The sequence below is a fragment of the Candidatus Ruthia endofausta genome (assembly GCF_013342985.1).
Taxonomy (GTDB): Bacteria; Pseudomonadota; Gammaproteobacteria; order PS1; family Pseudothioglobaceae; genus Ruthia; species Ruthia endofausta.
Map to the genome: position 1 here is coordinate 740951 of NZ_CP054490.1, position 55750 is coordinate 796700.

The following is a 55750-nucleotide window of genomic DNA, read 5'->3' on the forward strand; positions in this document are numbered from 1 at the left end:
AGCAGAATACTAAATTATTAGCCAATATTCGTTATTTTCAGAACCTTTCTAAAACGTTAAATTTACCCATGACAAATTCTAATAGTGCCATTCAGCCATTCACTGTGGGTAGTAGCAAAAAGGCAATTCACCTTTCAAAAGAATTACTAAGTACAGGCTTTTATGTCAGCGCCATTCGCCCACCGACTGTACTAAAAGACACAGCGCGTTTAAGAGTAACGCTAAGTGCCAACCATACACAAAATCAAATTAAACAACTGCTCACCCAATTAAAACATGCTCTACAGTAACACACAAGGTCTTGGGGCTAATTTGGTGGTACTTCATGGCTGGGGATTTAATTCAGAGTTGTTTAACGCTTTGATTAATGATTATAAAGATCAATACCGTATTACAAAAATTGATTTACCTGGACATGGTAGAAGTGCTAATATTGATGGCGGACTTGATGAATGGTGTGATGAAATTATCAAAATTTTACCAAAAAATACTATCCTATTGGGCTGGTCATTGGGTGGATTGCTTGCGATTAAAATTGCCAGTAAAATAACTATATCAAGGCTTATTCTTATTGCGTCAACACCTAGTTTTATTCAAACAAACAGCTGGGAGTTTGGCATAGATGCAAACAATTTTGAGAAATTTTCAAGTGCTTTACAATTGAATTTATCTAAAGGTTTAGAACGCTTTACTAGTCTACAAACTAAAGACAAGTCAAAGCTTGAAGCTCTAAATAAAGCCATTGAACAATACCCAGCAACAGCACAAGCACTTAATCAGGGCTTGGAAATCTTATTTAACACAAATCTAAAGAATCAATTTAGAAAACTAGCCATACCAATAGAAGTGATGCTGGGCAAATATGACACTTTAGTGCCCGTTAAAATCAGCCATTGGTATCATCAAAACAACATCAAAACTTATGTGTTAGATGCTGGACATTTGCCTTTTTTGCATCAAGATTTTGCCCTACCCCCAATACTTAAAGTTAAGTATAATTCGAATTATACTTAACTTTGGAGAAACTGATGAATGCACTAGTGGGTGTTACTATGGGGTCAAAATCAGATTGGCCAACCATGAAAAATGCAGTGGATATACTCAAAGAACTTGGCGTGCCACATGAAATTAAAGTGGTTTCTGCACATCGCACGCCTGATTTGATGTTTAACTATGCATCCAGTGCGCTTGAGCGCGGACTTAAAGTCATTATTGCAGGTGCTGGCGGTGCTGCGCATTTGCCGGGCATGCTAGCTAGCAAAACCATTGTGCCAGTATTGGGTGTGCCTGTTCAATCACGTGCACTTAGTGGTCAAGATTCTTTATTATCCATTGCTCAAATGCCTGGTGGTATTCCTGTTGGCACATTAGCTATTGGTGAAGCGGGTGCTAAAAATGCAGGTATTTTAGCGGCTCAAATTATTGGTAATGAGAATCAAACCATCAGAGATGCAGTGGCTGCTTTTAGAGCCAAACAAACTCAGGATGTTTTAGATAATCCTAACCCACAAGATTAACGGATGAAAGTTGGCATATTAGGCGCAGGCCAGTTGGGTAGAATGCTGGCTATTTCTGGCTATCCGCTAAATCATCAGTTTGGTTTTTCTGGTAACACACATGATGAGCCGTCCTCTTTACTAGGACATATGTTCGCACAGCAAGACAACACTAATAATATTGACTCTTTAGTGAATTTTGCTGATGTTATTACTTTTGAAAGTGAGAACACTGAGGTTGAAATTGTTAAAAAAATTAACAAAAAAATACCTGTTTATCCTAATGATAAATCCTTATTTATTACACAGCACCGTGGTCGGGAAAAAGTTTTATTTAAGCAATTAAACATTCCTTGTGCGCCTTACCAAATAATAAACACCCTTGAAGATTTAAAGACAGCGATTGACATAATTGGCCTGCCCGCTATTTTAAAGACTACCATGGAAGGCTATGATGGTAAAGGTCAATTTTTAATACATCATCAAGAGCAAATTAATGATGCTTGGAAAAGCATGAAGGGTGTTGAATCAATTTTGGAAGGATTTATAAATTTCAAACGTGAGCTGTCTTTAATTGCCGTTCGTGGTATTGATAATAGTCATAAATACTATCCACTGATTGAAAATACGCATCATCAGGGTATTTTAAGGCTAACCATTGCACCTGCTCAAAATATTAATAAACAGGTTCAAGAAATAGCGCAACATTACATGCAAACTTTGCTTGATGAAATGAATTATGTTGGTGTGCTTACTATTGAACTGTTTGAAGCTGAAACTGGCTTGGTGGTTAATGAAATGGCACCACGGGTACACAATTCTGGACATTGGAGCATTGAAGGGGCTAACACCTCACAATTTGAAAATCACATCCGTGCCATTACTGGTATGCCACTTGGCAACACGATGCCAACGCATCCATTTTGTGCAATGATTAATATTATTGGTGAACTTGGCGATATTGATACTGTGCTTAAAATGCCAAATGCATACCTGCATTTATACAACAAATCTGAGCGTAAAAACCGCAAACTCGGTCATATTAATATTATCGCCAATTCTCAAGTTGAGTTGGATGAGAGCATTGCAAAATTAAAAGACTTTTTACCTCAATAAGTATTAGCCAAAATGCTTATTGAGGTAAGCACTAATCTCATCAGATTCAAACATCCATTGAACCTCATTACCATTAGTAATCTTTAAGCAAGGCACTTGAACTTTACCCGTTTCTTGTTGCATTTCATCTCGAAATTCACTGCCAATGGTTTGTGTATTACGCGTAACAATGTTTAGGTTTAATCGTCTAATTACTCGACGGATTTTGATGCAGAACGGACAAGCAAAAAACTGATACAGCTCAATACTGACAGTTTTCTTATCTGCTTTTTGTTGCTGTTCGCTGGTACGCTTAATCTTGCTAACTGGGATTAGCCAACTAATAAAAGCGATAATAGCGCCTAAGCCGTTTCTCAATCCTTTTAATAAAAATTTCATATTTTTGCCTCATATGCGGTTAATGTGTTTTCTAATAAGGTAGCAATGGTCATTGGCCCGACACCCCCTGGCACTGGTGTAATCCAACCAACAACTCGCTTAACAAACTCAAAATCAACATCGCCAACTAAACGACCATTATCCAATCGATTAATACCTACGTCAATCACAATAGCACCTGGTTTAATCCAGTCACCTTGGATCATCTTAGCAATACCCACTGCAACGACAACAATGTCTGCTTGCTTTAACTTAGTAGAAAGATTTTTGGTTTTGCTATTGCAAATGGTAACTGTTGCTTGAGCATTTAACAATTCGCACGCCATCGGACGACCAACAATATTAGATGCGCCTACTACCACGCAATTTTTACCCACTAAATCCACCCCAGTAGCCTCAAGCATTGTCATCACACCCTTAGGCGTACATGGACGTAAGAAAGGCTTATTTTGCATCAGTTTGCCAATATTTTCACTATGAAAACCATCCACATCTTTTTTAGGAGAGATGGCTTCAATGACTGAATTTGTATCTAAATGCTTTGGGAGTGGTAATTGCACCAAAATGCCATCAATTTTATCACTATTATTCAAACGCTCAATTTCAGATAATAATTCTGCTTGGGTGGTATTGACAGGTTTGTTAATTTTTTCTGAATAAAAACCCACCTCTTTACAAGCGTTGTCTTTATTACGAACATAAGCTGCTGAGGCAGGGTCGTTGCCAACTAAAATAACTGCCAGTCCTGGTTTTCTATCAAGCGTATCAACTTTTAATTTAATACTTGCTCGTAAATTCTGTGCAATTTGTTTGCCATCAATAATGTTCATAATTCAGCTCAACTCTTTTCTTGCTTTATCTAAATCACGTTGCATATCAACACCATGCCCAATGCTAGCACAAGCTAGCGCCACATGGATATCAAACCCTTCGTTAAGCACAGTTAATTGTTCTAATTTTTCAACTTGCTCATATGAAGAGCTATCCATGGTTAAGTATTGTTTGATAAATCTTGCTCGATAAGCATATATACCAACGTGTTTAAAGCACAACTTTAAATCAAAATCCTTTGCCTCTCTAAAAAAAGGAATGGCGGCACGTGAAAAATATAAAGCCTTGCCAACTTTACTAAAAACCACCTTAACACAGTTAGGGTCAAGATATTGCGCCTCATTAGTAATTTGCTCACACAAAGTTGCCATGTGCATAGGACTGCTTGCTAAGTTATTAGCCACTTGGTCAATCACACTTGGATCTAGCATTGGCTCATCGCCCTGCACATTAACGATAATTTCATCATCATCAATATCTAATACCTCTAACACTTGTGCAATTCTTGAAGTGCCAGAAGTATGACATTCGTCAGTCATGCAAGTTAAAGCGCCAAAATCATTAGCAACTATTTCAATGCGCTTATCATCGGTTGCAATAATGACACGATTTGCACCACTATTGATTGCATTTTCATAAGCTAATTGAATCAAAGGCTTGCCATGAATATCTTTAAGTAGTTTGGCTGGCAATCTACTTGATGCGTACCTAGCAGGAATGATAACGGAAAAATCCATTACTTTCTATCAGTACCTTGCTCTAATTGACGCGCCTCTTCGACCAGCAAAATTGGAATGCCGTCTTCAATTGGATAGGCCAAGCCACTCACTTCACAAATAAGCTCATCACCTACTTGTTTAAGTGGAGCTTTGCTCTTAGGACATACTAATAATTTTAATAAGGCATCGTCAATCATAATTTAGTATCTAGTTTTTTAAAAAAATCATCGCTCAAATCAGCTTCAACTTGAAGATACCACATTTGATTATTTGCGAATTGTACACATTTTACACAATCCTTAGCAGTCATAAGAATTGGATGGTTATCTTCAAACGCTAAATCATTTTCTTGATAAGCGTAATGATCAGAAAACACATGTGACTCTAAATGAATACCCAGCCTTATTAATGCATTAAAAAAACGTTGGGGATATCCAATTCCAGCAACACCATGACAACACTCACCTTTGAAATAATCCAGTGGCTTTTCTTCACCTGTTTGAACATTAACAAACATTTTTAACACCAATTCAGTGCTAAATTCACCTGCACGTAAGCCAGCATTATTAATCACAAAATCAACACTTTTAAGACGGATGGTTGATTCTCTTAACGGGCCTGCTGGTAAAAAAAATCCATTCCCAAAACGTCGAATTCCATCAACTACAGCAATTTCTATATTTCTATCCATTTTGTAATGTTGTAACCCATCATCGCTGATAATTAAATCAACTTGACATTGATTAATTAAATCCTTAACCGCTTGCGCTCTGTTCTTATTAACCATCACTGGCAAATCTATTTGCCAAGCAATAAGCAAGGGTTCATCACCTGATAAATAAGCATTAGTATCCTTATTCACTAGCAAACTACCTTGGTTGTGCACACCACCATAACCACGTGATACAATACCCACTTGCCTACCTTGCTGTTTAAAATGCTGTGCCAATGCAATCACAATTGGTGTTTTTCCTGTACCGCCAACCGTAATATTACCCACCACAATTACAGGGTATTTAAATTTTTGAACCTTAAAAAAGTTAGCTCGATAAAGCCATTTTCTAAACACTGACACTACATAAAAAATACTCGATACTGGTAGTAACAAATAATTAATAATACCTCGAGTGTTTAAATCCATTACTGTCTAATACTCGTTTTGAGTTTGATATTTTTTCTCAGTGAATTTCAACATTCCTGCAGCAGACAATATCAAAATCGAGACAACCTTAATAATCAAATACTCATGTACAGCTGACCAAATAATTGTTGCATCTATCACAAACAATCCCACAATATGGAAGGTTTCAATAAGAATATCACCCAGTTAATCAATTTTATCTTTCATTGTTGAATTAGCCATATATATCTCCTTTATTTAGCTATTTATAAAGTAGTAATTATGACAAAATATCATCCTAATGAGTATCGAATTTACAATTTCTAATCAATATTTACGCTCTAGTCGGAAAAAAGGCTTTGTGTCCTTTATTTCTGGGGTTTCTGTGGTAGGTTTGATTTTATCTACCGTTACCTTGATTACAGTGCTATCTGTCATGAATGGATTTCACAAAGAGCTTAGAGATAGGGTGTTAAATGCCATTTCTCATTCGTATATTACTCAATACAATGGTTTGGTTGATAATTGGCAAGATTTACAAACCAAAATCAAGCAACATCCTAATATTGTTAGTACCTCGCCCTATATTGAAAAATATGCTTTACTCAGTACAAAAGATGGTGCTCAAGGTATTAGTGTACGAGGTATTAAGCCTGATTTAGAGAAAAAAACTTCTATTCTGTTAGATAAAATTAAATCTGGTAGTGCCAACTTACTTAAGTCAGACATTTTAATTGGTGCAGGACTGGCAGCACAATTAGGCGTGATTGTTGGTGATAAAATTACACTACTCACACCTAAATTATTTTCCAATATTATAGGTATTCAACCAAGGTTTAAACGCTTTACCATTAGTGGTATCTTTGATGCTGGTATTAGCGAGTATGACAATAATTTAGCCTTTATTAACTTAGGGCAAGCACAGAAGTTATACTCTATGAAGGACAAAGTCTCTGGCATTCGACTCAAAGTTGATAATTTATTTAATGCCAAGAAAATTACTCATGAGGTTATTGCCAGCTTACAAAGTAATCAATATTATGGCGTTGATTGGACGGAGCAAAAGGCCAACTTCATTAAAGCACTTAATCTTGAAAAGCAGATGATTGGTATCATATTATCACTCATTATTGCAGTGGCTGCTTTTAATATTGTTTCTATGATGGTTATGGTGGTGACTGACAAAAAAGCCGACATTGCCATTTTAAGAACCCTTGGCATGACACCCAACCGCATTGTAAAAATATTTTTTTATCAAGGGCTAACAATTGGCCTAGTTGGTATTACCATTGGTAGTATCTTGGGTGCCTTACTCTCGCTTAATATTGAAATGGTTGTTAGTAGTATTGAGTCCATTTTAGGCCTCCAATTCTTTCCAAAAGATGTGTTTTATATCAGCCGCTTCCCTTCTGAAATACACATGATGGATATCATTAAAGTTGCCCTAGGTAGTTTTATTTTAGTCACAATCGCCTCTATTTATCCAGCCAAACGTGCAGGGAAAATAGACATTGCTAAGGTGCTAAATCATGAATAAGATTATTGAGTGCAACAATCTTAGTTATAGCTACTTTGATGGCAAAAAAGCAACGCCGATACTTAACAACCTCAACTTAAGCGTTAAACAAGGTGAATCAATTGCGATTTTAGGACAATCAGGCTGCGGCAAATCTACTTTGCTTAATTTATTAGGTGGTATCGATAAACCCACACAAGGCGAAGTGCTTATCAATGGTATCAATTTAGCCTTATTGAGTGAAAACGACACCACATTATTGCGTGGCAAATATTTAGGCTTTGTGTATCAATTTCATCATCTATTGAATGATTTTAGCGCACTTGATAATGTTGCCATGCCTAAGCGAATACAAGGAGAAGATCAGAAATCTTCTCAAGCCAGTGCCAAAAAATTACTCTCAAAAATTGGGCTTAAACACCGCCTTAATCACTTGCCAAGTGAGCTTTCTGGTGGCGAGCGCCAACGCGTTGCTATTGTAAGGGCTTTAATTACAAACCCCAGTTGTATTCTGGCAGATGAACCCACTGGAAATTTGGATGCTAAAAATGCTTATGAAGTGTTCAATCTAATACTAACACTTAATCGTGTCCAAAACTGCGCGCTGATTGTTGTCACTCACGATGAAAAAATCTCTGCAAAAATGGACAAAGCTCTTATTTTAAATCATGGAACATTAACACCTCTAATCTAGATATAAAACCACGCAAATACACCAATTACAAATAAGTTATTCGCCCGAAAAAGGCCGTATTATTTTTCGTGTTAGCAGTGCTAAGGATGAAGAAATTTGCTTATTTCTCACTCGTCGATTAATTCATGATTTTGTTATCCATTAAAACCAAACCAGCCTCCAAACTTAATGCATTAACCAACTCAAATATTGATAAATCAAAACTCAGTAATGCTTGGTTTATAAACACTTGATTAGCAGATAAAGTAAATTGACTCGCCCCTACTACCAAAAGTAAAAATAATATAGGTTAAAGAATTATCTTGATTTTTTAGCTTAGCGCTTCACCCTTGTCAAAAAAAGCTATTGAACTAGATGCTACATCAACCAACAAGCCTTTTTTCCTGATTGTTGTTTTAGAAGCAAAAAGAATTTTAAGTATTAAACTCAGCAGTAATAACAGAACTAATCCTTGGATGATGTTTTGAATGACTTCTTTCATAAACTTATATTGACACTTATCTTAGTTAAAACATTTTGGTCATTAACATAACACAGCCTAGGCACATAATTCTCAAGTTCTTTTTCAGTGTATATGCCATACGCAGCAATAATTAACACATCGCCCACATTCACTTTATGGGCAGCAGCACCATTAATCGAAATAACACCAGAATTATCCTTGCCACGAATTGTGTAAGTTGTAAAGCGATTGCCATTGTTAATATTGTAAATTTGAATTTGTTCAAATGCACCAAGACCTACTGCATCTAATAGCACACCATCAATCTCACAAGAACCCTCATAATCCAACTCAACCGCGGTTGTTGTTACCCTGTGCAATTTAGCACTCAAAAAAGTTCTTTGCATACAAATGAACTAGCCTAAAAACTGAATCATGATACCTGCTGCAATTGCCGAACCAATCACACCAGCAACATTAGGACCCATTGCATGCATTAATAAAAAGTTATGTGGATTAGCCTCTAAACCCACTTTATTAGAAACACGAGCCGCCATAGGCACTGCAGAAACACCAGCAGAACCAATCAAAGGATTGATTTTATTTTTACTAAATACATTCATAAGTTTTGCCATTAATAGCCCACAAGCCGTACCAATAGCAAAAGCTACCATGCCTAAAAGCAAAATACCTAAGGTGTCTAGTTGTAAGAATTTATCCGCCATCAGTTTTGAACCCACTGCCAAGCCTAGGAAAATAGTCACAATATTAATCAAAGCATTTTGCGTTGTATCGCTCAAACGATCAACCACGCCAGACTCTTTCATTAAATTACCAAAGGTAAACATACCCAGCAGTGGCGCTGCATCAGGCAATAATAAAGCCACTAGTATTAACAACATAATGGGGAAAATAATCTTTTCGGCTTTTAACACTTTGCGTAATTGCACCATTTCAATTTGACGTTCTTTTTCAGTCGTTAGAGCGCGCATAATTGGCGGTTGAATAAGTGGCACTAACGCCATATAAGAGTAAGAGGCAACTGCAATTGCACCTAACAAATCAGGTGCAAGTTTTGCAGCAACATAAATACTGGTTGGGCCATCAGCGCCACCAATAATACCAATAGCAGCAGCATCAGTCAGACTAAAATCAAAAATTCCTAGTGCTGTTAAGCCAATAGCGCCCAATAAAGTCGCAAAAATACCAAATTGTGCTGCTGCACCAAGTAGTAATGTCTTAGGGTTGGCCAATAACGGGCTAAAATCAGTCAAGGCGCCTATACCCATGAAAATAATCAATGGAAATGCACCAGACTCAATGCCTACTACATAGAATACATGCAGAATACCACTACCTTCAGCAATACCTGTACCTGGAATATTGGCCAAAATTGCACCAAAACCAATGGGCAATAATAACAATGGCTCAAAATTCTTAATAATTGCTAAATATAGGAGTAGCATCCCAACTAATAGCATTAAGCCTTGTCCCCAAGACATCTGATAAAGGCCTGTGTTAATCCAAAGTGTGTTTAATTGTTGTTCCATGTTAAGATTTACAAATTATGCAAGTGTTAATAAGGTTTGGCCTACATCAACTGTATCGCCTTCCTTAATCTCGATATTAGTCACAACGCCACTTCTAGCGGCTTTAATTTCAGTTTCCATTTTCATGGCTTCAAGAATAACCAAAACATCGCCTTGATTAATTTTTTGATTCACCTCAACCATTACTTTCCAAATAGTCCCTGATAATGGCGCATCAATGGCCTCAGCTTCTATTATTGGTGCTGTGCTAAGTATTTCTTTTTCTAGTGGCGTTGATGCTTGTGTTTGATCAGAAGAGGCCTTCATTGAGGTAATATTACCCCCTGCTGAAACGTCAACAGTATAGGAATTACCTTTAAATGAAATGGTATAAGTCCCTTCTTCTTTGTCAGGCTTTTGGCAATTATCACCCACTTGTGGCACTGACTCAAAGAAATCAGGATTGTCTCGATTTTGTAAAAATAAGATACCCACTTGCGGAAATAATGCGTAAGTTAATAAATCATCAATCTTATCTTTAGCCAAAGAAATTCCTTTTTCAGCAACGATTTTATCAAACTCTTGCTCAAGAATATGCATCTCTGGTGCAATGTTATCAGCAGGTCTACAAGTAATTGGCTCACCACCATCTAAAACTTTAACTTGCAAGGCTTGGTCAACAGGTGCGGGTGTTGCACCATATTCACCTTTGAGCACACCAGCAGATTCTTTAGTAATCGTCTTATAGCGCTCACCAGCGAGTACATTAAGTACAGATTGTGTACCTACAATTTGAGAAGTGGGTGTTACCAATGGGATATAGCCCAAATCTTTACGCACACGTGGAATTTCAGCCAACACTTCATCCATCTTATCAAGTGCACCTTGTTCGCGTAGTTGGCTTTCCATGTTAGTTAGCATACCGCCTGGCACTTGGGATAATAAAATTCTTGAATCCACTCCTCTAAGCGAGCCTTCAAACTGTGCATATTTACAACGCACTAGCCTAAAATAAGCATCAATTTCTTCTAATTTTTTCAAATCTAGCCCTGTTTTTCTTGGACTGTTTTCTAAAATAGAAACCACAGAATTGGTCGCACTATGGCCATAAGTCATACTCATAGAACCAATGGCAGTATCAACACGATCAATGCCAGCTTCAACAGCTTTAACGATGGTAGCAGTGGATAATCCAGTTGTTGCGTGAGCATGTAATTGAATGGGAATATCAACAACTGCCTTTAACGCTTTAACCAAGTCATAAGCCACGTACGGTTGCAACAAACCCGCCATATCTTTAATACAAAGAGAATGTGCGCCCATATCTTCAATTTCTTTGGCCATATCTAGCCAAGTTTGAGTGTTGTGCACTGGACTGACTGTATAAGAAATAGTGCCTTGAGCATGCATGCCTAATTTAACAGTTTGGTCTGTTGCTGTTTTAAGATTGCGAATGTCATTCATCGCATCAAAAATCCGAAACACGCTCACGCCATTTTCAGCACTTTGGTCTACAAATTTACGCACCACGTCATCACTATAGTGGCGATAGCCTAATAAATTTTGACCTCTAAGTAACATTTGCTGAGGCGTATTAGGCATTACTTTTTTAATCTCACGGATTCTATCCCAAGAATCTTCTCCTAAATAACGAATACATGAATCAAAAGTTGCCCCACCCCATGATTCCATTGACCAATAGCCAATTTTGTCTAATTTGTCGGCAATCGGCAACATATCATCAATACGCATGCGTGTTGCAAATAAGGATTGATGCGCATCTCTAAAAACAAGCTCAGTAATTTCTACCTTTTTGCCTTGTACACTATCAGGCTTCTTAGTTAATTTTTTAAGAAAATTTAGCATAATCCTTATGCCCCCCTATGCATTTTGATTGCTTGTTCAATGACAAATTTAGTTTCCTCATCCATCTCGTCTTTAAGTTCAGAATTGTTGTTAAAATCTTGCTGATCATGAACTTTACTTTGAAATTTTTGAATCATCATAGACATTAATTTAGTAACACCAACCAACAAAGTTAAAAACAAAAATACGAACCCCATACCAAATAAGGTTAAATTAAGTGCTTGAGCTATAAAATCTATTTGTTCCATATTATGATTTTTTTATATTAATTTGGTACCGATGGACGGAATCGAACCGTCACTCCCGAAGGAACCGGATTTTGAATCCGGCGCGTCTACCAATTCCACCACATCGGCAATATTTTTATTTGTGTCTAAAAGTAATCCTTCCTTTAGTTAAATCATAAGGTGTCATCTCAACGGTTACTCTATCACCTGGAAGAATGCGAATATAGTACTTGCGAATTTTGCCAGAAATATGCGCCAAAATACGATGACCATTTTCTAACTCAACCGTAAAAGTCGTATTTGGTAACTTTTCTTTAACAACACCTTCTAATTCAATGTAATCGCTTTTTGACATAAATCGCTATAAATTTTCAAATTTTCAACTAAATAAATTCGTTTATTTTACCCGATTGTTAGAGGATAGTTAAAAAAATCATAAATCCAAAATCTAGCTTTTATAGAAATTGGAAACGCCTTAATCTTAACTGACATCAGTTATAATAAGGGCACTTTTATTATAGATGTATTGCATTAATGAAAATCAGTTTTGAGTTTTTTCCGCCTAGAACAAATCAAGGCAAAGAGAAACTAACCCAAGTTAGGCAAAGTTTAAGTGTGATATCGCCTGAATATTTTTCAACCACTTTTGGCGCAGGTGGCACAACACAAAATGCAACCTTAAAAGCGGTGTTAGATATTCAAAAAAACGGCAACATTCCAGCTGCGCCACATCTGTCTTGTATTGGTTCAGAAAAGTCCAACATTGTTGAATTATTAGACAAATACAAATCTGCAAATATTAATCGTATCATTGCACTAAGAGGCGATATTCCTTCGGATATGCATGATATTGGCGATTTTCATTATGCCAATGAATTGGTTGAATTTATCCAATCTGAATATAATGACTACTTCCATATTCAGGTGGCAGCCTATCCTGAAATGCACCCGCAAGCCAATAATATTGCAAGTGATTTAGCGCACTTTGTTAACAAGATTAAAGCAGGCGCTAATGGTGCAACTACACAATACTTCTATAATGCTGATGCCTATTTTAGGTTTAGGGATGATGTGCAAAAACTGGGTGTAGATATCCCAATCACACCAGGTATTATGCCAATTATCAATTACACTCAACTGCTTAACTTTTCTAATATGTGCGGCGCGCAAATTCCAAAGTGGATTTTAGAACGGCTCAAACTTTATGAAACCGACTTAGAATCACTTGGTGATTTTGGTTTTGATGTTGTCTCCAACTTATGTCAGACACTCAAAAGTCAAGGCGTGGGTAGTTTTCATTTTTATTCAATGAATCGTACAGAGCCTTCTCTCAAGTTAGCAAAAAGCATTGTGTAATTATTTAATTATGGATTTTATTCTTTCAAGGTATATCAAAGAATAAGGCATAGTTTTATCCTTAGCAACTAAGCGATTATCAACACTCACTATTTGAATGAGTCGCCATCCATTATTATAGAACGCTTCAAAAGTTTCTCTTCTAGTATTAGAGTCAATATCACATAATAATTTGCTATTGACACTGGCCAAATGATAATAGGCTGGGGTTTTCTTAACTTTGGTATTTACTGAACAAATTGCCAATTCATATTGAGTTTTAACTGGGTTTGATTTTTTAATAGTGCTGATTTTTAATGGCTCGTCTTTAGTATCAAAAAACCCTGAAAATGATGAAATAGGAAATAGGAAATAGGAAATAAAACCCAAACAGCCAATAATATCTTTTCTATCATTAGATAATCCTAATAAAAAATAACCTAATTAAAGGCTATTTTCTATAATTTAATAGAGTTTAAAAAAATTAAAATGCTCAATCAACTACTGAGCCAGCATTATTACCTGAACCTGTCTGAGTAGCTTTAACACTATTAAGTCAAACCATATTCATCATCATGATAAGAAGCCGCCAATGGCAAGTGAATTCTGAGCATTAAATCTACCAATACTTACCCCTAATTGAACCTTTACCGTTAAAAGTTTGTGGAATACCATCCATTGCCATACTCATGGCAACACCTTTATTAACTTTGTCTACATGCGTATTGCCATCTGAATTTGTAACCAATAAATTAGCCTGACCTGAATCAACTTCAAGTTTTTCACTACCAATTGTGAGTGAATCTAATCTGCTTTGCGCTGTGTTTATAGTGGTTTATACATCCGCAGCGGCATTGGCGTTTGCCTGTTCTGCTGCTCTAGCGATTATTGTTTCGGCATCGAGGTCTGTTTGTTCGACTAGGACTGTGTGTGCCTGTTGTGGTTCCAGTGCCATCAGACCCGGTGGTTGTAACTACTGCTTGTGAAGTGGTGATTAATAAACCAAGAATTAGTATGAAAAATCTATTAATTTAGCTCTGTTCTTCATGGTTTTTAATCCAATGCTGAAGTTTATGTAAGGGCTCTTTATCTTGAGCGTGGCAACATTTCTCAAGCACATTTAAACGATTTCCCAATTCTTCAAACACCATTACATAATGCTCATTCCTTAACTCTTCTTTATAAAGCTTGGATTTAAGCGAGGTGATGATGCTGATTAATTTTTGTTCATTTTCTTGTTTAGCAGTATCAGTTGCACCGGTTTTAAACATGGCATCAGCTTTGATTTGTTGCATTTTTTGTATGTGTTTATCTTGCTCTGAATGCAAACTTATTTTAGGATAAGCCAGTCTAATGCTGTCCGTTGTCACGTAACCCTCATGAGTCTGCAACTTGCCAGAATTGATTTGTGCTTGAATTTGGGTGCGACTTACCCTAAGCTTACGTGCTACTTGTGAAACACTTAATTTAATCATATTACCCTCCAAAAAACCACCAAAGATAGTTGATAAACTAACTAGATTTTACTGATTTGTCAAGTGTATTAAGATTTGTTAATACTGAAATAATACCATTATCACTAGCATTCGGCGTGACCAATACCTTGTCAAACCCAATTGAATTAACATAAGTCTTTATTCTGTCACTTAAAACTACTAATAAATAGTTTTTAAGCTTATTAATATCAAGAATTTGGCTGGATATTTCCAGTAGTGATTTCATGCTATCTATGCTAGTAATGCTAATAATACCTTCATTGCTTAATAAAAATTCATTGAGTGATTGATAGTGCAGAGAGTTAATATCATGACTCACACGCTCGTACACTTCAACGTATTCAACTTGATTATCTTGCTTAATTAGGCCTTGCTTTAAGGTTTCTCTACCACCTCTACCTCTACCTCTAAAAATTAAAATTATTTTATGATGCAAGCAATTCACACTATCAAGAGCCAAAAGCGCCTCACTGGAAGCGTTTTCTCTAGGAAAGTCGTCAATCTTTGTGTCATTCTCGCTTAGTTTTCTGGCGGTAGCACTACCCACTGCAAAAATCTGATGATAACTCATTGTTTTAAGAATTTTTAAGCCGTGTTCAACAGCATTGGCACTAATAAAAATAACCACATCATAATGACTTTTTTCTGCTTTGGCATCAATAGGATTAAGCTTTAATGTTGGAAAGAAAAGTGGCTTATTGCCACTTTTAAGCACCATAGATTGTAGTTCTTTTACTTGTAAAAGTGGTCTAGTTAGTAATACATTCACTAACTAAAACCCTAGTATTTCGGCAATAATTCGTATTTTATTCAACGTTTCACTTTCTGCATGCTTGCAAATAAGTACAGTTTTGGTGTTAATAAGCGATATGTCTTGTAAAAAATACCGAATTTGCTTTTCATCCCAAACATTAGAAGTGTAAAGAATAGGCAATTGATTAAAATACAAATGCTTGTTTGCTATTAGCTTAGTATTTAAATCAAATTTAAGTTTCTTGTCAGACTGAAAGCATAATTGATAGCCATTTAATATCGCCATTATTTCATTATTTAGCTGCTTATCAAGTTCACAAAATAAGATAAATTGAGATTGATATTGCTGGATTGGTTTAAGTTTTGATGCAAGTTGAGTTGCATCTAATAATTGAGCTTGTTCAATAGATATAACCAATTCAAATACCTCATCAGAGTCTTCTAATTCTGTAAATATTTGCTCAAAATCTTCTTCAGTATCAATTTTTAAAGCCAAGGCTTTGAATAAGGTTGAGTAATAATCAAAACGCCATTCATTAGGCAAATCATCAGGGTAAAAGTCGTCAAGTAAATCTAAGCCACTACGGCCAATTAAGAATTCTGTTTTATTCATTTGGTTTTATATATCTTTATAATAAGTGAAAGTTTTATACAAAAATCTCTTTATTAATTATGCCGGATATTCTACTATCAATTATTGCCTTGTTATCAGGATTTGTACTTTTAATTTGGAGTGCGGATGAATTTACTGAAAATGGGGCAAAAATTGCCAATATCTTTAAAATATCGCCACTCATTATTGGATTAATTATCTTTGGATTTAGCACCAGCGCACCTGAAATGTTAGTATCTGCACTTGCTGCTATGGAGGGCAATACAGGACTTAGTATTGGCAATGCGATTGGTTCTAATATTTTTAATATTGCGCTTATATTAGGCATTAGTGCAATTATTGCTCCAATTAAAGTGCAGGGAGATATTTTGAAAAAAGAGTGGCTATTTTTAATGATTGCTACACTTTGTGCAGGGCCACTGTTGTGGGATTATCGTCTTGATTTTACAGATGGCATGGTTTTATTGTCTTTACTAATTTTATTTTTTGTTTATACCTTTAAGCAGGCAAAAAATAAAACGCATCATGAATTTGACGAACTTGAACATAATGTGAGCAAAACTCAGGTTAAAAAAACTTGGGTAATGTTGATTGTGGGTTTAGTGGTTTTAGTCTCTAGCGCAAAACTTGTGGTTTGGGGTGGTGTGGCAGTGGCCAAAATATTTGGTGTTTCAGATTTAATTATTGGACTTAGCGTAGTAGCACTAGGTACCAGTTTGCCAGAATTGGCAGTATCAATCGCAAGCGTTCTGAAGAAGCGATATGCAATGGTGGTAGGCAATGTAATCGGCTCTAATCTATTTAACACCGTTGCCGTATTGGCCATACCAGGATTAATCCACCCATCAGATGTGCCAGTAGAGGTTATTAATAGAGACTACCCAGTCATGTTATTATTGACTATTTTACTACTTGTTGTCTCTTATAAATTTAACAAAAAACACATTATTAATCGTTTTGAAGGGTTTGTGCTTATTGGGGTATTTGGTCTTTATATGTGGCAATTATTTTGAAATTAACCCTTCACAGTGAGTCTGAGACTTATGATTTTGCACATCAATTGGCTCGGTGCGCTCAGTTGGTTGATAACTCTATTGTTATTTATTTAGAGGGTGATTTAGGCGTTGGAAAAACCACATTAGCTCGAGGATTTATTCAATTTTATGGGTTTAAGCGAGTTAAAAGTCCTACCTACTCTCTAGTAGAGAGCTATGTTAATGACAAAGTCAATATCCACCACTTTGACTGTTATCGATTAAGCGATGCGCAAGAGTTAGAATATATTGGCATCCGCGAATATTTAACACCTGGTCATATTCAACTGATTGAATGGGCAGATTTAGGCAAAGGCATAATTGCATCAGCAGATATGATGATTAAAATTACTGATGATTTTGATAAGCGCGAACTAGAAATTATCACATATACACAAGTTGGAAAGAAACTGCTCACATGTATCAATTTATAAAAAATATCAAATACAACTTCTTTCAATTTAATAAATAAACAAAGCCTTCTTTGTATTGAGAAGATGCATTTATTCGTCTTATTCTCTTTATTATTAGGCAATGTTTATGCAGACAATAAAAAAAACAACCAAACAAGATTAAAACACAACCAAAATCATTTTAATTGATGCAGATCATGGCGGTGAAGACTCAAGTGCGATGGATTATCGGCGCTCAAAAGAAGAACATATTACCTAAAAAATTAGCAAAAAAATCAATCGAACCTGAAGCATGAAAGTCATTCTTATTATTTGTTGTCTTAAAAATACCTCCTATTCCTTCTGTGCTAGTTGAAACTGCACTTATTTCTAACCCTGAAGAGGAAAAATGACTTAATAATTCAAAAGAATAGGATAAGATTGCCAATGCAATTTATCAAGGAATTTTAGATTATTACAAATAATCCGAGTGGGTTATTTTTTATCTGATTTATCAGGCGCATGCTCCTCTTTTGGTGGCTCGTAGTTTGGATCATTTGGGTTCATAAATACAAAGTGATAATCGCTGTCTTTATTCATTTGGTCAAAATCCACCACCATGCCTTCAAGTAGTGCTTTTTGCTCATAAGCAAGAATGTACTCAATGCCATTAGATCTAAGATGGATATCGCTCTCATTACAATCATCAAAGCCCATCAAATATTGGAAGCCATCATCGGTTTTATCAACAGCAAAGCGAATTAACAGTCCTTGAGTTTCTGGATTATGGGTTGATAAAATAATTTCATCTGCTGCTTTTTTTGTAATTGTAATCATAATTTTTGCTTTTTAATCTTACTTATAAAGTTAACAAATTGCACAACCCACGCATTGCCTTCCACGTTGCGTAAGTGTGTATAGGAAGCTAAAAGGTTATGTTTAATAATGCCATCGAACTTATTATCCACACCCACACCACGCAAAACCTTAAAAGCATAACGTGTATTGGCGTTAAGATTTTTAAGCTTTGAGTAGTGAAACTCGTGCGCATAAATACGCTTAGACACGCCAGACCAGCAATGCTCATCGGTTGGCTCAAGTTCAACATAACCCCTGCCAATAGGTTTGGGTGTCATATGCGTATCTGCATCAATCACACCTACCATTGGATAGGTTTGTTTATTATAGGTAATACTGTTGGTTAAATACATCAAACCACCACATTCTACGTACGTTGGTAGACCTTGTTCTATTTTAGTTTTAATATCTTCTAGCAAGGGTTGATTGGCATTTAACACTTTAAGTTGCATTTCTGGAAAACCACCGCCGATAAATAATCCATCACATACTGGCAAGTTGTTGTTTTTAAGCGTGTCAAAATATTTTATACTAACACCTAGTGACTCAAATTTATCTAAATCATCTTGATAATAAAAACCAAATGCGCTATCTTTAGCAATAGCAACCGTGATTTTTTCCTTAATTGTACTAGTGTTAATAATTTGCTTATTGGGCTTAATACAAGTCAGATTCATTAATGCATTAAGGTCAACTTGATCGGCAATAATATTGGCAATTTTTTTGATAAAAGTTTGCGATTGTGGCGTTTCATTGGCAGGCATTAAACCCAGATGGCGCTCATCAATCACTAGTGATTTAGAGCGACGTACGCAGCCTAACACAGGAAGATCAGTGTAATACTCAATCGCTTGAATTAATTTTGACTGATGACGCTCACTGGCTACTTTATTAAGGATAACGCCAGCAATATCTATATTTTTATCAAACGTCTGATAGCCACTAAGTAGTGGTGCAACACCACGAGTAATGCCTGTGCTGTCAATTACTAATACTACGGGGATGTTCAACAATTTAGCAAGATCAGCATTAGCATTACCACCAGTAACACTCATGCCATCAAACAAACCCTTGTTACCCTCAATAATAGTAAGGTCACTATTGACACTTTGATTGTTATACAATTGGATAATTTCATCATCAGCCATGTTGTAAAAATCTAGGTTATAACAAGGGTTGCCACTAGCTTGAGCAAGCCAAATAGGATCAATGTAATCAGGGCCTTTTTTAAAGGCTTGAACCTTGAAAGACTGTTGTTTAAACGCAGCACACAACCCTAAACTAACAACAGTTTTGCCTGAGGATTTATGACTAGCAGATAAGTAAAAACAACTCATAAAATTTTATGATAATAAAAAAGGAGGCGTTACGCCTCCTTTTTTTAAGTTATTTAAATCAAACTCTAATACTTTAGTATTTAATACCTAAAGATTTAACTGTATCCATATTAACCAAACCATCAATATCTAAACCTTTAGATTTTTGGTAAGATTTAATAGCAAATGTTGTTTTATTATTAATAATTCCATCTACCTGATTTGAAACTAAATAACCAGATTTAGACAATGCTTTCTCAAACGACTTTAGCACTAAAGTGGTCGCATTTTGTTCGCATAAAATTGAACGCCATTGGTAATGACCAGCTGTTTTCTCGACGCACTCTTGAATTGTAGAATAAACCGCAGGATGCGATTTTACGATGCGTGTTTTTGCAGGTATTACAATGACTGTCTCTTTATATGTTTTATAAATTGCAGCAACTTCTCTAATTTTTGTTGAGGCGGGTATTTTTAATACTTTTTTCATTTCATTTTTACAACTAGCTTCTACATAAGCAGGCACGTAACTCTCGCCAATTTTGGCAATACTATCCAAGCCTTTCATTCCTTTAATAATCTCTTTGCTGGCGATGCGAGGACGTTCCGTAACATTTGCTATCTCATGGGCATGGTTAGTTTGATTCCAATTCCAATCACTGATATGAGCCCGCTCATTCATAATTTATAGTTCTAACCTCGAAATAATTATACATCTTTTTACGGAAAAACATTATTTATTTTGTGCTGCATTATCTGCCAAACTTTCTGGCAAGAACGCTAAGAGTTTAACCAAGAATGTCACCGCAATGATTGCCAAAGCAACACCACCAATACCAAGAAAAATCTCTGGCAGAGAAGCTGAATACTGAGCAACACCACCATAACCTTCTAAAATTTCCTTACCTGGGAATAATTCCATTGGATAAGCCTGACCGCCAATAATAATAACGTACAACTGAATAAGTCCGCCAATAATAATCAACACAGAAGCTAAGCCTAACATTGAGCGATTACCCTTAGTAGCAGGATGGTAAATCAAAACCGTTGGAGTAAGCCCACCTAAAATAATTTGCCCATACCAAAATAATTTTGTATAAATACCGCCATCAAAAAGAATGAAATTTTCAACGCCTGTATTTTCTGCTAAATACAAATTACCCAAATGATATACAGCCACAAAATACATTACTGCTACGACAAACACACCTAGAAGGTTACTCAAACGATTAACCACAGCGTCCTCTAAAGGTCTGTTAGTCCACTGATAACTTGCCATCAAAATGAGTATGAAAAATGCCAACCCGAACGCAAAAGACATGATGATAAACATAGGTGCCATAATAACGGCATCGTAAGCCTGCTTAGCAACTAAAAACCCAAAAATAGAACCTGTGCCTGTGGTCAGAATTAAACGCCAACCAAAAGCGACTAAGCCAGCTTTTCGGCTAAATTTATTCATACGACGTTCAAACAGCAACCACAAATAAACAGCAACCACCACAAAAAAACCATTATATAAAATAATATTCCAAGCAAAAATTGATTTAAAATTATATTCAGTCATGGCAATAATCAAACGATCTGGGCGGCCTAAATCAAGCACCAATACCATTAAACCACCTGCTAATAATGATAACGCAACCAGACCAGATAAGCGTGATAAAGGCTTATATAGTTTTTTATTAAACACAGAAGAAATTGAAGCCACGTTTAGTGCACCACTCGCCGCCACTATCAAAAACAAAGCAAACACATGTGGCATGCCCCACACAATACGATTACTCATACCAGTCACAAAATGACCATGATGCTCCATATAGTACGCACTACCTAGTGCAGCTAAAACTAGCCCCCCCAGTCCTGCAATTAGTGCATAAAACCCTAGGCTTTTTCCTTCAATTTGTTCAAAACGAATATTGCTCATAAAATTCCCAAATTAAATTTATTATTTAAATACCACTATAACGTATGCCAGTATTTAGATTAAGGTCTGCTCTGATTTGTGCAGATTGAACTGTTTTTAAAGTTTGATTAATTTTGCTTGATACATCATACAAATCACCAAAAATAACAGCGTCACTGTTCACGCTTGCAACACAAGCAGGTACTTCACCTTTATCAACCTTATGTACACACATCGTACAAGACTCAACAGTGCCTTTGCCACGAGGCATGTGTTCTTTTTGATTTCTTAGTGTCTCGTGTACAAACGAGCGTGCATCATACGGGCAAGCCATCATGCAATAACGACAACCAATACATAAATGTTTATCTACCAATACAATGCCATCTTCACGTTTCATAGAAGCATTTGTTGGACAAACATCAACACAAGGCGGCTCTTCGCAATGCTGACACATGAGTGCAAGATTGCTTACTTTGCCAGTCGCTTTATCTTTAACTTTTAGTTTTTTAATCCAGCCTGGTTTTTGATTGCCTGTTGAATATAGCTCTGAACCCCAACCTTGTTCTTTTTGACAAGCACTAACCATGCCATCAATATCAGCCTCGGTTAATTTATTGGTATCAATCAACATGCCCCAACGTTTTTCATTGGTCACTGGCACCTTGTTAGTACTAGCGAATGTTGTAAGTGTAATACCACTAGCAACTGTGGCAACACCAATCGTTGTTGCACTCATGGTTTTGATAAAATCACGACGATTTAATGTTTTATTCATAAGGAGCCTTCCTTTGGAATCGTACGGTGACAAGTGAAGCAATCAAGGCTAACGCTGACCTGTTCATGACAATCTGAACAAAATTGACCTTTCTTATCAACTGAACGATACTGGTTGTTTGTCTTATCTTTATTGACATGACACGACACACAGCCTTTTAAAGAATACTCGTCTGTTCGAACGCCTTGGCGTAAGGTTTTATCACGCTTATGGCGTAAAAATTCAGGGTGTATTTTTCGAATAATTGAAATACTTTCATGAAATACTTTACCAGATGCCTTAATAGAGCTGGCCTGCTCACCAAGATTAGCGTGTTCGTTAGTATGCGCAAACGCACTGCTTATCAGCAAAGTTAAAAAAACAATCAAAAAACGATTCATAATTTTATCCCGCTTAGATTAAATTGAACTACTCACCAAGACCCATTTGAATATAACCAGTCGGGCAAACATCAGCACAAATATGACAACCAATACACTTATTGTAATCAGTATCAACATATCTGCCTAATGTTGCCTTATCTTTCTTAACTTTAAAGACTGCGTCTTGAGGGCAATACATCACACAGTTATCACACTCAAAACACAAGCCACAAGACATACAACGGGCTGCTTCTTTTTGCACTTCCTCTTCAGTATAGCCAATTAAACGCTCATCAAAGTTACCCAATACGTTATCAACATCTACCAATTTGTGATTGCGCTGATTGCGTTGTTCATAATCAAAATGACCTAAGAACAATTCCGCATGTGGAATGATGGAAGCAAAAGCACGATCTTCATAATTATGCACCGCAAAATCGGCAATATCTGTTGAGGCTGCAACATCAGAGCCTTGCTCATAAGACTCAGGAGAAAGGTCCCACTCTTTCAACTTATCCATTAAATCAAAGTAACTAACATCGACCTTAGGACGAGTATGTTGATCAGAACCTGCAAGATAATCACCAATACTTTCAGCAACAATTGACGCTTGACCAATGGCAGTCGTTAATAAGTGTGGACGAACCACATCACCACAAACAAAGAAACCTGGTTTATTAGGCACTTGGTAGTTCTTATCTGCGTCAATAAATCCATGCTCATTAAAGAAGGAAGTGTCCATGCCTTCAGAATCAACACCTTGACCAATGGCAGAAACAATCAACTCACATTCAATATCAAACTCAGAGCCTTCAATTGGTGTGTTTCCATCTTCTTCTAAACGAATCATACGCAGTGCAGTTGCACGACCATCTTTTCCTGTAATTACTTCAACAGGTTGTAATTGACCTTGAATTTCAACACCTTCACGAGTTGCATCATCAATTTCTTCTTGCGCTGCTGGCATGTTTTCAACAGTAGAGCGTGTTGTTAACAATACATCTGCGCCTAGACGCTTAGAAGTATCAACCACGTCATGCGCTGTGTCACTAAAAATAATATGTTCAGGACGATCTTTTTCAGCGACATTAGTAATGTCACCCAAACGACGTGCAACTGATACAACATCAATTGAAGTATCGCCACCACCAATACAAATCACCTTGCCTGTAATGTGCTTTAAACGGCCTTGGTTGTACGCCTCAAGAAAAGCAACACCAGAGACGCAATTTGTTGCTTCACCGCCTGGGACAGGCAACGTACGGCCGCTCATAGCACCCATTGCAAATAAAACCGCATCAAATTCTTTTTCTAATTCATCAATAGTAACACTAACACCAACCTTGGTGTTCATTCTAGTTTCAATGCCTGTATTGATAATACGATCAATCTCATAAGACAATACATCGCGTGGCACACGATAATCAGGAATACCGTACATCATCATGCCACCTAATTGATCATATTTTTCAAATACAGTGACGCTGTGACCCTGACGACGTAATTTAAGTGCTGCTGCCAAACCACCACAACCACCACCAATAATGGCAACTTTTTTGCCTGTGTCTTTAGCATCAACTTTAAATGTGTAACCTTCAACTTTTGCATTATCACCAATAAACTGTTCAACCGCATTAATACCAACCGTATCTTCAACTTCATTACGATTACAACCATCTTCACAAGGTGCTGGACAAACACGACCCATTACCGATGGAAATGGATTTGAATTTGTAGAACATTGGAATGCATACTCTTGCCAAGATAGGTCACCAGAAGGCTTCTCCATACCGCGAACAATGTCTAACCAGCCACGAATATTATGCCCTGAAGGGCACGAACCTTGACAAGGTGGCGTTTGGGTGACATAAGTAGGACACTTATGAGAGGTGTCTTCTTTGAAAATCTTTTGGCTCCATGGCACTGTTTTTAGTTCATCACCATCATCGGTATATAATCTGAATGTGTGATTATCGCCCTTAGTTGGTACGCCATATGGGTTCTTTTGCATATCAAATCTCCTTATATTCGTTTAAGTTTCTGTCAACATGGCATCATCAGTATCAGTTTGTGGTTGAACCTTCTGAACTGCTGTTTGTGGCTTATCCATAATAATTGCTTCGCTCACTAATTGGTGAACACTCACAATCATGTACGGATCAAAATTAAATTTAGGTAGTACTTTAGAAAACTGCGACTTACAAATGGCACAAATAGCAGCCAGTGTATTAACGCCATTATCTTTTTCAACTGCTTTCAGTGCTTGCATTCTTGGCATTGCACCCTTCACACGAATTTCCATTAAATCGTCTGTTAATAAGCCACCACCACCACCGCAACAAAAAGTAGCCTCCTTAATTGTGTTACGTTTCATATCAACATAATTATTGCACACAGCTTTAATAACATCACGTGGCAAAATAAATTGACCGTCTGAAATGCCACCCATATTGGTTGCACGGGCAACATTGCATGAATCATGGAAAGTAACCGTGCGATCATCATTAGCAGACTTATCAAAAGCCAGTTTACCTCTTTGAATTAAGCCATGGGTGTATTCAATAATATGTTGTGGTTGCGGATAACGATGATCTAATTGATCTTGTAATTTTTGACCAAATTCATCGGTAGCACCTGCACCTACGCCCGATAGAGTATTCCAAAAACTATAGGCAACACGCCAAGCATGTCCACATTCACCTACCATAACCCGTGACACTTCTAAATCAAGTGCAGCCTTGCGAATACGCAAAGCAGCTTTACGCATCACATCATAAGAGCCAATAAACATGCCAAAGTTTGCACCTTCAGAGGCATATGAACTTAGCGTCCAACTAACACCGTCTTGATGAAACACCTTGCCATAACCGATTAAACCATCAATATGAGGTTCAGCAAAAAAGTCTGCTGAGGGGGTGATTAATAGAATTTCTGCGCCCTTTTGATCTAAGGGGTATTTAACAGCAACCCCACCTGTTTCTTCTTCAATTTCTTCTTCAAGGTCAAGCAATGTATCACGCAAAGCCGGCTCAGGCAAACCTAAGTTATTACCAATTGTTAAAGCTTTACCTAAAATTTGATTGCAATATTTTTGACCTATACCAACTGCATCTAGCACCTCACGAGCTGCCATTGAAATTTCAGCTGTGTCAATACCGTATGGGCAGAATACCGAACAGCGACGACATTGTGAACACTGATGAAAATAGTTATACCAATCATCCAACATATCATCATCTAGCTCTTTAGCGCCTACTAATTTAGGGAAGTATTTACCTGCAAAGGTAAAATGGCGACGATACACACTTCTAAATAAATCTTGGCGTGCAACTGGCATATTTTTCGGGTCTGAAGAGCCCAAAAAGTAATGACACTTATCAGTACAAGCGCCACATTTAACACACGAATCTAAAAATACTTGTACAGAGCGATATTTAGACTTAAGTTCGCCCATTTTATCAATAGCAACTTGCTGCCAATTGTCTACTTTTTCACCAGGAAAGCCTAATGGATTTTGAAATTCTTGTACGGATTTGAACGGACCCTCGCCATCCATAATACCTTCTTTTAACTCAGGAATTTCAAGATAAGTGGGTAATACTGGAATGTCAAATTCTTTTGCCATATTATTCATCCTTACCTAAAGTTTGTTCTAGTCGTGTTACATGTTCTTGTTCTTGCTTGAGCGCCCAAGATGAAATATGGCGCTTTAAACGAGCATCGTCTACCTGATTTCGTGTTGGACTAAAAAAAATACCTGGCACGTGTAATAATTTAGAAATTGGGAAAACTGCCATCAGCACAAATACCAAGAAAATGTGTACTAAAAAATGCACTTCTGTTGGTAGGTTTGCCCAATTAAAACTGACTAAGCCTGAGGCAAATTCCTTGACCATAATAATGTCTGTATGACTGCTGGTGAATGTCATCACAGCGCCACTCACACCAATAATAATTAACATGATTAACATTAAATAATCACTCGGTGCTGAAATATAACGAATACGCTCAACAAAAATACGGCGTAACATAAGCCCAATAAGACCAATTACCATGGCAAAAGCAGCATACTTAAATGGCTGGGTTAATAAAAAGATATCGGGCAAGTCACCTGGCCAAAAATAACGTATATGGCGAATTAAAACCAATAATAGACCGAAATGAAACAACCAGCCAAATAACCAAATCCATTTGTTTGATTTGAACAGACTTTCAAATAAAGCCACTTCACGCATCATGCGCATAACCACACCTGTTTGTGTTAATGGAGTTGGTGCAGTAGGAATTTTAAGGGGAACTGGCGTTATCCAAAATTGATAAATTTTTCTCGCCATTCCGACAAGGAATACAATTAATGAAATATAAAATAAAGCGGTAAAAAAAATGCTTATTACAGACATATTGCTCTCAAATTCAATGGTTAAAATATTAAAAAACACCCACCAAAGCAGGTGTTTTTATTGCTTGTATTGACTTAAATACAGCCAGTTGGTTTTGGCAATCCAGCGAAACGACAACCTTGCTTACCAGGACCATATGGGAACAAAGAGTACAAGTACTTAGAGTTACCTTTGTCTTTACCCATTCTTTTAGCAATTGCTTTGGTTAATACGCGCACTGCAGGTGCAATTTGGTACTCTTCAAAATAATCACGTAAGAAATTAATCACATCCCAATGCTCATCACTTAAATCAACATCGTCATCTTTTGCCATTTTCTCAGCAATTTCTTTGGTCCAATCGCCCAAATCTACCAAGAAACCTTCTTCATCTACTTCTGCGCCTAAAATATCAGCCATTTTTTACTCCTATATAAAAATTTAAGTTAAACCCAAGAAACCGCGGTTCCATGTTCAACAACCAAATCAACAAAACCTGCATAATCAATTAATTTGATATTATCAGCAAGTTTTGAAGAAATTCCTCTTGCTTCAACGTCACCCTGAAGTGCATAAACTCTACCTTGAGCGGCAAGATTAGCAATCATTGGTGTGTTGGTATTTTTCGCAGCAGAAATAACACCATCTTCAATTAATAAAATAACACTTGTATCATCAATTATATTAAGACAGGATTTGAGTGAATTTCGCTCGAAAGATGATTTATTAACAGTATGTAACATATTTAATCTCCCTTAGAAACTTAGACATACGTCTTGTTCAGACATAATTTTTGAAAGCTCGACATTAGAAATCACTTTAACGCTCGGCTTTTCTGCCCAATCATCGTCTTCATCTTCATACACTAAAGGCATTAAATCATCTACATTCAATCCTCTTTCTTCTAAAGACTCTGCTGATACATAAAGCTTATTAATGTCATAATCACCCAATGCATGGAAGGTTTTAGAAAAATTCTTCATACCAATACCATCAGCATTTTGCCCTTCAACAATTTGATATACACCATCATCAATAAAAGCCAAAGAAACATCCTGTTCAAATGCTGCAGCAATTAACACTACTTCTAGCGACTCAATTGCATACACTGTGCCAAATGAAGAACGGCGATTTAAATATATAAATTTCTTAGTTACCATCTTAATCCCCAAATACCACTAAACGATCGGACTGAATGCCCGCTTCAATCAACTGACCCAAGCCAGAAATACGAAATGCTGGATGAATGTTATTACCATCAATACCATTCTTACTTGCCTCAGATTTATCTAGCATACCGCGACGAAGCGCTGCCGCTATACACACAACAAGTTCAGGCTCACCATCAACGTTCTTAATGCCTAACTCTGCCCACTGGTTAACAACATTACGATCATCTTGTGGTGGTAATGTAAAACGTGATGCATTATTCACACCATCATGATAGAAAAAGACACGAAAAATTTCATGGCCTTTTTCAATCGCCGCTTTGGCAAATTGGTACGCCGTATCAGATGCTTGATGCTGGTACGGCCCTTCATTAATTTGAATAGAAATCTTCATAATAATCGATATCTAGAAACGAATATATGCAGAAGAATTTAACTCATGACGTGCACCTTTCCAATCATTGATGTGGAATTTAGTGAACGGCAAACCTGTCTTTTCAAAAAATGCTGGCCAACCAATACGATCAACCCATTCGCCCATTCTTTCCCAATCACGGGCATCGTCTTTATAAACAGACAAGATATTCTTAACCACGGCGCCAACTTCTGGCCATCTTGGCGGATTGTTAGGTAAATTAGAAGCGACTAATTTATGGAACGAAGGTTTAGATCTCGCATTTGAGTTCTTGCCACCAATCCATAACGCAATCTTAGAATGCTCAGGATCGTTAATTTGCATCGGCGGACATGGCGGAAAGCACGCACCACAGCAAATACATTTCTTCTCATCAACTTCCAATGTTGGCTTGCCATTAACCATTGCAGGACGAATCGCAGCAACTGGACAACGTGCAACAACGGTTGGACGCTCACACACATTAGCCACTAAATCATGGTTAATTTTAGGTGGTTTAGTGTGTTGAATATTAAGTGCGATATCGCCTTGACCACCACAGTTAATTTGACAACAAGAAGTGGTCATATGTACACGGTTAGGCATTTCTTCACGCGTAAATTCCTCATGCAGTTCGTCCATGAGCGACTTTACAATACCCGAAGCATCTGTACCTGGAATGTCGCAATGCAACCAACCTTGGGTGTGTGAAATCATGGCTACCGACGGACCTGTACCACCTACAGGAAAACCTGCTTCAATTAATGCTACAATTAGCGGTTCAACTTTTGCGCCATCAGCCACCATGTACTCAACATTAGAGCGCATGGTAAAACGAACAAAGCCATCCGCAAACTCATCAGCAATATCAGCTAATTTTCTAATGGTATAAACATCCATTTGACGTGCGGTACCACAGCGAACTGTCCAAACTTCTTCATTATTTTTTGAAGTGTGGTGCAATACACCTGAACGAGGACGATCATGATAAACCCACTGTCCGTAGTTACGACGCATCGTCGGGTGCATGTATTGAATAGGATCAGGGCAACCTGATTCGATAGGCATTCTTGGTGCTTCAGCCATTTTATTTCTCCTAGTATATAAAGTTAGGTGAGATCTCTACTCACCTTAAAAATTGTTATTTAAACGATGTACCTATGCACTTGCCTCTGCTTTATTTTCAAACCACTTAACAGCCTCTTCGTCCCATGTGTCCATACGAACGTAAGATGAAGTACGTGTAGAATTAACCATATTAGGGTCTACATTAAGGCCAATGCCTTCAAGGAAGTTAACCACGCCAATACGCTCAATCATTTCACCCGTTCTTTCGTGCTCTAATGCATTCTCAGCAAAAAAATCAATCACTTCACCTGCTAAATCTTCAATCGCTTCAAAATCATCTGCTGTGTCCATTTTCATAAATGGCACAACGACTGAACCAAACAAGTCACCAATTTTAAGCGTACGCTTACCACCCATGATAATCATCACGCCTTTATCATCACCTGTTGCTAAGATAGGTTCTACGTCACCTTTAGCAATATATTTATGAGTTAAAGGACTGGTAACATTTAAACAATGCATACATTTAACGCAGTTCTTGTTATCAATTGTAATTGAATTATCTTCATTAAGTGTCATCGCACTGGTAGGACAACGAGAAGTAATGTTGTCAATAACATAACTACGACCTTTGTCTGCAACCATCGCTTTCCATAGGTCTTGATTAACTTTAATATCGTCTCTCCAAGTGCCAATAACCGCAAAGTCAGCACGCTGAACTGTATTCATACAATCGTTTGCACAGCCTGATACTTTGAATTTCATTTTGTATGGTAATGCTGGACGATGCATGTCATCTAAGAATGCATTAACCAAGGTACGTAAAACTGCTTGCTCATTAACATTTGACATCTCACAACGTGAAGCACCAACACAAGACATACCCGTGCGCACTGCAGGACCAGCACCGCCTAAATCAAAACCATAATCATTAAATGTATTAAAAATAGTCTGTGTTGTTTCTTCAGTCGCACCTTGTAACATGATGTCGCCTGATTGGCCATGAAATGCAATCAAACCAGAACCACCGTTATCTACAAACATATCACACATATCTCTTAATAAAGTTGATGTGTAGTGCATGCCTGCTGGTGGTTGAATGCGTAAAGTATGGAACTCGCTTGCTGCAGGAAACTTATAAGTACCATCTTCGTTTTTTAATTCGTTAAAACGTGGAATAATACCACCGCCATAACCAATAACACCAACTGTACCGCCTTTCCAGTAGCCTTTTTTGGTTACATATGAAGTTTCTAGTGTGCCTAATACGTCACGTGCCATTTCAGCGCCAGCATGACTGTCACTTGCTAATCTTTTAAGACCTGTAACGAACGAGGGCCATGGACCATTTTCCAACTCATCAAGGTTGGGTGTGTTATATAACTCTGCCATTTTATCTCTCCAGTATATTTAAGTAAATCCCCTTGCTTTTTCCAAAAGGAAATATGAACGAAATAGATTATACTTAAATGAAAGAAAATACCAGCGTTTATTAGTGGTACTAACTACTATCCCTTAGGAGGTAGATTGCTTTAATTCTCAAAAAATCAAACTAATCTACCTCCTAAGGGATAGTAGTTAGTATGAGCAAGTATTTCATACTAGATATTCATTAACTTTAGCAGCAACACCACGACCTTCATTAATAGCCCACACAACCAACGATTGTCCACGACGACAGTCTCCAGCGGTAAAAATTCCTTTTTGTGATGTTGTGTATTGACCGTATTTAGCCTTATAATTACCACGTTCATCAAGCTCAATATTAGCATCATCACTTAAATAATGCTCAGGAGATACAAAGCCCATTGACAGTAAAACTAATTGTGTATACCAAGTTCTTTCACTGCCATCAATTTGGGTTAATTGCCCGTCTTTAAAATCAACATTGACCGTTCTTAAGCCAGTGACAAAACCCTGTTCATCTTTAATAAACGATTTGGTCATTAAATGATATTGTCTTGGATCTTTACCAAACATTTCTGTTACTTCGGCGTGTCCATAATCCACACGATAAATGAGTGGCCATAATGGCCAAGGATTGTTTGACGAACGCTCAACTGGCGGCTTGGCCATTAACTCAAAATTCACAATCGATTTTGCACCTTGGCGTAGCGCTGTGCCAATACAATCTGTGCCTGTATCGCCACCACCAATCACAATCACATCCTTACCTTTGGCGGATAAATCTGACTCATCTTCACGTCCAATATCTAGCAAACTTTTGGTGTTTTTAGCTAAATATTCCATTGCCAAATGTATGCCTTGTGCTTGGCGATTATCCACTAATAAATCTCGTGCTCTACTTGCACCTGTGGTTAACACAAGTGCATCAAAACCTTGTTGTAATTGTGTGGTGGTGATGTCTTTGCCAACATCGACATTGGTTATAAATTCAACCCCTGAGTCTTGCATTAATTTCACACGGCAATCAACCACATTTTTACCAAGTTTCATATTTGGAATGCCATACATTAATAAGCCGCCAATACGGTCATCACGCTCAAATATAGTAACATTGTGACCGATTTTATTTAACTCATCTGCCGCTGCTAAACCTGCAGGACCAGAGCCAATAATAGCAATTTTTTTATCCGTTCTATACTCAACTGTGTAGGGCTTAACCCAGCCTTTATCAAAACCTTTGTCAATAATGGCTTGCTCAATATTCTTAATCGCGACTGCAGGATTATTAATACCCAATACGCAAGAACCTTCGCAAGGCGCTGGACAAACTCGACCTGTAAATTCTGGGAAATTATTGGTTTTTAATAAACGTGCTAGTGCTTCTCGCCATTTATTATGATAAATTAAATCGTTAAATTCTGGAATTAGATTATCAACTGGACAACCATTTTCTGACTGGCAAAAAGGCACACCACAATCCATGCACCTTGCACCTTGCTCTTGAAGATGAGCCTTATCATGATGATTCGTAAAGATCTCACCATAATCTTTAATGCGCAAATCCACAGAGCGATAAGCCTCGGTTTTTCTATCAAATTCTTTAAAGCCAGTTACCTTTCCCATAACAAACACTCAAATATAAATTTAAAAGATTATGCCATATTTTTCGTAAAAGTGTACCACTCAAAAACTAGATAAAATTATATGACAAAATAGCGGTATAATTATTCCTTTTTTATGAAAGTTTATTCAAGGGAACACTCAAATGAATTTAATTGATCAAATTGAGAGCGAACAACTAAGATTAGACCTACCTTCATTCGCATCAGGCGATACGATTACTGTACAAGTAAGAGTACGTGAAGGCGAGCGTGAAAGATTGCAAGCATTTGAAGGTGTTGTTATTGCCAAGAAAAACCGAGGTATTGGCTCAGCATTCACAGTTAGAAAGATTTCTTATGGCGAGGGTGTTGAAAGAGTTTTTCAAACCCATTCAAAAATGATTGATTCAATTGAAGTAAAGCGTCGCGGTAAAGTTCATCAAGCCAAACTTTATTATCTTCGTGGCCTTACTGGCAAGAAAGCTAGAATTAAAGAAAAACTTCAGCTTAAAAAATAAACGATTTTTTTGATGAAAAATATCGGCCTTCACCGGCATTTTTTATAAGCCGTTATCTGTCATAATTTGGTAATGGATAATTCAATACTCATTGATCAATTTTTAGACAACTACTGGCTTTCATCAGGCGCTAGCAAAAATACGCTATCGGCTTATCGCTCTGATCTTAATTTATTTTCAAAATGGGTCAATAAATCACTCTCTGGTATTAGCGATACACATATTAATCAATATTTTAATGAGCGCCAATCAACATCTATGAGTGCCGCCACACAAGCCAGAATACTCACCTGTTTACGTATTTTTTACCAATACTTAATTAAACAAAAAGTCATTAAAAAAAATCCGACTGATAAATTACACCATCCTAAACAAGCGCAAAAACTACCCGTTTTTTTAAATATTAATGAGGTTGAGAGGCTGCTTAATACACCCGATCATAACACTATTTTTGGCCTGCGTGACCAAGCCATGTTAGAACTTTTATACGCTTGTGGACTGCGTGTCTCGGAGTTGATTAATCTGAGTTATCATCATATTAACCTGGCTGATGAATATATTCGCATTCATGGTAAGGGTAATAAAGAGCGTCTTTTACCAATGGGTGAAATGGCAATGGATTGTTTAACAAATTACGAAAAAAATGCAAGGCCATTTTTATTAAGGAACGGCCAAACTGATGGTTATTTTCTAACCAATCGTGGCACTAATATGAGCCGACAAAATTTTTTTTATATCATTAAAGGTTACGCATTCAAAGCAGGTATTAATAAACCCTTATCACCACATACACTGCGCCATGCTTTTGCCACACACCTTGTACAAAAAGGGGCAGACTTACGTAGTGTGCAATTAATGCTTGGACATAGTGACATTTCTAGTACACAAATCTACACCCATATTCAAAATACCCAGCTTAAATCACAACATAGCAAGCACCACCCCAGAGGATAGCAATAAATAGATCATAATCTTATATCAAATAAGAGATAATAAGTACAGCACAATCTTCCCTTTAAGGCTATTAATATTTTGCAAAAAAAAATAAGTAATAGCGTTATTGCCATCCATTTTTATTTCAGTAACTGCACACGAAAGTTCACACTCTATGTTAAAAAAAATAAAGTAGTGTCCCTTCAAAAAGACTACAGAATTGGCGATAGTGGGCATGATATTCTTAAAATAAAAGAATGGGCTAATGCTGTGGCAACTTAATGAAAACTTTACTAGCAATATTATTAGGCTTAGCCACACATAGTGTTTGATCAAACAACTGAAACAGTTCTCGAACAAGTGCAATAATTTCTCAACCTACCCCCGCCACAGGCATACTTAATAATACGACTTGGAAAGCCCTGGTTTCACCTATGACTAAAACATTTAACACTTAGGCTTTTTCCAATAGAACCTTGCGTGAAAAAATGAGATACTTTGCCACTAAACACTTGCAATATAAAGCATCTGAATTGACAGAGGGGAATATTGGGCCGTGGGTTAAAGAATGACCATGATGGCGATTGGACGTACTGGTGTCAAGGATTTGTATGTTTTGTATGTACCATTTTAAATCAAACTTTTAGCACTATTGGCGAATATTTTAGTAAATACTATGCCAATACTTGGACAGTTGAAGTTATGCGCAAAAAAGCACGCATTAAAAAATTATTGGCCCCATCAGCAACTCAAAGATAAAACATCACACCCCACAAGAGGACTAGATTGCGCTGTACATATCCACTAAAGATGCTCCCTCCGTGCTCATCACACAGAAATTATCAAGCAATACAAGAAATATCCAAGCAATATAGAGAAATTATTGAGAAGTTACCCGAATACAATTGTCCTTTTTTAATGACAATCACATCATTTTTAAAAAAGGACAAACGTTTATTATTTGATGATAATAAGACCAAAACACTTGTTTGACCCGGGAAGAATTACTAATCAAGATTTTTTCAAAACCATGTATGGCGATACCCAAGAAAAAGTTGAACAAAATCTTACTGAAATTATTTGAGAGCCAAAACTTGATGGACGTAAAATTAAAGTGACTAAAATTAATGGTGTAGCAAGCAAAATAAAAGCCATTGGGCGAGGAGTTAGACAGCTATCCAGAACTCAAACCATTCATCCATAATATTGCAGAAAACTATAAGTGGCGTAAAGTTAAAGGCACTAATTAATCAAGCCTACCTAACTTTTGGTATTGCGATTGACCTTAATGTTGCTGAATCTAGTTACTTGAAATGGGGTTGAAAATGCACAGATGAGCACCAAATTCTTGCTTCACATGTTAATAAAATACCACAAATTATTATTGATACTTTTGAGAAATATAGCTTTATTTGGGATGGAAAGTGGTATCACCACGATACGATGCACTTTGAATATAGAGCTGAATTATTATAAAACGTTAAATATACTCAACATTTAATATTTTATAAACAATATCACCTTTGGGCGCTTTCACTGTCACCTCATCACCCTCTTCATTACCCATTAATGCACTGGCGATTGGCGAATGACAAGAAATCTTACCTAATACAATATCAGCTTCATCTTCACCCACAATTCGATACGTAATTTCACTATCATCTTCAATGTTCATTAGAGTAATAGTAGTACCAAAAACACAGCGACCATCTTGCTTAAGTTTGACAACATCAATCACTTGCATGCGCGAAAGTTTTGACTCAATTTCTTTAATTCGACTTTCAATAAAGCTTTGCTCTTCTTTAGCGGCGTGATATTCAGCGTTCTCTTTAAGATCGCCATGGGCACGTGCTGTGGCAATATGTTCAATAACACGTGGACGACTAATGTCTTTAAGTTTAAGTAGCTCTGCTTCTAGTGCTTTTGCACCAAAAACGGTCATCGGTATATTTTCCATTATGAGTGTAGTGATTGAAGTTTAGTTATGGTAAGTTTATTATTGGCTTTCAAACCATCCAGCATAGCGAATGCAGCTGCTACTGTGGTGGTAAATGGTACTTTATGTACTAATGCTTGACAACGAATCGCTGCAGCATCAGTCACACCTTGAGTATCTTCAGTTGAGTTAATAATCAAATCGATATCATCATTTTTAATCATATCGACAACATGTGGTGAGCCTTCTGATACCTTATTAACCACTTCACATTCAAGCCCAGCTTCATTTAGCATGTCTCTATTACTGCGTGTTGAAACCAAGCTAAAGCCTTGTGCTGATAATTTTTTACCCAAATCAATCAGCTTATTACGATCAAGCCTGCGCAAACTAACAAACACCTTGCCATTTTCTGGTGCACGACTGCCTGCTGCTAATTGAGCTTTATCAAAGGCTGAAGCAAAATCTTTACCAATGCCCATCACTTCGCCTGTTGAGCGCATTTCAGGACCTAAAATTGGATCCACACCTAAAAATTTATTAAATGGAAACACAGCTTCTTTAACGCTAAAATGCTTAGGAATAATCTCTTTGGTAAAATTTTGTGCTTTGAGTGACACGCCCGACATCACACGTGCGGCAATATTAGCAAGTGGCACGCCAATTGCTTTAGAAACAAAAGGAACTGTGCGTGAAGCACGTGGGTTAACTTCAATAATATAAATCTCACCATCTTGATAAGCCAATTGGGTGTTCATTAAACCAACCACGTTTAATTTTTTAGCCATGGCAACAACCTGAGCACGCATTTCATCTAATACATCACTGGCTAGCGAATAAGGCGGCAATGAACAAGCAGAATCGCCTGAATGGATACCTGCTTGCTCAATATGTTGCATAATACCACCAATCACCACATCTTCACCATCGCAAATTGCATCAATATCAACTTCAATAGCATGGTCTAAAAATGAATCCAACAAAACAGGGGAATCGTTTGATACTTGGACTGCTGTGTGCATGTAATGCTCAAGACTGTCTTTGTCATAAACAATCTCCATCGCTCGACCACCAAGCACATAAGAAGGTCTAACTACTAATGGAAAACCAATTGCATCTGCAATATCTTGTGCTTGTTCTAATGAACGTGCTGTACCATTTAGCGGCTGCTTAAGCCCTAATTCTTGCAACATTTTAGAAAAACACTCTCTATCTTCAGCCAAATCAATAGCATCTGGGGTTGTGCCAATAATATTTGCACCACTTTTTTCCAATGCCTCAGCTAGTTTAAGTGGTGTTTGACCACCATAATGCACAATAATGCCATCTGGATTTTCAACATCAATAACCGCTAGAACATCTTCTAAAGTTAATGGCTCAAAATACAAACGATCTGAAATATCATAATCGGTTGAAACTGTTTCAGGATTACAATTTACCATAATTGTCTCAAACCCATCTTCTCGTAAAGCGAGTGATGCATGCACACAACAATAATCAAACTCAATACCTTGCCCAATACGATTGGGCCCGCCACCCAAAATCATAATTTTTTTCTTATCAGTTGGGTTGGCTTCACACTCAAGTTGATAAGTTGAATATAAATAAGCAGTCTGGGTATCAAATTCTACCGCACAACTGTCCACTCGCTTAAACACAGGTTTAATGTTAAGTGCACGGCGACGTTCACGCACTGAGGATTCGCTACAGCAGAATAATTGCGCCAAACGTGCATCAGAAAAGCCTTTACGCTTCAAAGTAAACATTTTATCAGCGTCAACATTGGTCACATTCGTGCCGTTAATTTGTGACTCGATTGAAACAATGTCTTGTATTTGCGCTAAAAACCAAGGATCAACTCTAGACAAATCAAACACTTCTTCAACACTCATGCCTAATCTAAAGGCATCAGCCAAATAGAAAATACGCTCGCCTCGAGCTGAAATACACTCAGAACGTATTTTATTGCGTGCATCATAAGCGTTCAAATCAACAACAGGATCTAATCCGACCTTATCGGCCTCCAGCCCTCTTAATGCTTTTTGTAAAGATTCTTGAAAGGTTGAACCAATAGCCATTACTTCACCCACAGACTTCATTTGCGTGGTTAAACAATCATCCGCTTTGGGAAATTTTTCAAAAGCAAACCTTGGAATTTTAGTTACTACGTAATCAATACTTGGCTCAAAAGAAGCGGGTGTTTTACCACCTGTAATTTCATTGTCGAGTTCGTTTAAAGTGTAGCCTACAGCTAATTTTGCAGCCACTCTGGCAATAGGAAAGCCTGTTGCTTTTGATGCCAATGCTGATGAGCGAGACACACGTGGGTTCATCTCAATAATAGTTAAACGACCATCTTCTGGATTAAGCGCAAATTGCACGTTTGAACCACCTGTATCAACCCCAATTTCACGAAGCACTGCTAATGAAGCATTACGCATCACTTGATATTCTTTATCAGTTAGCGTTTGTGCAGGTGCAACAGTAATTGAGTCACCCGTATGAATACCCACAGGATCAAAATTTTCAATAGAACAAATAATAATACAATTATCCTTGCTATCACGTACCACTTCCATCTCAAACTCTTTCCAGCCAAGAATAGACTCTTCAATTAAAAGCTCATTAGTCGGCGAAAGGTCTAAACCTCGTTCGCAAATTTCAACAAATTCCTCTTTGTTATAAGCAATACCACCACCACTACCACCCATGGTAAATGAGGGGCGAATAACGGTTGGAAAACCTACTGTTTCTTGTACAGTATGTGCTTGCTCCATATTATGAGCCACGGCGGCTTTCGGCATATCAAGGCCAATTTTTAACATCGCCTCACGAAATAGATTACGATCTTCGGCTTTATCAATGGCTTCTTTCTTAGCACCAATCATTTCCACGCCGTGCTTCTTAAGCACACTATGACGCTCTAAATCAAGTGCACAATTAAGTGCAGTTTGCCCACCCATGGTCGGCAACAAAGCATCGGGCTTTTCTTTTTCAATAATTTTTTCAACCGTACGCCACTCAATTGGTTCAATATAAGTTGCATCTGCCATTTTCGGGTCGGTCATGATGGTAGCTGGATTGGAATTAACCAAAATAACACGATACCCTTCTTCACGCAATGCCGTACAGGCTTGAGCACCAGAATAATCAAATTCGCAAGCTTGACCAATAACAATAGGCCCAGCGCCGATAATTAAAATACTTTTAAGATCTTGTCTTTTTGGCATTAGTGTTGTGCTTTAAATTAGGTCAGAAGTCATCATCTTCAATAGGCGGATTACCATCAAAGATATCAAATTGTCTCTTTTGTAGATAAGAAGAGCGTGCTGCAATATAAACATCGTCTGAATTTTTAAGTAAATCCGTTGCTGGTAATAGTTTAACTCTAGTATCAACGGCTCTGACGAGTAATAAAGCCGTTTCTTCAGTGATATTTAACACCTTGGTTACATCAACATTTTCAGTAATATCAACATAAGTACCCGTTAAATCACGCATGGTTGATAAACCTAAAACTGGCAAAACCACGTAAGGACCGCTTGGCACACCCCACACTGCCATCGTTTGACCAAAATCTTCATCAGTTTTTTCTAGCCCAATATCACCGGCAACATCAAACAATCCAACCAATCCTATGGTGCTATTCACTAAAATTCTGCCAAACGTGCTCACACTGTCAAATAATTTAAACTGTAAAATTTCATTACCTAGTGTGGAAATATCATCTAAATTAGAAGAAAAATCACTAACTCGATTTTGCGCCGTTTTAGGTACAGATTCTTTATAAACCTTAGCTACAGGCTCAAAAAAAATTTCATCTAAGGTTTGATTAAACTCAAAAACTGCTCTATTTAATACCTCAAATGAATCAACATCTTCAGCCATAGTAATTGTACCAAATGCCAATAACACAAAACTCATTAATAAATTTTTCATTCGTTCATCTCCTGAATAAATATATCAAATAAACCACTCACATCGTGCGGCCCTGGCGAGGCTTCAGGGTGCCCTTGAAAGCCAAATGCTTTTTTATTAACAACACTAATGCCTTGGATAGAATTGTCAAACAACGAGCGATGTGTCACTTCTAAATCGTTAGGCATATTTTCCTCTGACACTGAAAATCCATGATTTTGAGAAGTAATTACCACTTGTTTGGTGTGTAAATTTTGCACAGGATGGTTAGCACCATGATGGCCAAATTTCATCTTTTGCGTTGTTGCGCCAACTGCCAAAGATAACAATTGATGACCTAAGCAAATACCAAACAACGGCATATCTTTTTCTAACAAGGTTTGAATGTTTTCAATAGCATAATCGCACGGTTCAGGATCGCCCGGCCCATTGGATAAAAATACACCGTCAGGGTTCATCGCTAATATTGTTTCTACTGGTGTTTGTGCATTAACAACAGTTAAATCACAACCTCTGTCTACTAACATCCTTAAAATATTTTTCTTAACACCATAATCATAAACCACAACTTTAAATTTAGCATCTAATTTGTTAAATTTACTCTCTTCTAACGAATAAGAGCCTTGATTAAATTCATACGACTGAACAGTTGAGACCACTTTTGCTAAATCCATATTTTTAAGACCAGCAAATGATTGAGTCTTGGCAATAGCTGCCTCTTGGTCAATGTCATCACCTGCAATAATACACCCTTTAAGTGTGCCCTGTGTTCGCAGGTGGCGTGTTAATGCGCGGGTATCAATATCACTAATAGCAACAATATGATTTAATTTTAAATACTCACCTAGAGGCCTATCTGAACGCCAATTACTTGCCATCAAAGGCAGATCACGGATAACTAAACCTGCTGCATAAACTTTGTCTGATTCTTCGTCAACTGGGTTGGTGCCCGTATTGCCAATATGTGGATAAGTCAGTGCAACGATTTGTTGTGCATACGACGGGTCGGTTAAAATTTCTTGATAACCCGTCATTGAGGTATTAAACACTACTTCGCCTAAAGTTTCACCATTAACGCCAATAGATTTTCCATAAAAAATCTTCCCATCTTCTAATGTTAATAAGGCAACTTGTGACACCATAATACTCCCAAATGAAAAACTTCGAGGATTTTACCATATCATCGCACTACTCTGACGTCCAAATGCACAAACTCAAAGTGATATAATGATGGTTTTAAAAACCAAACAAGAGGTGTTATGAAGATAACCGTTGACAATATCAAATGTGGTGGTTGTGCAGCCACCATTACTAAAAAATTAACAACAACTTTTGATGTCGAAAATATTGATATCAATATTGAACAAGGCATTATGAATCTTGACGTAGACGATGCTAAAAAAGCCGAAGTTGTTAAAGTTCTACTAAATCTTGGCTATCCTGAAATCGATTCAGTTCATGGCTTTAATTCTGTCAAAGCCAAAGCAAAATCCTTTGTTTCTTGTGCCATTGGCAAAATGGACACATGACACTCACCCTAAATGGTGAATTGCTAAAATTGGCTGATAATTTAAACGCACATGATTTGATTGTTCAACTGAGTTATGAAAATCAACGCATTGCGCTAGAAGTCAACAAAGCCATTATTCCTAAATCCAAACATGCTGAATTTACCCTAAACGAAGGTGATATTTGTGAGATTATTAAAGCAGTGGGTGGTGGGTAAATACCGTAAATTGCGCCTAAGTCCAACTTAAATGTGCTTTTGATTCATATCAATATCACCATTTAATAGCTTATCAGTCGAGCTTGACAACAATCCGCTACGAGTAGTTTCTAACCTTTTGGCATAAATGTTCAAGTTGTTAATCCTATCCTTGGTCATCGAAATATTGATTTTTCTAGTTTTATTTAAATCTTCAGGTTCTGGAATAATATCTTTATTTTTGAGTGCAACATCAAGATAGCATTTAAAAGCACTTTTCACATCTGTAATTGCCTCCACCGTTTTGCTCATCTAAATTTGTGATAATAATGTCATAATCGATTACTAAGTAATAGTCTTTATCTTTAATCATTTTTCATTCTCCAATATTGCCAATACTTTTTTCACATAAATAACTTTAATTGGGCGTTTGAACGGAATAGTGATACTTGGTGCATTATCTTTACGAAATACAAAATGACTGTCGCTAGAATTAATACATTCATACCCATTTTGAAGTAGTAATTTCTTAAGCAAGTCAAAATTAATATTTTTAGGTTTGTTTTGCAACTGCTGCAATATTTTCTAAAATAACAGTTACTTTATTTTCCATAGTTGAATATTTTTCACTGCACTTATTCTATGTAATCATTGGTGATATTCCATAGGTGCAAGCAATGAAGTTTTTCCGTCATATAAATATTCGACATAAAGAGTTTCAAAAACTTTAGTTTTGTACTCAAAAGATACTCCCGATACAAAGCCAAATGCAGCATAAACAACATACATCGTCGCTGCTAATCTTTAATTTTTTATTATCTTAGCCAAAATATTTTTATAATTCTTTTCGTTATTGGTAAACAGTACGCTTTAAGTCTTTTTGCTTATTCTTTAATACTGTTAAACCACTAAAAGTAAAGTTGGCTTTTGATTCATTGCTACGAATGTTAGCCTCAATTTGGCAACTATTCAATACAACCCCAACTATCAAAACGCCACTCATTGTTATTAACTTTTTCACAACACTCTCTTTTTAAAAAACACGCATTCACTAAAAGGCTAGGGAAAAACATTGTGTGAACCCTAATGACAATAAACTTGAACTACTAAAAAAAATAACACTATCACAAATTATCATTAACAGCTAAATTGAAAGTAGTGGTTACAAATCCACTGTCAGGATTGATTACTTTTACGGTAATAGTAAGAGTAATAATATTACCATTCCAAGTGAGTAATCCTGTATTTATATTAATGGTTAAAAATCCACCAGTTGGATTAGCAACAATTTCATAAACAGCACCTGCTTGTATATTCTCACAATAGGTAGTGTTAAATCCGAAGAAATCGCCCCACCATTATCATCAACACTTTGCTCTGCCATTGATATACTCGATTGAAAAAGTGGCGTTACCCTAGTTACACCTTTCCTGCTTTGAATACTTATATTTATGAGTAAGCACAATGTCTTCAAAACAGCGGGGTTCTGATAGATGCGGCAGGATTTGCTGTGATGAGTAAGTACTAAGATCAAAGGTGTTGTCAAAACCTAGTTCAATTTTATTACTGTCTTGAGGGGTATTACGCTGATAATTTGCAAACCAATGTTTGTGTTTAATGCCTAAAGTGTTAATGTTATTATCACGTTCAAAGCCACAGAGTATTGATTAATCCTTGCGTAAGCATTATCACCAGAAATAAGTTTTTGATTGGATAAATTAAGTCCCGTTTTAAATGGGTTGAACTTTGTAACCATACCCGTTTTAATAAAATTCTTATTAAGTTCTAATTTTAGTTTTAAATCCTCGGAGTTGAATTTAACACCAATACCGTATGGTGTTTTTAACAGCATACGGTATTGAGGACGTAAAGCTCTATATTGCTTAGAAAATTGGTTTGTTCAACTGCATTTGTAGTGTGCACGGCAAACATTGATAAGCCAAATAAAGCCAAGTTTTTAAATAGTTGCATAATGTCTCTTGTTAAAGAATGGATAGTAAAAAATTACAAAGTAAGACAATTGGTGAAAGAATTGGAATAGCAAGGGGATCTTTGAAATTATCAAAATCAAAGCTTTCAAGAAAAATGCATTTATCTAGGTCGATTTATGGACAATGAGAACGTGGTATTTCCAACCCATCCACCGCACATTTGGTGAAACTTGCCCATGTATTGAATATATCGTTTGAATGATTGGCACTAGGAAATGAGGCGACTAAGCCCAATGTTGTCAAAAATAAAACCGGATCAATATCAAGCAACTGTTAGATAAAACCACACCCAAACAAAAAAATTATTTACTTGAGTTGTTAAGCGATATTACCAACTAATCCTAACAAGGGCAAACCTTGTCAAGGGTCATCGTGAAAACCCAGTATTCACTCAAGTTTTTTCTCAATTTCTTGCATTTCATTTTTACTAAGCCTAGTTAGCATATTTGAGGTGAATTTATTGGTATCAATTGCACGAATATAATCACAAATGACATCTGAATCATATTCTAATTAATCTTGTTGTTTAACCCTAAAACGCAAAAGTATCATTTTTTAGATGTATTGTTGATGGGAAAACATTAACAGTTGGATGCTTGATATTGTTTAATTCGTTAGATTAAATCACTAAGACTGGACGAATTTTGCCAATTCCAGCACCTTTACTAGGATTGAGATTAGCTAGATAAATCTCGCCTCTTGCAAAAATCTTATTCATTTTTCTTGATTTCCAGTATTGCTTTCTCAATCACCTCATCACTAACTCAGCCGGTTCTTCTTCCAATCCATCCATTAACGTGCTATCAAAATCACGACTCAACTCAATGTCTAAATCTCTAGTTTCAAAAGAGGAATCTTGCATTTGTTTAATAATTTTTTTCTTTCAAGACTTTTATGATAATCTGTAATTGCTTGACGAATCAGTGCACTTTTGGATAGGTGTGCCTCTAATGCCATTTTATTGACTCGATCATAAAAATCGTCTTGGGTTTTTAGAGTAATTGTTTTCATTATACTTTTTATTAAACCATCCACTCTTTTTGGATTTCATCAGCAGAAAACGGCTTAACGCTTAATTGTTGTGCCACGCCAACATTGAGTTTAACTTCCACATTAACTAACTTTTCTTCTCTACCTTGGGAATAGCGTGCTAATATTTTAGCGGCAATTTGCAAGTCTTCTTGATTTGGCCCGCCATCAATTAATGCCAAAGGACCATTACAACTGGTCGGATACAAATTGGCATATTGATTACGATAGCCTTCTAGGAATTTAACTTCGCCTTCTTCACGGGCAACAATCATTTTAAAACGTGGATTTGGGCGAATGTGTCTGCCAACTTTGAGCATCATTAAATCATCCAGTTGATAATCACGATTGCCACGCGATTGCCACATATCGACCAGTTTATCTGAGTATTGTTTATCGGTTAGAAAACAACAACCGCCTGCTGGGGTGGCGTAATCATCAAAGCCATATTCTTTTGCTAAAGCCATTTGTGGCTTACGTGTACGCCCTGAAAAATCCAGTAATTTTTCTCTGTCCACCCAGCCTTCAAGTTCTGCTTTGGTGGCTGGTAAATGTTTTGCGCATAAGGGTCTTAGGAGTAAATCATTTGCATTTGATTCTGCTTGGACAATGGGCATGGTCTCGCGGCGCTGTGACATGGGACGTTGACCCATAACTTCACCTGTAATAATAAAGTCAAATTCATGCTCAATCATCCACTCTTTGGCTTTTTTGACCATAAAGCCCTTGCAATCTAGACATGGATTCATGTTTTTGCCATAACCATGCTTAGGGTTTAAAAGGACATCACGATATTCTTCAATCACATCAATAATATGTAATTTAATACCCAACTGCTCTACTACCCATAAAGCATTGTTACGTTTTGGTTTGTCTTTTTTTTGCTTACGAATAGCATGCGTATGTCCCTCCACACAAAAGCCAGTAAAAAAATTAATGCCTTCTACATGAATGCCTTGATCCAGCATTAGTTTAGTACTTAATAGCGAGTCTAGCCCACCTGAGATTAACGATACAGCTTTAATTTGTTTGTTTGTCATGCTTGTTTTCTAATGTCATCTACACGACAGACACTAGTCACCCTTTTGTTTAACATTTAGTGTTGAAAAATAATAACCATACTTGTCTAAAATCATTTCTACTTGGTCTTGCAAAATACCAGATAGTACAATTTTTCCACCTGATTTAATTTGCTTGGAAAAAATGTTCACATAAACCAACTAAGGAATTAGCCAAGATATTGGCAATCAATAAATCAACTTGATTTAACTCACCTTCTTCGTCACTGTGTAATACAATTATTTTAGAGTCAACATAGTTGGTTTGAATCTTGTTCGTAGTAGCAAGCACTGTTCGTGGGTCATTATCAATGGCGATGATTTCTTTTGCACCTAACTTTGCTGCAGCAATTGCCAAAACACCAGTACCCGTACTATAATCAATCACAGTTAAATCTTTTGGTGGGTTTTGATCCAAAATATTGCAAGCATAAATCTGTCGTTTTGTGCGTGCCAAATGCCAAGCCAGAGTCCATGTCAATAATAACACCCTCTTTTGGCAAAATGGACGCATCTTCCCAAGAAGGACAAATCCAAATATTTTTTCCAAATTGTATTTTGTGAAAATCTTTTTTTGTATTCATCTTCCCAGATGCGATTTTTTAACAATTCAAAAGAGGTTTGCCTAATATTACAGATTTGCTTTAGCATCATCTGTACATGCGTTTGCTCCACATCTACATTAAACAAAGCGTTGACCATCGTATCTTGCCATATAAGAGGTTTTACTCACAGGTGGTTCAAAAATAGCATCATCAAATGAGTCGCTAAAAATAATAGACAAAGCATCCAAGCCCATCAGCACCTCAGAGATGAAATCTGCTTGGTCTTTGTTTGTTTTAATAGTGAATTGCATCCAGTCCATAGCGGATAAATTATACCCTACAGAATATGCTAATGCCTCGTCACACAACCTCTTTACAGCCTTGATGAATATTTTTATAAAAACCAAGTAAAAAATTAAGGTATTAAGTATAATATTCATTATTTAACAAAATAACAAGGTAATAAAATGGGACTAGAAAGAACAGGCAATGGCTACTTAGTTGATCCAACAATTTGGACGCAAGACATTATGCATGAAATGGCCAAAGAAGATGACATTGAATTAACTGAAAGTATGGTTAATCAAATTCTTATGGCTAAAGAATATTTTGAAGAAAATTCATCAGTGCCGCCCATTAGAACTTTTGCCAAAGTTGTCGGCATTGATAAAAAAATCCTATTTAAAGAATGGCTAACTGGTCCGATGAAACCTATTACCAAATACGGTGGTATGCCTCAACCAACAGGTTGTGTTTAATCTCTAACTTAAATTAATGATTTAACTGAGGCAAGCGCTTTGGTTAAATGCTCAGGCTGAGTGCCACCGCCTTGTGCCATATCTGGGCGACCACCACCTTTTCCACCAATTTGCTCTGCAACATGGTTAAGAATTTTTCCAGCTTGATACTGCTTAGTTAAATCTTTTGTTACGCCTACAACTAAGGATACTTTATCATTATTTACTACTGCTAATACGATAACAACCGAGCCTAACTTGTCTTTGAGTTTATCAGCAATATCACGCAAATCTTTGCCACTCGCCCCTTCTACGACAGTTGATAATAATTTAATACCCTTTACCTCTTGAACCTGCCCAACCAAATCATCGCCTTGGTTGCTGGCTAATTGTTTTTGGAAAATGGCAATTTGTTTTTCTAATTCTTTTTGCTGTTTAATCAATTGTGTGACTTTTTCTACCACTTGTACGTTGCTTGACTTGGTTATTTGTGCAATTTCATTCAAGCTATTTTGTGTTTGATTATCAAATTGATATGCATCATAGCCTGTTAACGCTTCAATACGACGTACACCAGCAGAAACACCGCCTTCTGAGGTAATTCTAAAAAGTCCGATATCACCAAGTTGGCGCACGTGGGTGCCACCGCACAATTCTACTGAAAAATCATCTTTACCCATGGTTAAAACACGCACAATATTGCCGTATTTTTCACCAAATAGTGCCATTGCACCTTTCTTTTTTGCATTTTCAATATTGGTAATATCGGTGTGTACTTTTGTATTTCCTAAAATTTTACGATTAACCATGCTTTCAATTTTTTCTAAATCTGACTTAGTAATCACCTCATCATGCGAGAAGTCAAAACGCAGTTTTTCACTATCAACCAAAGAGCCTTTTTGCGTTACTGTCTCACCCAGTACAATGCGAAGTGCGGCGTGTAATAAATGCGTTGCTGAGTGGTTCCTAGTAATGCATTTGCGAGATTTTTTATCAACATTGGCTTGTACCGCATCACCCACTTTTAAAACACCCTTATTTAGAACGCCGTGATGCTCAAATGCACCTGATTTTTGCTTATTCGTATGACCCACTCTAAACTCAACTTTCGCATTAGATAACACGCCACTATCGCCAATTTGGCCGCCTGACTCAGCATAAAAACTTGACTGAGTTAAAACGACAACACCATGCCCACCTGCTTCAATTTTTTCAACCAGTTTTCCATCTTTAACAAATGCCTGAATTGAAGAAACATTCTCTAACTGTTCATAACCTAGAAACTCAGTTGCCTCACTAATATCAACCCCTTTTTTCGATATTTTAAAATCACCTGTTTGTCGGGCACGGTCTCTTTGTTTGGTCATTTCAATCTCAAAACCTAACATGTCAATGGTTAAATTACGCTCACGAGCAATGTCTGCTGTTAAGTCCACTGGAAAACCATAAGTGTCGTAAAGTTTAAAGACTGTTTTGCCATCAATTTCACTACCTTTAAGACTGATAATTGCCTCTTCTAAGAGGCTCATACCTTGGTCTAGCGTTTGTACAAAGCGTTGTTCTTCGTGCTTTAGTATCTTTTCAACTTTGGGCAAAGCTTGTTTTAATTCTGGGTAAGTGCCTTTAAATTCCACTGCCAGTACTGGCGCTAAACGGTAGAAAAATACTTTATCAATACCCATCTTATGTCCATGACGAATACCGCGACGAATAATACGACGAAGCACATAACCCCTACCTTCATTTGAAGGAATAACACTATCAAGGATCATAAAAGCAGCAGAACGGATATGATCAGCAATCACACGCACCGAGGCATTGTCATTTTTAATATTATTGGATTTAGGTATTAAATCCACAACAGCTTTGATCAGGCTTTGAAAGCCATCTGTATCGTAATTATTATTCTTGTGTTGTAACACAGCTGTTAAACGCTCCAAACCCATACCCGTATCTACACAAGGTGCGACCAATGGTTTTAAATAACCGTCTTCTTGTTTGTCAAATTGTGTAAATACCAAGTTCCAAATTTCAATATATCGATCGCCATCTTCATCAGCGTGCCCTGGCGGGCCACCAGCAATATGCTCACCATGGTCGTAAAAAATCTCACTTGATGGGCCGCATGGACCTGTATCACCCATTTGCCAAAAATTATCTTTAGCACCACAACGAGAAATGCGATTTTTAGGAAAGCCGATTTCATTTATCCAAATATTTTCTGCCTCATCATCCTCTTCAAACACACTCACCCAAAGCTTTTCTTTGGGCAGGTTTAACTCTTTTGTAAGAAATTCCCAAGCATAATGAATGGCTTCACGCTTAAAGTAATCGCCAAAACTAAAATTACCCAGCATTTCAAAAAAAGTATGGTGGTGCGCTGTGTAACCAACATTTTCAAGGTCATTGTGCTTACCACCAGCACGCACGCAACGCTGAACAGATACAGCACGTTTGTATGGGCGTTTTCCTGCACCACTAAAGACATCCTTAAATGGTACCATGCCAGAATTAACAAACAATAAAGTCTTGTCATTGTGAGGGATAAGTGATGCACTAGGTTCAATCGTATGATCTTTGGACTCAAAATAATCTAAGAATTTTTGTCTAATTTGCGCGGTTTTCATTTTGCCAAAAGTGCTTGATAAAAAAGTGCGCATTATACGCCGTAAAAGCCTATACAATGAGGGAAGTGTCTCCTGCACCTTGGCGAATAATATCAGCACCACCTGAAGATAAATCAATCACAGTAGTTGGCTCTGGTGGACAATAGCCCCCATCAATAATCACATCTACATGCTTTTCTAATGCACCGCGCACATCATCAATATCAAAAAATTCGCAATTTTTGATAATTAATGACACACTCATCATTGGCTCATTTAATGTATCTAATAAAGCCTGCACCACGCCATGATTAGATACTCTAAGACCAATGGTTTTTTTCTTAGCATGTAACAAGCGATTAGGTACGTCACGTGCACCTTGTAAGATAAATGTGTATGCACCAGGTAGGATTTTCTTGAGCAATCTAAAAGAAGTATTATCTAGCTTGGCATATTCACCGATATGCGCTAAATCACGCATCATCAAGGTAAAGTGATGTTGTTTTGAAAGATTGCGAATGCGCCTAATACGCTCTAATCCATTCTTATTACCCAGTGTTGTTCCTAACGCATAGCCAGAATCTGTTGGATAGGCAATCACTGTACCACGATGTAACTCATCAATCACCTCTTCAACCAAGCGTGGTTGCGGGTTTTTTGAATGAATTTCTAATAATTTTGCCATGTCCAATTTCTCCATACTGCTTGCTCAAAATTGGGTAAATCTTGCAAACAACCCATTCGCACTCTTTGATTTAGCCAGCCATGATAATCAGAACCAGTTGATGCTAACAAGCCTAGTTCATTCGCCCATTGACTAGCAAGTATGATTTCATCAGCGCTACTTGTAGCTGTTACCACTTCAATCCCATCACAACCATTAATAGCCAAATCATTCATCATGCGTTTAATTTTAGTATGTGTCATTCTATAACGGAAAGGATGTGCTAGCACCGCCACACCACCTGCGCCACGTATCCATCCAATCACCTCATCAAATTGCGCCCACTTAACACCCACACCACCTGGCTTTTTGCCTACTAAAAAACGTCTGAATACTGATTTCATGTCCTTACAAATGCCTTCTTGGATCAGCATTTGGGCAAAATGTGTGCAAGTAATCATATTTGTTTTAGCAAGCGCTTTGGTTTTTTCCATGGCGCCAATAATGCCAGCCCCACCCAAGCTACACGCTATTTTTTCGCTGCGAATTTCTCGAAGCTGCTGGTGCTTTTTAAGTCCAACCTGTAATATTTTGTTATTTGGATTGATTTTTAGCCCAAGAACGTGGATTGTCATGTTGTTCCATATGGCTGATATTTCAGTACCAAATACAAATTGTAAATTTAATTTATTCGCCTCAAGACTAGCCTCAGCAAGTCCGTCAATCGTATCATGATCTGTTAGTGCAAATACATCACATTTTTGTTTTTTAGCCAAGCGCACCACTTCAGTAGGTGATAAAACCCCATCTGAATAATACGAGTGATTGTGTAAGTCAATAACCATAAGTTGTTTATTATAATCTATCTGTTTTGTTAGCGTAATTAGCTATAATTTCAACCATAATTATTTAATACAATCAACACTATGTGCGGAATCATTGGCGGCATCTGTAAGGGCAATATTACCCCAATCCTACTTAGTGGGTTAAAACGCTTAGAGTATCGCGGGTATGATTCAGCAGGTATTGTGGTCTTATCAAATGACAATAAACTAAGTCGCGCACGCGCAGTAGGCAAGGTGGTTAACCTTGAAACTGACATTCAAAAACAAAGTCCGAAAATACAAGGTGGTGCTGGTATTGCGCATACTCGTTGGGCAACTCATGGCGAACCATCAACGCAAAATGCGCATCCACATATTTGTTTTGACACGGTTAGTGTTGTACATAATGGCATTATCGAAAACTTTCTTAAACTCAAGCAAGAACAAAAAGCACAAGGTTATGCCTTTACTTCAGATACCGATACCGAAGTGATTGTTCACAGCATCCATCAAGCTCTGAAAACGTCAAAAAATTTACTTCAAGCCACTCAAAAAGCCGTTCAAACCTTTGAAGGGGCTTATGGTTTAGGGGTAATATCGTCAGAGTACCCAGGGCATATCGTTGTTGCTAGAAGTGGCTCGCCACTCATTATAGGCATCAGTGATGAAAGTAATTTTATTGCCTCAGATCAGGTGGCTTTACTGGATATTACTAAGAAATTTATTTTTTTGGAAGAAGGGGATATTGCCGATATTACGCTTAATTCAATTACTATTTACAACAAAGATGGCAAGCAAGTTAATAGAGCCATTAAAACCTCAAATCTTAACAGTAAACAAATTGACCTAGGTGATTATAAACATTACATGCAAAAAGAGATTTTTGAGCAACCGCAAGCAATTCGTGACACACTAGAATCACGAATTACCAAAGACGCTGTATTGCTTTCTGCCTTTGGGAATTGTGCTGAAAATATTTTCACAAATACAAAACATATTCAAATTATTGCTTGTGGCACTAGTTATAATGCAGGCTTAGTCGCTAAATACTGGCTTGAAGACATTGCAAAAATGCCAACTAATATTGAAGTGGCTAGTGAGTATCGCTACCGTAATCCGATTGTGCTTGATAACACCCTATTAATTACTATTTCTCAAAGCGGGGAAACTGCTGATACTTTAGAAGCGCTAAGATCTGTCAAAAAGCATCACAAGAATACTCACACATTAACCATTTGCAATTGTGCAGAATCTTCCCTGACACGTGAATCTGAACTGACCTTGTTAACTCACGCTGGCCCTGAAATTAGCGTAGCCTCTACTAAAGCCTTCACCACACAATTGGTGTCTTTAGCATTGTTGTCAGTCGCCATTGGGAAATGCCATAAACAGGTGGACAAACAACAAGAAGCCTCTATTGTAGATGGTTTAAATCGCTTGTCAGGTTTGATTAAAAAAACACTCGAACAAGAAAGTCAAATTATTGAACTCGCACAATCTTTTAAAGACAAGTTTAATGCTATTTTCTTAGGAAGAGGTACAATGCATGCTATTGCCATGGAGGGTGCGCTTAAATTTAAAGAAATTAGCTATATTCATTCAGAAGCCTTTCCAGCAGGTGAACTCAAGCATGGCCCTATTGCTTTGATTGATAAAGATACACCTGTTATTGCAATTGCGCCTAATGATCAACTATTGGATAAACTCAAATCAAACCTGCAAGAAGTTAAATCTCGTGGCTCACAGATGATTGTTTTTGAAGATGAAATGTCTAACGTACCACCAATGCAAAATATGACTGTCATGTCAATCACGCATAATCTTGGTAGAATTACAGCGCCCATTATTTTTACCATTCCTTTGCAATTACTCAGTTATCACGTGGCACTAATTAAGGGGACTGATGTTGATAAACCTCGCAATTTGGCTAAATCAGTCACCGTAGAATAAAATAATATTATGATTAACACACTAGGCTTTGATTCTGATTTTGACCCTTCTCTTTTAGGTCGAATTATCAATGAAAAAAAAGAGATTGGCTATTACAATTTACCCAATCAAGATACTACTTATATTGATAACTACTTAAAACAATTAGACAATCAACAAAATTTAGATAGTATTAGTGATGTTGTTGTTATCGGCATTGGCGGATCAAGCTTAGGTGCTAAAGCGGTTTATCATTTTATTAAACCCATCAGACAATTAAAACGAAACTTGCATTTTATGGATAGCACCGATCCTGTTACTATTGCCAATATTTGCAATAGTCTAAACATCGGCTCAACACATTTTATTGTTATTTCTAAATCAGGTTCAACCATTGAAACAATTGCGGCTTATAAGCACATTCTTGCAACCACTAAAAGCGCTCAACTTTCGTATTTTCCCTTTACATTTATTACTGACCAAGGCTCACTACTAGCGCAACATGTTCAAAAAGTTGGCGGCTTCATTATTAATATCCAACAAAATATTGGCGGTAGATTTTCACTCCTAAGCAGTGCAGGTATCATTCCATTGGCATTAACAGGGATAAAAATTGATTGCTTGCTAAAAGGCGCTGCAAAGATTAAAGATAGTTTTTTTAATCAAGGCTACATGCAAAATATTTTGCTCAAAAAAGCAACTTTTTATGCAAAAAACTCTTCAAACTATAATATTAATGCTTTATTTTCTTACACTGATTCACTGAAATATTTTAATGATTGGTACGTGCAATTATGGGGGGAAAGCTTAGGGAAAAAACAAAAAAACTCAGCTTTTAATGTGGGGTTAACCCCTATTGGACTAACCGGACCAAAAGATCAGCACTCTTTTTTGCAATTATTATCCGAAGGAACACGAGATAAAAGTGTTACCTTTATTAAACTTAAAACTTTTGATAATCATCAAAAAATACCTGACATTACTTTGGAAAAATTAGAAACGCTAGACCTAATTAATCAAGTTGAATTTTCAACCTTAATTAATATGCAAGCTGATGCCATTATAGAATCTTTAAAAGAACACACAAGAATCCCGCTTGATGAAATTATCTTGCAAAAACAAGATGAATTCAGTATCGGTCAACTTATTTATTACTATGAATTACTAACATCACTCGTTGGAGACTTACTCAATATTAATACTTATAACCAGCCAGGTGTAGAATCTGGCAAAAACATCCTCCTTAAAAAATTACAACAATTATGATTAAAAAATGTCTTTTCCCAGCAGCAGGCTTTGGCACTAGATTTTTGCCCGCTACAAAAGCAGTACCTAAAGAAATGCTACCTATTCTGACCAAACCATTGTTACAATACGCTGTAGAGGAAGCGCTTGATGCTGGCATGAGTAATATGGCCATCGTCACCGGCAAAGGTAAACGAGCCATTGAAGACCATTTTGACCGAGCTTTAGAGCTAGAAACGAAAATTCAAGGCACGCAAAAAGAAGTGCTACTAAAAGAAATCAATGCTGTTTGCAACAATGCCACTTTTACTTACGTTAGACAAAAACAAATGCTAGGATTGGGGCATGCAATTCTCACCGGTGAAGCATTAATTGGTAATGAGCCATTTGCTGTTCATTTAGCTGATGATTTGTGCACATCAGAAAACGATAGCGTACTGACTCAAATAATTCAAGTGTACAACAAATATCAATGCTCGATCGTAGCTATCGAAGAAGTACCTACGGATCAAACTCACAAGTATGGCCTGATTGCTGGTGATTTAGTTGATAATACTAATGATACATATCGTGTTACTGATATGATTGAAAAACCAGCGCCAAAAGATACACCCACCAATATGGCCATCATAGGTCGTTATATCTTAACACCAGATATTTTTAATATCCTCAAACAAACCAAACCGGATAAAGGTGGTGAAATTCAAATCACTGACGCATTACTCACCCAAGCAAAACAAGGTCGCGTGATTGCTTATAAATTTAAAGGTAAATGGTTTGATTGCGGTAGTATTCAGGGCTACCTTGAAGCAACAAACTACTTTGCCAAACAACAAGGTATTATTTAAAACTTTTGCATATTCTTGAAACGCTGCTCGTTCCTTTGGGTGTGTCTTAAAAACGTTTCATTTAACCATTGAATAACAAATCACTAATGTCACACTGTGGCTTAAAGTCTGGCACAAGTTGTATCAATAATGAGCGTAGTTTATCTTGGTCATAATTAGTAATAGCAAGCTCCATACTGGCTAACACCAACTTTAATTCATCCCAAGAAAGCATATTGTCTTGGGCTTTCATAATCATTGAATGATTAGTGCCTAATGCATTATCATCAATCAATAACTCTTCAAAAATCTTTTTCCCTGAACGAAGATCTGTGATTTCAATCTCAATATCTCCGTTTAAATTAGTACTGTCTTTAAGCTCTAATCCAGTTAAATGAATCATCTTTAAAACTAGATCATAAATTCTAACAGGCTTGCCCATATCAAGCACAAATACATCATCACTAGAACCCATAGCGCCTGCTTGAATA

72 protein-coding genes and 1 tRNA gene (2 of these 73 cut by a window edge) are annotated in these 55750 nt (G+C 37.0%); 19 read left to right on the top strand and 54 right to left on the bottom strand.

Features of this window, described 5'->3' with window-relative positions:
• The 4 genes in view from HUE58_RS04170 to HUE58_RS04185 are tightly spaced (at most 14 nt apart) and all read left to right on the top strand, a layout consistent with a single transcriptional unit that may run on beyond the window.
• Nucleotides 1-290, top strand: partial view of an aminotransferase class I/II-fold pyridoxal phosphate-dependent enzyme gene (locus HUE58_RS04170; protein WP_174605766.1) — the end only. Its footprint begins 820 nt before the window's first position; the window shows 290 of its 1110 coding nt (coding positions 821-1110); its start codon lies off the left edge, out of view; it ends in the stop codon at nucleotides 288-290.
• Nucleotides 277-1014 carry an alpha/beta fold hydrolase gene (locus HUE58_RS04175; protein ID WP_174605767.1) on the top strand — a complete coding sequence of 246 codons (738 nt, stop codon included), beginning with the start codon at nucleotides 277-279 and terminating at the stop codon, nucleotides 1012-1014. The genes HUE58_RS04170 and HUE58_RS04175 overlap by 14 nt, the downstream gene beginning before the upstream one ends.
• Nucleotides 1015-1028: 14 nt before the next feature.
• Nucleotides 1029-1517, top strand: a complete 489-nt coding sequence (gene purE / locus HUE58_RS04180; protein WP_174605768.1) for a 5-(carboxyamino)imidazole ribonucleotide mutase — start codon at nucleotides 1029-1031, stop codon at nucleotides 1515-1517.
• A gap of 3 nt (nucleotides 1518-1520) precedes the next feature.
• Nucleotides 1521-2612 (top strand): 5-(carboxyamino)imidazole ribonucleotide synthase, encoded by a 1092-nt coding sequence (locus tag HUE58_RS04185; RefSeq protein ID WP_174605769.1) that lies wholly within the window; start codon nucleotides 1521-1523, stop codon nucleotides 2610-2612.
• A gap of 3 nt (nucleotides 2613-2615) precedes the next feature.
• Here HUE58_RS04185 and HUE58_RS04190 read toward each other — a convergent pair whose 3' ends face one another.
• The 5 genes from HUE58_RS04190 to lpxK are packed head-to-tail and all read right to left on the bottom strand — an operon-like array spanning nucleotide 2616 to nucleotide 5681.
• Nucleotides 2616-2990 (bottom strand): glutaredoxin domain-containing protein, encoded by a 375-nt coding sequence (locus HUE58_RS04190; protein WP_174605770.1) that lies wholly within the window; start codon nucleotides 2988-2990, stop codon nucleotides 2616-2618.
• Nucleotides 2987-3820, bottom strand: coding sequence for a bifunctional methylenetetrahydrofolate dehydrogenase/methenyltetrahydrofolate cyclohydrolase FolD (gene folD / locus HUE58_RS04195; RefSeq protein ID WP_174605771.1), 834 nt, complete (start codon nucleotides 3818-3820; stop codon nucleotides 2987-2989). Before folD ends, HUE58_RS04190 begins: the two co-directional genes overlap by 4 nt.
• A gap of 3 nt (nucleotides 3821-3823) precedes the next feature.
• Nucleotides 3824-4558, bottom strand: coding sequence for a 3-deoxy-manno-octulosonate cytidylyltransferase (kdsB, locus tag HUE58_RS04200; RefSeq protein ID WP_174605772.1), 735 nt, complete (start codon nucleotides 4556-4558; stop codon nucleotides 3824-3826).
• Nucleotides 4558-4737 carry a Trm112 family protein gene (locus tag HUE58_RS04205; protein ID WP_174605773.1) on the bottom strand — a complete coding sequence of 60 codons (180 nt, stop codon included), beginning with the start codon at nucleotides 4735-4737 and terminating at the stop codon, nucleotides 4558-4560. The genes kdsB and HUE58_RS04205 overlap by 1 nt, the downstream gene beginning before the upstream one ends.
• On the bottom strand, nucleotides 4734-5681 hold the full coding sequence (gene lpxK / locus HUE58_RS04210; RefSeq protein WP_174605774.1) for a tetraacyldisaccharide 4'-kinase: 948 nt from the start codon (nucleotides 5679-5681) through the stop codon (nucleotides 4734-4736). The genes HUE58_RS04205 and lpxK overlap by 4 nt, the downstream gene beginning before the upstream one ends.
• Nucleotides 5682-5961: 280 nt before the next feature.
• On the opposite strand from lpxK, the gene HUE58_RS04215 reads away from it, so the two are divergent.
• Nucleotides 5962-7197, top strand: a complete 1236-nt coding sequence (locus HUE58_RS04215; protein ID WP_174605775.1) for a lipoprotein-releasing ABC transporter permease subunit — start codon at nucleotides 5962-5964, stop codon at nucleotides 7195-7197.
• Nucleotides 7190-7870 (top strand): ABC transporter ATP-binding protein, encoded by a 681-nt coding sequence (locus tag HUE58_RS04220; RefSeq protein ID WP_174605776.1) that lies wholly within the window; start codon nucleotides 7190-7192, stop codon nucleotides 7868-7870. The genes HUE58_RS04215 and HUE58_RS04220 overlap by 8 nt, the downstream gene beginning before the upstream one ends.
• A gap of 118 nt (nucleotides 7871-7988) precedes the next feature.
• Here HUE58_RS04220 and HUE58_RS04225 read toward each other — a convergent pair whose 3' ends face one another.
• From HUE58_RS04225 to infA, 8 genes are all read right to left on the bottom strand, one after another.
• Nucleotides 7989-8141, bottom strand: coding sequence for a hypothetical protein (locus tag HUE58_RS04225; protein WP_174605777.1), 153 nt, complete (start codon nucleotides 8139-8141; stop codon nucleotides 7989-7991).
• Between the two features lie 39 nt (nucleotides 8142-8180).
• Nucleotides 8181-8351 carry a hypothetical protein gene (locus tag HUE58_RS04230; RefSeq protein ID WP_174605778.1) on the bottom strand — a complete coding sequence of 57 codons (171 nt, stop codon included), beginning with the start codon at nucleotides 8349-8351 and terminating at the stop codon, nucleotides 8181-8183.
• The gene (gene panD, locus HUE58_RS04235; RefSeq protein ID WP_174605779.1) at nucleotides 8348-8719 is read right to left on the bottom strand and encodes an aspartate 1-decarboxylase; all 372 of its coding nucleotides are present in this window, start codon (nucleotides 8717-8719) and stop codon (nucleotides 8348-8350) included. Before panD ends, HUE58_RS04230 begins: the two co-directional genes overlap by 4 nt.
• A gap of 9 nt (nucleotides 8720-8728) precedes the next feature.
• Entirely contained in the window at nucleotides 8729-9862 is a 1134-nt protein-coding gene (locus HUE58_RS04240; RefSeq protein ID WP_174605780.1) for a sodium ion-translocating decarboxylase subunit beta, read from the bottom strand.
• A gap of 15 nt (nucleotides 9863-9877) precedes the next feature.
• Nucleotides 9878-11707 (bottom strand): sodium-extruding oxaloacetate decarboxylase subunit alpha, encoded by a 1830-nt coding sequence (gene oadA / locus HUE58_RS04245; RefSeq protein ID WP_174605781.1) that lies wholly within the window; start codon nucleotides 11705-11707, stop codon nucleotides 9878-9880.
• Nucleotides 11708-11712: 5 nt separating this feature from the next.
• A complete protein-coding gene (locus HUE58_RS04250; RefSeq protein WP_174605782.1) occupies nucleotides 11713-11955 on the bottom strand; it encodes an OadG family protein in 243 nt (80 codons plus the stop codon).
• Between the two features lie 23 nt (nucleotides 11956-11978).
• Nucleotides 11979-12063, bottom strand: a tRNA-Leu gene (locus HUE58_RS04255).
• 7 nt (nucleotides 12064-12070) lie between these two features.
• The gene (gene infA, locus HUE58_RS04260; RefSeq protein ID WP_174605783.1) at nucleotides 12071-12289 is read right to left on the bottom strand and encodes a translation initiation factor IF-1; all 219 of its coding nucleotides are present in this window, start codon (nucleotides 12287-12289) and stop codon (nucleotides 12071-12073) included.
• Between the two features lie 179 nt (nucleotides 12290-12468).
• Here infA and metF point away from each other — a divergent pair, with 179 nt between their 5' ends.
• Nucleotides 12469-13290, top strand: a complete 822-nt coding sequence (gene metF, locus HUE58_RS04265) for a methylenetetrahydrofolate reductase [NAD(P)H] (RefSeq protein ID WP_174605784.1) — start codon at nucleotides 12469-12471, stop codon at nucleotides 13288-13290.
• On the opposite strand, the gene HUE58_RS04270 is transcribed toward metF, so the two are convergent.
• The 5 genes from HUE58_RS04270 to HUE58_RS04285 form a co-directional block, all read right to left on the bottom strand.
• Nucleotides 13291-13659 (bottom strand): hypothetical protein, encoded by a 369-nt coding sequence (locus HUE58_RS04270; protein WP_174605785.1) that lies wholly within the window; start codon nucleotides 13657-13659, stop codon nucleotides 13291-13293.
• 229 nt (nucleotides 13660-13888) lie between these two features.
• A complete protein-coding gene (locus tag HUE58_RS07150; RefSeq protein ID WP_277997992.1) occupies nucleotides 13889-14017 on the bottom strand; it encodes a hypothetical protein in 129 nt (42 codons plus the stop codon).
• 283 nt (nucleotides 14018-14300) lie between these two features.
• A complete protein-coding gene (locus HUE58_RS04275) occupies nucleotides 14301-14744 on the bottom strand; it encodes a hypothetical protein (RefSeq protein WP_174605786.1) in 444 nt (147 codons plus the stop codon).
• A gap of 37 nt (nucleotides 14745-14781) precedes the next feature.
• Nucleotides 14782-15534, bottom strand: a complete 753-nt coding sequence (locus HUE58_RS04280) for a uroporphyrinogen-III synthase (protein ID WP_174605787.1) — start codon at nucleotides 15532-15534, stop codon at nucleotides 14782-14784.
• 3 nt (nucleotides 15535-15537) lie between these two features.
• The gene (locus HUE58_RS04285; protein WP_174605788.1) at nucleotides 15538-16131 is read right to left on the bottom strand and encodes a hypothetical protein; all 594 of its coding nucleotides are present in this window, start codon (nucleotides 16129-16131) and stop codon (nucleotides 15538-15540) included.
• Between the two features lie 59 nt (nucleotides 16132-16190).
• On the opposite strand from HUE58_RS04285, the gene HUE58_RS04290 reads away from it, so the two are divergent.
• On the top strand, nucleotides 16191-17144 hold the full coding sequence (locus HUE58_RS04290) for a calcium/sodium antiporter (RefSeq protein WP_174605789.1): 954 nt from the start codon (nucleotides 16191-16193) through the stop codon (nucleotides 17142-17144).
• Complete coding sequence (gene tsaE / locus HUE58_RS04295; RefSeq protein ID WP_174605790.1) at nucleotides 17129-17599, top strand: tRNA (adenosine(37)-N6)-threonylcarbamoyltransferase complex ATPase subunit type 1 TsaE; 471 nt, start codon at nucleotides 17129-17131, stop codon at nucleotides 17597-17599. Before HUE58_RS04290 ends, tsaE begins: the two co-directional genes overlap by 16 nt.
• A gap of 453 nt (nucleotides 17600-18052) precedes the next feature.
• Here tsaE and HUE58_RS04300 read toward each other — a convergent pair whose 3' ends face one another.
• From HUE58_RS04300 to HUE58_RS04375, 16 genes are all read right to left on the bottom strand, one after another.
• The gene (locus HUE58_RS04300; RefSeq protein ID WP_174605791.1) at nucleotides 18053-18394 is read right to left on the bottom strand and encodes a HesB/IscA family protein; all 342 of its coding nucleotides are present in this window, start codon (nucleotides 18392-18394) and stop codon (nucleotides 18053-18055) included.
• The gene (locus HUE58_RS04305) at nucleotides 18391-19752 is read right to left on the bottom strand and encodes a cobyrinic acid a,c-diamide synthase CobB (protein ID WP_174605792.1); all 1362 of its coding nucleotides are present in this window, start codon (nucleotides 19750-19752) and stop codon (nucleotides 18391-18393) included. Before HUE58_RS04305 ends, HUE58_RS04300 begins: the two co-directional genes overlap by 4 nt.
• 73 nt (nucleotides 19753-19825) lie before the next feature.
• Complete coding sequence (locus HUE58_RS04310) at nucleotides 19826-20413, bottom strand: peptidoglycan-binding domain-containing protein (RefSeq protein WP_174605793.1); 588 nt, start codon at nucleotides 20411-20413, stop codon at nucleotides 19826-19828.
• A 51-nt stretch (nucleotides 20414-20464) separates the two neighbouring features.
• Complete coding sequence (gene nrfD / locus HUE58_RS04315; protein ID WP_174605794.1) at nucleotides 20465-21658, bottom strand: NrfD/PsrC family molybdoenzyme membrane anchor subunit; 1194 nt, start codon at nucleotides 21656-21658, stop codon at nucleotides 20465-20467.
• Nucleotides 21659-21683: 25 nt separating this feature from the next.
• The gene (dsrO, locus tag HUE58_RS04320; RefSeq protein WP_174605795.1) at nucleotides 21684-22415 is read right to left on the bottom strand and encodes a sulfate reduction electron transfer complex DsrMKJOP subunit DsrO; all 732 of its coding nucleotides are present in this window, start codon (nucleotides 22413-22415) and stop codon (nucleotides 21684-21686) included.
• Nucleotides 22412-22795, bottom strand: a complete 384-nt coding sequence (locus HUE58_RS04325; protein ID WP_174605796.1) for a sulfur reduction protein DsrJ — start codon at nucleotides 22793-22795, stop codon at nucleotides 22412-22414. Before HUE58_RS04325 ends, dsrO begins: the two co-directional genes overlap by 4 nt.
• A gap of 28 nt (nucleotides 22796-22823) precedes the next feature.
• Nucleotides 22824-24788 carry an NAD(P)-binding protein gene (locus tag HUE58_RS04330; protein ID WP_174605797.1) on the bottom strand — a complete coding sequence of 655 codons (1965 nt, stop codon included), beginning with the start codon at nucleotides 24786-24788 and terminating at the stop codon, nucleotides 22824-22826.
• Nucleotides 24789-24809: 21 nt separating this feature from the next.
• Complete coding sequence (gene dsrK / locus HUE58_RS04335) at nucleotides 24810-26402, bottom strand: sulfate reduction electron transfer complex DsrMKJOP subunit DsrK (protein ID WP_174605798.1); 1593 nt, start codon at nucleotides 26400-26402, stop codon at nucleotides 24810-24812.
• 1 nt (nucleotide 26403) lies between these two features.
• On the bottom strand, nucleotides 26404-27177 hold the full coding sequence (locus HUE58_RS04340; RefSeq protein WP_174605799.1) for a respiratory nitrate reductase subunit gamma: 774 nt from the start codon (nucleotides 27175-27177) through the stop codon (nucleotides 26404-26406).
• 74 nt (nucleotides 27178-27251) lie between these two features.
• Nucleotides 27252-27575: a TusE/DsrC/DsvC family sulfur relay protein gene (locus HUE58_RS04345; RefSeq protein WP_174605800.1), complete on the bottom strand. Its 324-nt coding sequence runs from the start codon at nucleotides 27573-27575 to the stop codon at nucleotides 27252-27254.
• Between the two features lie 26 nt (nucleotides 27576-27601).
• Nucleotides 27602-27898, bottom strand: a complete 297-nt coding sequence (gene tusB, locus HUE58_RS04350) for a sulfurtransferase complex subunit TusB (protein ID WP_174605801.1) — start codon at nucleotides 27896-27898, stop codon at nucleotides 27602-27604.
• A 12-nt stretch (nucleotides 27899-27910) separates the two neighbouring features.
• Nucleotides 27911-28315, bottom strand: a complete 405-nt coding sequence (gene tusC / locus HUE58_RS04355) for a sulfurtransferase complex subunit TusC (protein ID WP_174605802.1) — start codon at nucleotides 28313-28315, stop codon at nucleotides 27911-27913.
• A 1-nt stretch (nucleotide 28316) separates the two neighbouring features.
• A complete protein-coding gene (gene tusD / locus HUE58_RS04360) occupies nucleotides 28317-28718 on the bottom strand; it encodes a sulfurtransferase complex subunit TusD (RefSeq protein WP_174605803.1) in 402 nt (133 codons plus the stop codon).
• A gap of 12 nt (nucleotides 28719-28730) precedes the next feature.
• Nucleotides 28731-29804, bottom strand: a complete 1074-nt coding sequence (gene dsrB / locus HUE58_RS04365; RefSeq protein WP_174605804.1) for a dissimilatory-type sulfite reductase subunit beta — start codon at nucleotides 29802-29804, stop codon at nucleotides 28731-28733.
• A gap of 72 nt (nucleotides 29805-29876) precedes the next feature.
• Nucleotides 29877-31178, bottom strand: a complete 1302-nt coding sequence (gene dsrA, locus HUE58_RS04370; RefSeq protein WP_174605805.1) for a dissimilatory-type sulfite reductase subunit alpha — start codon at nucleotides 31176-31178, stop codon at nucleotides 29877-29879.
• 204 nt (nucleotides 31179-31382) lie between these two features.
• Entirely contained in the window at nucleotides 31383-32816 is a 1434-nt protein-coding gene (locus HUE58_RS04375; RefSeq protein WP_174605806.1) for a glutamate synthase subunit beta, read from the bottom strand.
• Nucleotides 32817-32958: 142 nt separating this feature from the next.
• Here HUE58_RS04375 and rplS point away from each other — a divergent pair, with 142 nt between their 5' ends.
• The 4 genes from rplS to HUE58_RS07375 all read left to right on the top strand — a co-directional run bounded on the left by rplS (nucleotide 32959) and on the right by HUE58_RS07375 (nucleotide 35721).
• Nucleotides 32959-33312, top strand: coding sequence for a 50S ribosomal protein L19 (gene rplS / locus HUE58_RS04380; RefSeq protein ID WP_174605807.1), 354 nt, complete (start codon nucleotides 32959-32961; stop codon nucleotides 33310-33312).
• A gap of 72 nt (nucleotides 33313-33384) precedes the next feature.
• Nucleotides 33385-34266 carry a site-specific tyrosine recombinase XerD gene (xerD, locus tag HUE58_RS04385; RefSeq protein ID WP_174605808.1) on the top strand — a complete coding sequence of 294 codons (882 nt, stop codon included), beginning with the start codon at nucleotides 33385-33387 and terminating at the stop codon, nucleotides 34264-34266.
• Nucleotides 34267-34794: 528 nt separating this feature from the next.
• Nucleotides 34795-35004, top strand: coding sequence for a hypothetical protein (locus tag HUE58_RS04390; protein WP_174605809.1), 210 nt, complete (start codon nucleotides 34795-34797; stop codon nucleotides 35002-35004).
• 624 nt (nucleotides 35005-35628) lie between these two features.
• Nucleotides 35629-35721 carry a M15 family metallopeptidase gene (locus HUE58_RS07375; protein WP_479722974.1) on the top strand — a complete coding sequence of 31 codons (93 nt, stop codon included), beginning with the start codon at nucleotides 35629-35631 and terminating at the stop codon, nucleotides 35719-35721.
• A gap of 4 nt (nucleotides 35722-35725) precedes the next feature.
• Here the strand turns inward: HUE58_RS07375 and greA are convergent, their stop codons facing one another.
• From greA to carA, 4 genes are read right to left on the bottom strand one after another with little or no spacing between them, the layout of a single operon-like run.
• The gene (gene greA / locus HUE58_RS04400; RefSeq protein ID WP_174605810.1) at nucleotides 35726-36202 is read right to left on the bottom strand and encodes a transcription elongation factor GreA; all 477 of its coding nucleotides are present in this window, start codon (nucleotides 36200-36202) and stop codon (nucleotides 35726-35728) included.
• On the bottom strand, nucleotides 36202-39411 hold the full coding sequence (gene carB, locus HUE58_RS04405) for a carbamoyl-phosphate synthase large subunit (protein WP_174605811.1): 3210 nt from the start codon (nucleotides 39409-39411) through the stop codon (nucleotides 36202-36204). The genes greA and carB overlap by 1 nt, the downstream gene beginning before the upstream one ends.
• Nucleotides 39412-39433: 22 nt before the next feature.
• Complete coding sequence (locus tag HUE58_RS04410) at nucleotides 39434-40120, bottom strand: MlaA family lipoprotein (protein ID WP_174605812.1); 687 nt, start codon at nucleotides 40118-40120, stop codon at nucleotides 39434-39436.
• Nucleotides 40117-41238 (bottom strand): glutamine-hydrolyzing carbamoyl-phosphate synthase small subunit, encoded by a 1122-nt coding sequence (carA, locus tag HUE58_RS04415; RefSeq protein WP_174606235.1) that lies wholly within the window; start codon nucleotides 41236-41238, stop codon nucleotides 40117-40119. Before carA ends, HUE58_RS04410 begins: the two co-directional genes overlap by 4 nt.
• Before the next feature lie 120 nt (nucleotides 41239-41358).
• Here carA and HUE58_RS04420 point away from each other — a divergent pair, with 120 nt between their 5' ends.
• Both HUE58_RS04420 and thiS read left to right on the top strand, forming a co-directional pair.
• Nucleotides 41359-41628: a heavy-metal-associated domain-containing protein gene (locus HUE58_RS04420; protein ID WP_174605813.1), complete on the top strand. Its 270-nt coding sequence runs from the start codon at nucleotides 41359-41361 to the stop codon at nucleotides 41626-41628.
• Complete coding sequence (thiS, locus tag HUE58_RS04425) at nucleotides 41625-41825, top strand: sulfur carrier protein ThiS (protein WP_174605814.1); 201 nt, start codon at nucleotides 41625-41627, stop codon at nucleotides 41823-41825. The genes HUE58_RS04420 and thiS overlap by 4 nt, the downstream gene beginning before the upstream one ends.
• A 27-nt stretch (nucleotides 41826-41852) precedes the next feature.
• On the opposite strand, the gene HUE58_RS04430 is transcribed toward thiS, so the two are convergent.
• From HUE58_RS04430 to HUE58_RS04480, 12 genes are all read right to left on the bottom strand, one after another.
• Nucleotides 41853-42116: a hypothetical protein gene (locus tag HUE58_RS04430; RefSeq protein WP_174605815.1), complete on the bottom strand. Its 264-nt coding sequence runs from the start codon at nucleotides 42114-42116 to the stop codon at nucleotides 41853-41855.
• Between the two features lie 57 nt (nucleotides 42117-42173).
• Nucleotides 42174-42383: a type II toxin-antitoxin system HicA family toxin gene (locus HUE58_RS04435; protein ID WP_246260747.1), complete on the bottom strand. Its 210-nt coding sequence runs from the start codon at nucleotides 42381-42383 to the stop codon at nucleotides 42174-42176.
• 271 nt (nucleotides 42384-42654) lie between these two features.
• Complete coding sequence (locus HUE58_RS04440) at nucleotides 42655-42825, bottom strand: hypothetical protein (protein ID WP_174605816.1); 171 nt, start codon at nucleotides 42823-42825, stop codon at nucleotides 42655-42657.
• Nucleotides 42826-43062: 237 nt separating this feature from the next.
• On the bottom strand, nucleotides 43063-43188 hold the full coding sequence (locus tag HUE58_RS07155) for a hypothetical protein (protein ID WP_277997995.1): 126 nt from the start codon (nucleotides 43186-43188) through the stop codon (nucleotides 43063-43065).
• Between the two features lie 237 nt (nucleotides 43189-43425).
• Nucleotides 43426-43656 (bottom strand): hypothetical protein, encoded by a 231-nt coding sequence (locus HUE58_RS04445; RefSeq protein ID WP_174605817.1) that lies wholly within the window; start codon nucleotides 43654-43656, stop codon nucleotides 43426-43428.
• A gap of 758 nt (nucleotides 43657-44414) precedes the next feature.
• Nucleotides 44415-44513: a type II toxin-antitoxin system PemK/MazF family toxin gene (locus tag HUE58_RS04450; protein ID WP_174605818.1), complete on the bottom strand. Its 99-nt coding sequence runs from the start codon at nucleotides 44511-44513 to the stop codon at nucleotides 44415-44417.
• A gap of 110 nt (nucleotides 44514-44623) precedes the next feature.
• Nucleotides 44624-44806, bottom strand: coding sequence for a ribbon-helix-helix domain-containing protein (locus HUE58_RS04455; protein ID WP_174605819.1), 183 nt, complete (start codon nucleotides 44804-44806; stop codon nucleotides 44624-44626).
• Between the two features lie 11 nt (nucleotides 44807-44817).
• Nucleotides 44818-45864: a tRNA (5-methylaminomethyl-2-thiouridylate)-methyltransferase gene (locus tag HUE58_RS04460; RefSeq protein ID WP_174605820.1), complete on the bottom strand. Its 1047-nt coding sequence runs from the start codon at nucleotides 45862-45864 to the stop codon at nucleotides 44818-44820.
• A gap of 33 nt (nucleotides 45865-45897) precedes the next feature.
• A complete protein-coding gene (locus HUE58_RS04465; RefSeq protein ID WP_174605821.1) occupies nucleotides 45898-46035 on the bottom strand; it encodes a 50S ribosomal protein L11 methyltransferase in 138 nt (45 codons plus the stop codon).
• Complete coding sequence (locus HUE58_RS04470; protein WP_174605822.1) at nucleotides 46010-46270, bottom strand: 50S ribosomal protein L11 methyltransferase; 261 nt, start codon at nucleotides 46268-46270, stop codon at nucleotides 46010-46012. The genes HUE58_RS04465 and HUE58_RS04470 overlap by 26 nt, the downstream gene beginning before the upstream one ends.
• Nucleotides 46263-46466, bottom strand: a complete 204-nt coding sequence (locus HUE58_RS04475; protein ID WP_174605823.1) for a 50S ribosomal protein L11 methyltransferase — start codon at nucleotides 46464-46466, stop codon at nucleotides 46263-46265. The genes HUE58_RS04470 and HUE58_RS04475 overlap by 8 nt, the downstream gene beginning before the upstream one ends.
• A 98-nt stretch (nucleotides 46467-46564) precedes the next feature.
• Nucleotides 46565-46867 (bottom strand): hypothetical protein, encoded by a 303-nt coding sequence (locus HUE58_RS04480; RefSeq protein ID WP_174605824.1) that lies wholly within the window; start codon nucleotides 46865-46867, stop codon nucleotides 46565-46567.
• 27 nt (nucleotides 46868-46894) lie between these two features.
• Between HUE58_RS04480 and HUE58_RS04485 the strand changes: the two genes are divergently transcribed.
• On the top strand, nucleotides 46895-47185 hold the full coding sequence (locus tag HUE58_RS04485; protein ID WP_174605825.1) for a TusE/DsrC/DsvC family sulfur relay protein: 291 nt from the start codon (nucleotides 46895-46897) through the stop codon (nucleotides 47183-47185).
• 8 nt (nucleotides 47186-47193) lie between these two features.
• On the opposite strand, the gene alaS is transcribed toward HUE58_RS04485, so the two are convergent.
• From alaS to HUE58_RS04500, 3 genes are read right to left on the bottom strand one after another with little or no spacing between them, the layout of a single operon-like run.
• Nucleotides 47194-49791 carry an alanine--tRNA ligase gene (gene alaS / locus HUE58_RS04490; protein ID WP_174605826.1) on the bottom strand — a complete coding sequence of 866 codons (2598 nt, stop codon included), beginning with the start codon at nucleotides 49789-49791 and terminating at the stop codon, nucleotides 47194-47196.
• Between the two features lie 49 nt (nucleotides 49792-49840).
• On the bottom strand, nucleotides 49841-50455 hold the full coding sequence (locus HUE58_RS04495) for an L-threonylcarbamoyladenylate synthase (protein ID WP_174605827.1): 615 nt from the start codon (nucleotides 50453-50455) through the stop codon (nucleotides 49841-49843).
• Nucleotides 50440-51279, bottom strand: coding sequence for a PHP domain-containing protein (locus tag HUE58_RS04500; protein ID WP_174605828.1), 840 nt, complete (start codon nucleotides 51277-51279; stop codon nucleotides 50440-50442). The genes HUE58_RS04495 and HUE58_RS04500 overlap by 16 nt, the downstream gene beginning before the upstream one ends.
• An 81-nt stretch (nucleotides 51280-51360) precedes the next feature.
• Here HUE58_RS04500 and glmS point away from each other — a divergent pair, with 81 nt between their 5' ends.
• From glmS to galU, 3 genes are read left to right on the top strand one after another with little or no spacing between them, the layout of a single operon-like run.
• Nucleotides 51361-53208, top strand: coding sequence for a glutamine--fructose-6-phosphate transaminase (isomerizing) (gene glmS / locus HUE58_RS04505; RefSeq protein WP_174605829.1), 1848 nt, complete (start codon nucleotides 51361-51363; stop codon nucleotides 53206-53208).
• A gap of 9 nt (nucleotides 53209-53217) precedes the next feature.
• A complete protein-coding gene (locus HUE58_RS04510; protein ID WP_174605830.1) occupies nucleotides 53218-54453 on the top strand; it encodes a glucose-6-phosphate isomerase in 1236 nt (411 codons plus the stop codon).
• Complete coding sequence (gene galU / locus HUE58_RS04515; protein WP_174605831.1) at nucleotides 54450-55280, top strand: UTP--glucose-1-phosphate uridylyltransferase GalU; 831 nt, start codon at nucleotides 54450-54452, stop codon at nucleotides 55278-55280. Before HUE58_RS04510 ends, galU begins: the two co-directional genes overlap by 4 nt.
• A gap of 61 nt (nucleotides 55281-55341) precedes the next feature.
• On the opposite strand, the gene HUE58_RS06925 is transcribed toward galU, so the two are convergent.
• Nucleotides 55342-55750, bottom strand: partial view of a polysaccharide biosynthesis protein gene (locus tag HUE58_RS06925; protein ID WP_246260749.1) — the 3' portion only. Its footprint extends 11 nt past the window's final position; 409 of the gene's 420 nt are visible here — the last part of the coding sequence; the start codon falls outside the window, past its right edge — the gene reads right to left on this strand; it ends in the stop codon at nucleotides 55342-55344.

Excerpts from the sequence above, each read along its gene's own strand:
- folD (WP_174605771.1), bottom strand. The coding sequence starts at position 3,820 with ATGAACATTATTGATGGCAAACAAATTGCACAGAATTTACGAGCAAGT.
- HUE58_RS04460 (WP_174605820.1), bottom strand. The coding sequence starts at position 45,864 with ATGACAAACAAACAAATTAAAGCTGTATCGTTAATCTCAGGTGGGCTA.
- metF (WP_174605784.1), top strand. The coding sequence starts at position 12,469 with ATGAAAATCAGTTTTGAGTTTTTTCCGCCTAGAACAAATCAAGGCAAA.
- panD (WP_174605779.1), bottom strand. The coding sequence starts at position 8,719 with ATGCAAAGAACTTTTTTGAGTGCTAAATTGCACAGGGTAACAACAACC.
- HUE58_RS04475 (WP_174605823.1), bottom strand. The coding sequence starts at position 46,466 with ATGAATACAAAAAAAGATTTTCACAAAATACAATTTGGAAAAAATATT.
- HUE58_RS04230 (WP_174605778.1), bottom strand. The coding sequence starts at position 8,351 with ATGAAAGAAGTCATTCAAAACATCATCCAAGGATTAGTTCTGTTATTA.
- HUE58_RS04430 (WP_174605815.1), bottom strand. The coding sequence starts at position 42,116 with ATGAGCAAAACGGTGGAGGCAATTACAGATGTGAAAAGTGCTTTTAAA.
- carB (WP_174605811.1), bottom strand. The coding sequence starts at position 39,411 with ATGCCAAAAAGACAAGATCTTAAAAGTATTTTAATTATCGGCGCTGGG.
- HUE58_RS04215 (WP_174605775.1), top strand. The coding sequence starts at position 5,962 with ATGAGTATCGAATTTACAATTTCTAATCAATATTTACGCTCTAGTCGG.
- HUE58_RS04330 (WP_174605797.1), bottom strand. The coding sequence starts at position 24,788 with ATGCAAAAGAACCCATATGGCGTACCAACTAAGGGCGATAATCACACA.
- HUE58_RS04420 (WP_174605813.1), top strand. The coding sequence starts at position 41,359 with ATGAAGATAACCGTTGACAATATCAAATGTGGTGGTTGTGCAGCCACC.
- HUE58_RS04450 (WP_174605818.1), bottom strand. The coding sequence starts at position 44,513 with ATGAATAAGATTTTTGCAAGAGGCGAGATTTATCTAGCTAATCTCAAT.
- galU (WP_174605831.1), top strand. The coding sequence starts at position 54,450 with ATGATTAAAAAATGTCTTTTCCCAGCAGCAGGCTTTGGCACTAGATTT.
- HUE58_RS04480 (WP_174605824.1), bottom strand. The coding sequence starts at position 46,867 with ATGAATATTATACTTAATACCTTAATTTTTTACTTGGTTTTTATAAAA.
- HUE58_RS04325 (WP_174605796.1), bottom strand. The coding sequence starts at position 22,795 with ATGAATCGTTTTTTGATTGTTTTTTTAACTTTGCTGATAAGCAGTGCG.
- HUE58_RS04220 (WP_174605776.1), top strand. The coding sequence starts at position 7,190 with ATGAATAAGATTATTGAGTGCAACAATCTTAGTTATAGCTACTTTGAT.
- HUE58_RS04175 (WP_174605767.1), top strand. The coding sequence starts at position 277 with ATGCTCTACAGTAACACACAAGGTCTTGGGGCTAATTTGGTGGTACTT.
- HUE58_RS07155 (WP_277997995.1), bottom strand. The coding sequence starts at position 43,188 with ATGGCAGAGCAAAGTGTTGATGATAATGGTGGGGCGATTTCTTCGGAT.
- dsrO (WP_174605795.1), bottom strand. The coding sequence starts at position 22,415 with ATGAATAAAACATTAAATCGTCGTGATTTTATCAAAACCATGAGTGCA.
- nrfD (WP_174605794.1), bottom strand. The coding sequence starts at position 21,658 with ATGAGCAATATTCGTTTTGAACAAATTGAAGGAAAAAGCCTAGGGTTT.
- purE (WP_174605768.1), top strand. The coding sequence starts at position 1,029 with ATGAATGCACTAGTGGGTGTTACTATGGGGTCAAAATCAGATTGGCCA.
- HUE58_RS04375 (WP_174605806.1), bottom strand. The coding sequence starts at position 32,816 with ATGGGAAAGGTAACTGGCTTTAAAGAATTTGATAGAAAAACCGAGGCT.
- kdsB (WP_174605772.1), bottom strand. The coding sequence starts at position 4,558 with ATGGATTTTTCCGTTATCATTCCTGCTAGGTACGCATCAAGTAGATTG.
- HUE58_RS04285 (WP_174605788.1), bottom strand. The coding sequence starts at position 16,131 with ATGAATAAAACAGAATTCTTAATTGGCCGTAGTGGCTTAGATTTACTT.
- HUE58_RS04290 (WP_174605789.1), top strand. The coding sequence starts at position 16,191 with ATGCCGGATATTCTACTATCAATTATTGCCTTGTTATCAGGATTTGTA.
- dsrB (WP_174605804.1), bottom strand. The coding sequence starts at position 29,804 with ATGGCTGAAGCACCAAGAATGCCTATCGAATCAGGTTGCCCTGATCCT.
- HUE58_RS04300 (WP_174605791.1), bottom strand. The coding sequence starts at position 18,394 with ATGATTACAATTACAAAAAAAGCAGCAGATGAAATTATTTTATCAACC.
- greA (WP_174605810.1), bottom strand. The coding sequence starts at position 36,202 with ATGGAAAATATACCGATGACCGTTTTTGGTGCAAAAGCACTAGAAGCA.
- dsrK (WP_174605798.1), bottom strand. The coding sequence starts at position 26,402 with ATGGCAAAAGAATTTGACATTCCAGTATTACCCACTTATCTTGAAATT.
- rplS (WP_174605807.1), top strand. The coding sequence starts at position 32,959 with ATGAATTTAATTGATCAAATTGAGAGCGAACAACTAAGATTAGACCTA.
- lpxK (WP_174605774.1), bottom strand. The coding sequence starts at position 5,681 with ATGGATTTAAACACTCGAGGTATTATTAATTATTTGTTACTACCAGTA.
- HUE58_RS04495 (WP_174605827.1), bottom strand. The coding sequence starts at position 50,455 with ATGGCAAAATTATTAGAAATTCATTCAAAAAACCCGCAACCACGCTTG.
- alaS (WP_174605826.1), bottom strand. The coding sequence starts at position 49,791 with ATGAAAACCGCGCAAATTAGACAAAAATTCTTAGATTATTTTGAGTCC.
- HUE58_RS04340 (WP_174605799.1), bottom strand. The coding sequence starts at position 27,177 with ATGTCTGTAATAAGCATTTTTTTTACCGCTTTATTTTATATTTCATTA.
- tusD (WP_174605803.1), bottom strand. The coding sequence starts at position 28,718 with ATGAAGATTTCTATTCAAATTAATGAAGGGCCGTACCAGCATCAAGCA.
- HUE58_RS04275 (WP_174605786.1), bottom strand. The coding sequence starts at position 14,744 with ATGATTAAATTAAGTGTTTCACAAGTAGCACGTAAGCTTAGGGTAAGT.
- infA (WP_174605783.1), bottom strand. The coding sequence starts at position 12,289 with ATGTCAAAAAGCGATTACATTGAATTAGAAGGTGTTGTTAAAGAAAAG.
- HUE58_RS04500 (WP_174605828.1), bottom strand. The coding sequence starts at position 51,279 with ATGGTTATTGACTTACACAATCACTCGTATTATTCAGATGGGGTTTTA.
- HUE58_RS04205 (WP_174605773.1), bottom strand. The coding sequence starts at position 4,737 with ATGATTGACGATGCCTTATTAAAATTATTAGTATGTCCTAAGAGCAAA.
- dsrA (WP_174605805.1), bottom strand. The coding sequence starts at position 31,178 with ATGGCAGAGTTATATAACACACCCAACCTTGATGAGTTGGAAAATGGT.
- HUE58_RS04410 (WP_174605812.1), bottom strand. The coding sequence starts at position 40,120 with ATGAAAAATTTATTAATGAGTTTTGTGTTATTGGCATTTGGTACAATT.
- oadA (WP_174605781.1), bottom strand. The coding sequence starts at position 11,707 with ATGCTAAATTTTCTTAAAAAATTAACTAAGAAGCCTGATAGTGTACAA.
- tusB (WP_174605801.1), bottom strand. The coding sequence starts at position 27,898 with ATGTTACATACTGTTAATAAATCATCTTTCGAGCGAAATTCACTCAAA.
- glmS (WP_174605829.1), top strand. The coding sequence starts at position 51,361 with ATGTGCGGAATCATTGGCGGCATCTGTAAGGGCAATATTACCCCAATC.
- HUE58_RS04250 (WP_174605782.1), bottom strand. The coding sequence starts at position 11,955 with ATGGAACAAATAGATTTTATAGCTCAAGCACTTAATTTAACCTTATTT.
- HUE58_RS04240 (WP_174605780.1), bottom strand. The coding sequence starts at position 9,862 with ATGGAACAACAATTAAACACACTTTGGATTAACACAGGCCTTTATCAG.
- HUE58_RS04455 (WP_174605819.1), bottom strand. The coding sequence starts at position 44,806 with ATGAAAACAATTACTCTAAAAACCCAAGACGATTTTTATGATCGAGTC.
- thiS (WP_174605814.1), top strand. The coding sequence starts at position 41,625 with ATGACACTCACCCTAAATGGTGAATTGCTAAAATTGGCTGATAATTTA.
- HUE58_RS04510 (WP_174605830.1), top strand. The coding sequence starts at position 53,218 with ATGATTAACACACTAGGCTTTGATTCTGATTTTGACCCTTCTCTTTTA.
- xerD (WP_174605808.1), top strand. The coding sequence starts at position 33,385 with ATGGATAATTCAATACTCATTGATCAATTTTTAGACAACTACTGGCTT.
- HUE58_RS04345 (WP_174605800.1), bottom strand. The coding sequence starts at position 27,575 with ATGGCTGATATTTTAGGCGCAGAAGTAGATGAAGAAGGTTTCTTGGTA.
- HUE58_RS04485 (WP_174605825.1), top strand. The coding sequence starts at position 46,895 with ATGGGACTAGAAAGAACAGGCAATGGCTACTTAGTTGATCCAACAATT.
- HUE58_RS04185 (WP_174605769.1), top strand. The coding sequence starts at position 1,521 with ATGAAAGTTGGCATATTAGGCGCAGGCCAGTTGGGTAGAATGCTGGCT.
- tusC (WP_174605802.1), bottom strand. The coding sequence starts at position 28,315 with ATGGTAACTAAGAAATTTATATATTTAAATCGCCGTTCTTCATTTGGC.
- HUE58_RS04305 (WP_174605792.1), bottom strand. The coding sequence starts at position 19,752 with ATGAGTTGTTTTTACTTATCTGCTAGTCATAAATCCTCAGGCAAAACT.
- HUE58_RS04310 (WP_174605793.1), bottom strand. The coding sequence starts at position 20,413 with ATGAATGAGCGGGCTCATATCAGTGATTGGAATTGGAATCAAACTAAC.
- HUE58_RS04445 (WP_174605817.1), bottom strand. The coding sequence starts at position 43,656 with ATGCTGTTAAAAACACCATACGGTATTGGTGTTAAATTCAACTCCGAG.
- HUE58_RS04190 (WP_174605770.1), bottom strand. The coding sequence starts at position 2,990 with ATGAAATTTTTATTAAAAGGATTGAGAAACGGCTTAGGCGCTATTATC.